The following is a 56,034-nucleotide window of genomic DNA, read 5'->3' as shown; positions in this document are numbered from 1 at the left end:
GATTTCTGCGTTGCGGCCGTCACCAGCGGCTCGTTCCGCTACCGCGCGCAGCAAGGCACGGCAGTGCTCGCGCCAGGCAGCCTCCTGCTTGGCAATTCCGGCACATGCTACGAATGCGGGCACGAGCACGGCAATGGCGACCGTTGCCTCTCCTTCCATTTCGGGTCGGCCTATATGGACCGGATCGTGGCCGACGTGCCGGGCGCCAGGACGCTCAGCTTCGCGGCGCCACGCCTGCCGCCGTTACAGGCCTTGGCGCCGCTGCTGGCCGAGGCGGAAGCCGCGCGCGACATGGCCGACACGGACGCATTCGAGGAACTCGCCCTGCGCGTCGCGGGTGCCGCCGTGGCAACGCTCTCCGGCGACACGCATGCCGGGTGCGATCCAAGCCGCCGCGACCAGAAAAGGGTTGCCGAGGCGGTGCGGCGGATCGAACTGGATGCCGACGGGCCGATCTCGCTTCCGGCGTTGGCGGATGAGACCGCGACCAGTCCCTATCATTTCCTGCGCATCTTCCGGCAGGTCGCCGGCATGACGCCCTATCAGTACCTGCTCAGGACCCGGTTGCATCGCGCGGCGGTGCGATTGCGCACGGCCAACGATGCCATCTCGGCAATTGCTTTCGAGGCCGGCTTCAACGATCTGTCGACGTTCAATCGCCGGTTTCGGCGTGTCATGGGCGAGACGCCGGGCCGCTATCGCGCCAGGCGCGCGGGCCGCGGCTGAAAATCGCGTCACACCCGCGGCATCCGTCCATGATCGGCCAGCATGGCGAGGCCGCCGGCAAACAGTGGCGTGACCGTCGAAGAAAGGTGGCGATTGGCGCCGAACAGGGCAAACGCCACCGAACCGGCGACAAAGGCGAAAAAGCCGAGCTCTGGAGCAAAACCGCCGAGCCTGGCTGTCGCCATCTGTTCGGGAATAGCGATCGCGGCCAGTGTCACGCCCGCGATCAGGTCACCATTGAGATCCCGGGCCTGCCAGCCGCTCAGCGCCCGGAAAGGCGGCCATAGGCTCCAATTCATGGTGATCGCGGCTTTTGCTTGGGGAGTTGGTCCATTGCCGGCTTTTGCCTTGGCGGCGGCGAAAAGCATAATGGCCATATCGTCGCAATTAGCGGTATCCTTTTGAAATCACCACCGAAAATGACACTGGAAAAGTGCCGTGAACGTTGGAGTTTCGGCCGTGCTTCCTATATAAGCGGGCAGTGATTCCTGATTAGATTGTGATACGATTTGACCGACCAAAAGACACCGCGCGGCGCCGACGGCGGGCCTACCGGCATTGAACCCATCTCCATCATCGAGGAGATGCAGAGTTCTTATCTCTCTTACGCCATGAGCGTGATCGTCAGCCGTGCGTTGCCCGATGTGCGCGATGGCCTGAAGCCGGTGCACCGCCGCATTCTCTATGCTGCGCATGAGAGCGGCTACCACTGGAACCGCAAATATGTGAAATCGGCGCGTCCGGTAGCCGACGTGATGGGTAAATACCATCCGCATGGCGATGCCTCGATCTATGACGCCTTGGTGCGCATGGCGCAGGATTGGTCGCTGCGCGTGCCGCTGATCGACGGGCAAGGCAATTTCGGCTCGATCGATGGCGATCCGCCGGCGGCGATGCGCTATACCGAATCGCGCCTGACCAAGGTCGCGCACGAGCTTCTGGAGGATATCGACAAGGACACCGTCGATTTCCAGGACACTTATGATGCTTCGGACACCGAGCCGAAGGTTCTGCCGGCGCGCTTTCCCAATCTGCTGGTCAACGGCTCGGGCGGTATTGCCGTCGGCATGGCCACCAACATCCCACCGCACAATCTCGGTGAAGTCTGCAACGCCGCCATTGCCGTCATCGACAATCCGGCGATCGACCTGCCGGCGCTGATGGAGATCATTCCAGGCCCCGATTTCCCGACCGGCGGCATCGTGCTTGGCCGCTCCGGCATCTATAGCGCCTATTCCACCGGCCGCGGCTCCATCGTCATGCGCGGCAAGGTCAACATCGAACAGCGCGGCAACGACCGCGAATCGATCATCATCACCGAGGTTCCCTACCAGGTGAACAAGGCCTCGATGATCGAGAAGATGGCCGAACTGGTGCGCGACAAGCGCGTCGAGGGCATTTCGGACATCCGCGACGAAAGCGACCGTCAGGGTTATCGCGTCGTTATCGAGCTCAAGCGCGACGCCGTTGCCGACGTTGTCCTCAACCAGCTCTACCGGTTCACGCCGCTGCAGACGTCCTTCGGCGCCAACATGGTGGCGCTAAACGGCGGCAAGCCGGAGCTGCTGAACCTGATCGACATGCTGACGGCCTTCGTCACCTTCCGCGAGGAGGTGATCAGCCGGCGGACAAAGTTCCTGCTCCGCAAGGCGCGCGACCGCGCCCATGTGCTGGTTGGTCTGGCCATCGCCGTTGCCAACATCGATGAGGTGATCAAGCTTATACGTACCGCGCCGGATCCGCAGACGGCGCGCGAGCAGTTGATGGAGCGGCGCTGGCCTTCGGGTGACGTTGAATCGCTGATCCTTCTGATCGACGATCCGCGCCACCGCATCAACGAGGACGGCACCTACAATCTGTCCGAGGAACAGGCGCGCGCCATCCTCGAACTGCGCCTGCAGCGCCTGACCGCGCTCGGCCGCGACGAAATCGCCGATGAGTTGAACACGATCGGCGACGAGATCAAGGACTACCTCGACATCCTGTCGTCTCGCGCGCGTATCCAGCAGATCGTCAAGGACGAACTCGCCGCCGTGCGCGACGAGTTCGGCACGCCACGCCGCACCGAGCTCACTGACGGCGGCGCGGACATGGAAGACGAGGACCTGATCCAGCGCGAGGACATGGTCGTGACGGTGAGCCATTCCGGCTACATCAAGCGCGTGCCGCTTTCGCTGTACCGGGCGCAGCGCCGCGGTGGCAAGGGCCGCTCCGGCATGTCGACCAAGGAAGAGGATTTCGTCACCCGGCTGTTCGTCGCCAACACGCACACGCCGGTGCTGTTCTTCTCCTCGCGCGGCATCGTCTACAAGGAAAAGGTCTGGCGCCTGCCGATCGGCAACCCGCAGTCACGCGGCAAGGCACTGATCAATATGCTGCCGCTGGAGCAGGGCGAGCGCATCACCACGATCATGCCGCTGCCCGAGGACGAGACGAGCTGGGGCGAACTCGACGTGATGTTCGCCACCACGCGCGGCACCGTGCGCCGCAACAAACTGTCCGACTTCGTACAGGTCAACCGCAACGGCAAGATCGCCATGAAGCTGGAGGAGGAGGGCGACGAAATCCTCGGCGTCGAGACCTGCACCGATAATGACGACGTGCTTCTGACGGCGAATTCGGGTCAGTGCATTCGCTTCTCGGTCGGCGACGTGCGCGTCTTCCAGAGCCGGAACTCCGTCGGCGTGCGCGGCATAACCATGGCCGCGACCGACCGCATCATCTCCATGTCGGTGATAGAGCATGTCGATGCTTCACCGGCGGAACGCGCCGCTTACCTCAAGCGGGCGGCGTCGGAGCGGCGGCTTGCCGCCGAGACGGCTGGAGAGGAAGAAGAGATCGCGCTCACCAATGAGGAGATCGGCGAGGAGACCGAGCTTCCAGACGATCGCTACGAATTCCTCAAGGCGCACGAGCAGTACGTGCTGACGGTGACCGAATATGGTTACGGCAAGCGTTCGTCGTCCTACGATTTCCGCCTGACTGGTCGTGGCGGCAAGGGCATCCGCGCCACCGACGTCTCGAAAACAACCGAAATCGGCCAGTTGGTGGCAACCTTCCCGGTCGGCAACGACGATCAGATCATGCTGGTGTCGGACGGCGGCACCGTCATTCGGGTGCCAGTCAACGGCATCCGTTTCGCCAGCCGCGCCACCAAGGGCGTGACCATCTTCAACACGGCTGAAGGTGAAAAGGTGGTTTCGGTCGAGCGGATTTCGGAGCCGCAATCGGACGAGGAAACGGAAGAGGCCGTGGGCGCGGAGTCGGACAGCGGTCCGGATAGCGCCGAATAGTCCCTGGAGCAGGCTTGACATACGCCGGCCGATGGGCGGCGTGGCAGCAAGTCGGGACTGACTTAGTAGTGACGATATGGCTTGCGCAAGCCAAAGCCTTCGAAGCGCTTGGTGGTTGCCTTGACGCGGATGCGCTGTGCCTCCTGGTGCAGCCCGAATACCGTGGCGATCAGCATGGCGACGGTCATCGCGGTGGCGAGCATGTAGATCAGCATGTGCGTGTTCTCCTGCGCCTTACAAACGGATATATGGGACTTTGGTTTCATCTTATTAAGGGTGGAACCTAGTGAACGCTGCGTGAAGGCTGCGTGATCAACGTATTCATCTGTCGTTCATGTGCCGGAAAAGGTTCACGGGCCACCTGCCAATCGGATTTGCCTTTGTGAGAGAGGCTCGCTAGAAGCTCCCGCATGACCGAACGCATCGCCCTTTATGCCGGCTCCTTCGACCCGCTGACCAACGGCCATCTCGATGTGCTGAAAGCGTCGCTGGCGGTTGCCGACATCGTTTATGCCGCGATCGGCATTCATCCGGGCAAGAAGCCGCTGTTTTCCTTCGAAGAGCGGGTGCGGTTGATCGAAGCCGCCACGAAAGCCGAATTCGGCCGCGACGGCGCCCGCATCAAAGTGGTCGCTTTCGATGGGCTGGTGATCGATGCCGCCAGACGAGAAGGCGCCTCGATCATGATCCGCGGTCTGCGCGACGGCACCGATCTCGACTACGAGATGCAGATGGCCGGCATGAACGAAACCATGGCGCCTGAGTTGCAGACGGTTTTCCTGCCCGCCAGCCCATCGGTGCGCACCATTACCGCCACACTTGTGCGCCAGATAGCCTCGATGGGTGGCGACATCCGCCCCTTCGTGCCGGCGGCCGTGGCCGGTGCGCTCACCGCAAAATTCGCGAAATAAGCCCGGAGAAAATCCTCATGCAGCTCAAAAGGCTCGCCTCATTCTTTGTTGTGCTCGCCGGTCTCTTGACCGCGTCCGTTTCCGCCCATGCCGCCGATCCGGAAAACACCATGATCATCACCCTGAAAGATGGCGACGTGACTGTCGCCCTGCGCCCCGACCTGGCGCCCAAGCATGTCGCACAGATCAAGAAGCTGGTGCGCGATCATGCCTATGACAATGTTGCTTTTCATCGTGTCATCGACGGCTTCATGGCGCAGACCGGCGACGTCAAGTTCGGCAACATGAACAAGGGTTTCAATGCCCAGGCCGTCGGCACCGGCGGCTCGGACCTGCCCGACCTGCCGGCCGAATTCTCGCAGACCGAGCATTACAAGCGTGGCGTGGTCGGCATGGCCCGTTCGCAGGATCCGAACTCCGCCAATTCGCAGTTCTTCATCATGTTCGCACCGGCACCGCCGCTCGATGGCCAGTACACAATCATCGGCAATGTCGTCAGCGGCATGGAGCTGGTGGACAAGATCAAAAAGGGCGACGAGGCGGACAATGGCACGGTCACCGATCCCGACCGCATGATCAAAGTGCGCATCGCTGCCGACAAATAATTCAATTTTTCAAAAGGATATCTGACATGGCCGAGATCAAGGACCGCGAGAACGCGCTCATCATGGAAACGACCAAGGGCGAGGTCGTCATCGAACTGTTTCCCGATTTGGCCCCCGGCCATGTCGCCCGCATCAAGGAACTGGCCCGCGAAGGCGCCTATGACGGCGTCGTCTTCCATCGCGTCATCGAAGGCTTCATGGCGCAGACCGGCGACGTCAAGTTCGGCAATTCGAGCAAGCCTTCGTTTGCGCCATCGCGCGCCGGCATGGGCGGCTCTGAAAAGCCTGACCTGAAGGCTGAATTCTCCAACGCGAACCACGGCCGCGGCACCTGCTCGATGGCCCGTTCGCAGAACCCGAACTCGGCCAACTCGCAGTTCTTCATCTGCTTCGACGATGCCGCGTTCCTCAACCGCCAGTACACGGTTTGGGGCCAGGTCATCGAAGGCATGGACAATATCGACAAGATCAAGCGCGGCGAGCCGGTGCAGGATCCCGACAAGATCGTGTCGCTGAAGGTCGCGGCCGACGTCAAGTAAGGCGAAACGACAATGATGGGCGTCGTCTGGTCGCTTCTCGGCATCCTGTCCGGCGCCTTCATTGCCATTCAGGCGCCGATCAATTCGCAGCTTGCGCGCGGCCTGGGTCTCCCGGTCGCGGCCGCCGCGTTTTCGTTCCTGTCGGGTGCGATCGTACTCGGCATCATCTCCGTCACGGTGGTGAAGCTGCAAGAGATTTCGCTCGACTGGAAGGCGCCGGCACCCTGGTTGTTCGTCGCCGGCGGCATGCTCGGCGGCTTCTACGTCACGCTTTCAACTATCCTGACGCCGCGCATTGGTGCGGCCGCCCTGATGGCGTTCCTGGTGGCCGGTCAGTTGATCGCCGGCATGCTCATCGACCGCGTCGGCTTCCTTGGTGTCGCTGTGCGCGAAATCTCGCTCGGCCGGATCGCCGGCGCCGTGCTTCTGCTGGCCGGAGCGCTGCTCGTTCGGCTGTACTGATGCGCGTCGACCTCTTCGATTTCGACCTGCCGGAGGAGCGCATCGCGCTTCGCCCGGCAGAGCCGCGCGACAGCGCCAAAATGCTCGTCATCGAGCCGGGCAAGGGGCTGGAGGACCGCACGGTTGGCGATCTGCCGTCCTTGCTCCGCACCGGCGACGTGCTGGTCTTCAACGACACCAAGGTCATTCCAGCGCAGCTGAAAGGGATCAGGCGGCGCGGCGAGGCGGTGGCGCAGGTCGAGGCCACGCTGCACATGCGCAAGGCTCCAGACCGTTGGCTGGCGTTCATGCGGCCGGGAAAGCGCATCGCCGCCGGCGACCGCATCCATTTCGGCCATGACGGCAATTCCTGTTTCCTCGGCCAGGTCGATGCCACGGTGATCGAGAAGGGCGAGGGCGGCGAAGCGCTGCTCGGCTTTGACCTATCCGGTCCCTTCCTCGACGAGGCGCTGCACGCGGTCGGCCACATTCCGCTGCCGCCCTACATCGCCTCGAAGCGCGATGACGACGAGCGCGACCGTGCCGACTACCAGACCATCTATGCCCGGGAAGAAGGTGCCGTTGCCGCGCCTACCGCTGGCCTGCATTTCACGCCGGAGCTTTTTGCGGCGCTGGACGCCAAGGGGGTCGAGCGCCGCTTCGTCACCTTACATGTGGGCGCCGGTACGTTCCTTCCTGTGAAGGCGGACGACACCGCCGACCACAAAATGCATGCCGAGATCGGCTCGGTCAGCCCGGCGACCGCCGATGCGCTCAACGCCGCGAAGGCAAGGGGCGGGCGCATCATCGCCGTGGGTACGACTTCGCTGCGCCTGCTCGAGAGCGCGGCGCGTGAAGACGGCACGCTGGCGCCATGGTCAGGCCCGACCGACATCTTCATCACGCCCGGCTACCGCTTTCGCACCGCCGACATGCTGATGACCAATTTCCATCTGCCGCGCTCGACGCTGTTCATGCTGGTTTCGGCCTTCAGCGGCCTCGACACGATGCGTGCCGCCTATGCGCATGCCATAACGAACCGCTACAGGTTCTACTCCTATGGCGACGCAAGCCTGCTTTACCGAGCGGAGATGAGCGATGGACGATGATCTGCAAACCCTCGATCGCGAAAGCCTGATCGCGGAAGTGAAAAAGCTGCGCGCCGGCATTCGCGCACACCGCGACACCACAGGGCACGATCTGTGCTGGCATCACCCCGATCTGTGGGACCTGCTGCCTGAGAAGACCACGCCGTCGATCGCTGTGCCCCCCTGGCCCAAATTCATGCGCGGCTGCATCCGATATCGCCAATCGCTCGACAGGCAGGCGCCGGATGCGCCGGTCCACGACAAGGAATTCAATGGCTGAGACGTTCACCTTCAAGGTGCTGGCGACCGATGGCAAGGCGCGGCGCGGCTTGATCGACATGCCGCGCGGCCAAATCCGCACACCGGCCTTCATGCCGGTCGGCACCGGTGGCACGGTCAAGGCCATGTACATGGACCAGGTGCGCGGCGTCGGCGCCGACATCATCCTTGGCAACACCTATCACCTGATGCTGCGGCCCGGGGCCGAGCGCGTGGCGCGGCTCGGCGGTCTGCACGAATTCGCCCGCTGGCCGCACCCGATCCTGACCGACAGCGGCGGATTCCAGGTGATGTCTCTGTCGAAGCTAAGGAAGCTGACCGAGAAAGGCGTCACCTTCCGTTCGCACATCGATGGCGCGGCTTATGAAATGTCACCGGAGCGCTCCATAGAAATTCAAGGGCTGCTCGATTCCGACATCCAGATGCAGCTCGACGAATGCACGGCGCTGCCCGCCGAGATGAAAGAGATCGAGCGCGCCATGGAATTGTCGCTACGCTGGGCGGAGCGCTGCAAGGCGGCGTTCGGCGACCAGCCGGGCAAGGCGATGTTCGGCATCGTGCAGGGTGGTGACAACGCGGCGCTCAGGGTGCGCTCGGCGCAGGCGCTGAGCGCGATGGACCTGAAGGGCTATGCTGTCGGCGGCCTGGCTGTCGGCGAGCCGCAAGCAGTGATGCTCGACATGCTCGACATCACGTGCCCGGAACTGCCCGACAACAAGCCGCGCTATCTCATGGGCGTGGGAACGCCGGACGATATCCTGAAATCGGTGGCGCGCGGCATCGACATGTTCGACTGCGTGATGCCGACGAGGGCCGGCCGGCATGGTCTTGCCTATACCAGGCGCGGCAAGGTCAATCTGCGCAACGCCCGCCACGCCGACGATCCGCGCCCGCTCGACGACGAGAGCGATTGCCCCGCGGCGCGCGACTATTCGCGCGCCTATCTGCACCATCTGGTGCGCTCGCAGGAGGCGCTCGGGGCGATGCTGCTGACCTGGAACAACCTTTCCTATTACCAGAAGCTGATGCAGGACATCCGGGCCGCGATCGAGGCGGGCAGCTTCGAGGCACGCGGCGCCGATATCAGCGAAGGCTGGGCGAGAGGCGACATCCCGGCGTTGTAACGCACCGACGCTGCAGCGCTCAGGTGCTCAGCGAGTTCGAAGCGCGCAGGCTGCAGCCGGTGATCTGGAAGGTGCCGTCGGGCTGTTGCTGCAGCGTGTAGACCGCCTCGTAGTCCTTGCCGTCGGGGCCGACGATCAGCACGTGCTGGACGATCGAACCCGAGCCGGTCTCCTCGAACTTGCCGAAGGAATAGGACTGCGGCTTGCGCACCGGTGGGTAGCCGTTGGTCACCATGTTCATGAAGGCATCGACGGTCGGGAAGACCTGCTTCACGTTCGGGGCGGCGAAGCTATAGGCCTTGGCGCCGTCATTGGCGATGAGGGCCTTCAATTGACCGTCGATGACGGCCTGGCCAGCCTTGATCTCGGCGTCGCCGGCAAACGCTTGGGAAGCCAGCATGAGCGAAACGAACGCGAATGCGAAAAAGCCGCGGCGCATGGCCTGTCTCCACCGTCCATCGAGAAGCCGCCTCCAGCAAAAGCTGTTCCGGGCGGCATCCTAACATACGGGTGGCGGCGCTTCACGGTTTCAGCGGGCGGCAATATTCGTCCCGCCGCGGCGAATTCTTACGCGTAAGCTTCCTTTAGGGCGGGGCTCTCATCGTGGACCCTGAGGGAGAGAGCATGCTGCGCGAGGCCGCGGCCAAGGCAAGCGCCGGCTAAGTGCGCATTCCAACGCTTGAAAGGCCGCCTCCAGTCTGCCAGAAGGGCCGCTGGACCTGGAAGTTAGCGGGACGAAGCCATGAAGGCGTTTTTCGTGCAGATCAAATGCGAGCTGGGCAAATCCTATGAGGTTGCCAGCGCGCTTGCCGATGCCGAGATCGCCTCGGAAATCTACTCCACCGCCGGCAATTACGATCTGCTCGCCAAATTCTATGTCGACGATGAGGAAGACGTCGGCCATTTCGTCAACGAAAAGGTGCAGATTCTTCCCGGTATCAAGGACACGTTCACCGTCGTCACCTTCCGCGCCTTCTAGCCGCGCGGGGCATTTGCCCGGGCATGAGGCAGAGCCTGATCAAGCTCATATTTCAGCTGCCTCAATTTTAGGCAGCCGCAACATACTGATCGTCCGGATCTCCCAAATCACCGATTGCGCTTGATTTTCTCGAACGACGCCAGTGAAATGGCGTCACAGGGGAGTATGCGATTGGCAGCGTTCGATGAAATGCTTCCGGAGGTTTCCGGACTTAGACGACCGTATTCGGCTTACGATCGCTGGCTGAAGGAGCAGGATCCAGCCAGACTTACCGAAAAGATGCAGGACGCCGAACGCGTCTTCCGCAAGACCGGCATCACGTTTGCCGTTTATGGCGAGCAGGAAGCATCCGAGCGGCTGATCCCGTTCGATATCGTTCCCCGCATCATTTCAGGCAATGAGTGGCGTCGCCTGACGCAAGGCATCGAGCAGCGCGTACAGGCGCTGAACGCCTTCCTCGACGACATCTACCATCGCCAGGAAATCCTTCGCGCCGGCCGCGTTCCCAGGGACCTGATCGCCAGGAACGAGGCATTCCTGCCGGAAATGATCGGCGTGCGGCCGCCGGCCGGAGTTTATACCCACATCATCGGCGTCGACATCGTGCGTATCAGCGAGGACGAGTTCTATGTGCTGGAGGACAATGCGCGCACGCCGTCCGGTGTCTCCTACATGCTGGAGAACCGCGAAACGATGATGCAACTGTTCCCCGAGCTGTTCCAGAAGATCAAGGTGCGGCCAGTGGAGAATTATCCGCAGTTGTTGCGCCAGTCGCTGGCGGCGGTGCGGCCGCAGAACACCAAGGATGCGCCGACCATCGCGGTGCTGACGCCCGGCAGTTTCAATTCCGCCTATTTCGAACACGCCTTCCTTGCCGACCAGATGGGTGTGCAGCTGGTGGAGGGGCAGGATCTGCGCGTCGTCGATGGACATGTCGCGATGCGCACGACCGAAGGCTACAAGCAGATCGACGTTCTTTACCGCCGCGTGGATGATTCTTTCCTGGACCCGCTGACCTTCAGGCCGGATTCAGCTCTCGGCATACCCGGCATCATGGATGTATATCGCGCCGGTAACATCACCATCGCCAACGCACCGGGAACCGGCATCGCCGACGACAAGGCGATCTATTCCTATATGCCCGAGATCGTCGAATTCTACACCGGCCGCAAGGCAATCCTCGGCAACATCCCGACCTGGCGCTGTTCGGAGCCGGACAGCCTGAAATATGTGCTCGAGCATATCCACGAGTTGGTGATCAAGGAAGTGCATGGTTCGGGTGGCTACGGCATGCTGGTCGGACCGGCCGCGACCAAGAAGGAATGTCAGGATTTTGCCAAGAAGCTGCAAGCCAAACCGTCTAATTACATCGCCCAGCCGACGCTCGCGCTCTCGACCTGTCCGATCCTGACTGAAAAGGGCCTGGCGCCGCGCCACGTCGATCTCAGGCCCTATGTGCTGGTATCCGATCGCATCCAGATCGTGCCCGGTGGGCTGACGCGCGTTGCGCTGAAGGAAGGCTCGCTGGTGGTGAATTCCTCTCAGGGCGGCGGGACAAAAGACACTTGGGTGCTGGATGACTGAGCTGAGCGGGGGGACGCAGCGATCATGAAACCCATTCTTCCCTACTCCCTACTCCCTATTCGCTATTCGCTCGATATCAAGGCAAGCTGACATGCTTCTCGGCCGTACCGCGAACGGACTTTATTGGATGAACCGCTATATCGAGCGGGCCGAAAACATGGCGCGGCTGGTCGACGCCGGGCTGCGTATGGCGCTCACTCGCACCCAGAGCGCGTCGGAGGAGTGGAATTCGGTGCTGCTCAGCGCCGGCTCCGACGTCGCCTTCAAGCAGAAATATCCGGACTATACGGCGGCCAATGTCTCCGACTTCCTTTTGCGCGACACGTCGAACCCATCGAGCACGATGTCGTCGATCGAGACTGCCCGCAACAATGCGCGCATGGTGCGCACCGCGCTGACGCGCGAGACGTGGGAGAGCATCAACGAAGCCTGGATGGCGCTGAAACGCATGCTGGCGAGGCCGATCGACGAGCGCGACCTGCCCACCGTGCTCGATGCGATCAAGCGCGAGACCGCACTGATCCGCGGCTCGTTCTACGGCACCATGCTGCGCAACGAGATTTTCGACTTTTCGCAGCTCGGCACCTATGTCGAGCGCGCCGACAACACCGCCCGCATCCTTGACGTGAAATACTACGTGCTGCTGCCATCGATCTCCTGGGTCGGCTCGACGCTCGACAACTATCAGTGGGAATCGATCCTGCGCTCGGTGTCGGCGCATCGCTCCTATCGCTGGGTCTATGACGCCGACTACAAGCCGACCAATATCGCGGACTACCTGATCCTCAACGTCCGCATGCCGCGATCGCTGACCTTCTGCTACCGTTTCCTGGCAGAGCATCTGAAATTTCTCTCCGACGACTATGGCGAGCACCATGCGTGTCACGCAACGGCGGAAAAAACGCAGGCGATGCTGAGGGCAGGGTCGATCAAGGATATATTCGACGCCGGCCTGCATGAGTTCCTGGCCGGGTTCATCCGCGACAACACCAGGCTCGGCGACGAGATCGCGCAAGACTACAGGTTTTATTGAAACATGATCCCGAACCGAAGGACCGCGTCAGCGAAAGGTGGGTACCGGCTTTCGCCATGGATCATGCACTCGAACGGAAGATGGCCATGCGGCTGAAAATCACGCACCGGACAGAATACCGCTACGACGCACCGGTGCAGTATTTGCTCCAGAGGCTACGGCTGCTTCCCATGAGCGGGCCGACCCAGACCGTGCTGTCCTGGGCGCTGAAGGTCGAGGGCGCGCGCGAGGAAGTGCGATTTACCGACCATTACGGCAACGATAGCAGGCTGCTGAGCGTCGAGGGTGATCACGACTTCATCACAGTCGAAGCGTTGGGCGAGGTGGTGACGCGCGATACATCAGGTGTCAGCGGGCCGCATCAAGGCTTCGCGCCACTCTGGTTGTTCGCGCAGGAGACCGCTTTGACCACCATAGGCGGCGGCATCCGTGATCTTGCCGAGGCGCTCGGCAAGGGCACCGACCTTGACAGGCTGCACCGGCTGATGGCCGCCATCGGCGAGCGCGTCGCCTACACGCCGGGAACCACCAATGCGACGACTCCGGCCGAAGAGGCCTTGATGCTGAAGACCGGGGTTTGCCAGGATCATAGCCACATCTTTGCCGCCGCCGCACGCGCCATGGGATTTCCGGCCCGCTATGTCAGCGGCTATCTGATGATGGATGCGGCGGTGAAGCAGGCGGCGAGCCACGCCTGGGCCGAAGCCCATGTCGCGGGCCTCGGCTGGGTTGCCTTCGATCCCGCCAATGGTATTTCTCCCGACGAACGCTATGTGAAGGTGGCCACCGGCCGCGACTACCGTGACGCTTCGCCGGTGTCGGGAATTCGACTGGGACAGGCGGAAGAACTGCTTGCGGTCACCGTCACGGTAGAGCAGTAATCCCCCAGGGATTACTGCCTCAAGAGATTCCATGACCTATTGCGTCGGCCTCAAGATCGATCGCGGGCTCGTGTTCATGTCGGACACGCGCACCAATGCCGGGATGGATTCTATCTCGACCTTCAAGAAGATGCACGTCTGGGAGCAGCCGGGCGAGCGCGTCATCGTTTTGATGTCGGCCGGCAATCTGGCGACGACGCAGGCCGTGGTCAGCCTGCTCGACGAACGCACCAAGGCGGTGACCGACCGCCACGAGAAGCTGCTCGAAACGCCATCCATGTACCAGACGGTGCGGCTGGTCGGCGACACGGTCAAGGAAGTGATCGCGCAATCGTCACCAGCGGGCGAGAAAGCCGATTCCTATTTCAATGCCTCCTTCATCCTCGGTGGGCAGATCAAGGGCAGCCCGCCGCGCCTGTTCATGATCTATCCCGAAGGCAATTTCATCGAATCGACTGACGACACGCCGTTCTTTCAGATCGGGGAAACCAAATACGGCAAGCCGATCATCATCCGCGCTTACGAAAAGACGATGAGCCTCGCCGAGACGGTGAAACTGCTGCTGGTGTCGTTCGATTCGACGCTGAAGTCGAACCTGTCGGTCGGCCTGCCGCTCGACCTGCTTTTCCTGGAACAGGGTGCCTTTCAGGTTGGTCTGAAAAAGCGGATCGCCCAGGACGACCAATATTACCGCACGATCTCCGACGGATGGTCGAATGCCCTGAAGACGGCGTTCGCCAGCCTGCCGGATTTTCCTGGCTAGTCCGCATATCTCGCCGTTCGCAAAAGCCGGCGCGTCACCGGCGGCGAAAGATCATGTCGGGAGGACAAGATGAACAATGATGATTTCCGGCAATGGTCGCAACGTGCCGCTGATTGGGGCGCCGACTATCGCAACAATCTGCGGGAGCGGCCGGTGCGGCCGCTGGTCGAGCCGGGCGACATTTTCAGGAGCATCGAGGCGTCGCCGCCCGAAGACGCGGAGCCGATGGACAGGATTTTCGCCGACTTCGAAGAGAAGATCGTGCCGGGGATGACGCATTGGCAGCACCCGCGCTTCTTCGCCTATTTTCCGGCCAACGCGGCGCCCGTCTCGGTGGTGGCTGAATACCTGGTGTCGGCGATGGCCGCGCAATGCATGCTTTGGCAGACGTCGCCGGCGGCGACCGAACTTGAAACCCGGACCGTCGACTGGATGCGCCAGGCGCTCGGCCTGCCGGAGGGTTTCTCCGGCGTCATCCAGGATTCGGCCTCGTCGGCGACACTCAACGCGGTGTTGACCATGCGCGAGCGGGCGCTGGACTGGCAAGGCAACAAAAAAGGATTGGCCGGGCAGGGGCGGTTGCGCATCTATTCCTCCGACCAGGTGCACACTTCGATCGATCGGGCGATCTGGGTGTCAGGGATAGGCGAGGACAATCTCGTGCGCATTCCGGTCGCCGGCCGTTTTCGCGCCATGGAAGCGGCCGCACTCGAAGCGGCAATCGTCGCCGATCGCGAGGCCGGCATGCTGCCCGCCGGCATCATCGCCAGCGTCGGCGGCACCAGCACCGGCGGCACGGACGATATTGCAGCGGTTGCGGAGATTGCCAGGCGGCACGGGCTCTACCTGCATGTCGATGCCGCCTGGGCCGGGTCGGCGATGATCTGCCCGGAATTTCGCCATTTCTGGGCCGGCGCCGAGTTGGCTGATTCCATCGTCTTCAACCCCCACAAATGGCTGGGCGCGCAGTTCGATTGCTCGATGCAGTTCATCCGGCAGCCGGAAGACGTGGTTCGTACGCTGGCCATCAAGCCCGAATTTCTCAAGACACATGGCCGCGACGGCATCATCAACTACTCCGAATGGTCGGTGCCGCTTGGTCGGCGCTTCCGGGCGCTGAAAGTTTGGTTTCTGCTGCGCGCCCATGGACTGGAAAACCTGCGAACCATGATCCGCAACCATGTCGCCTGGAGCGAAGGCCTTACGCTGCGTCTGGCAAGGGAGCCGGATTTCGAAATCGTCAGCGAGCCGATGCTGTCGCTGTTTTCGTTCCGGCACAAGGCTGCAGCGGGCGCCGATGCCGACGAGCACAATCTGCGGCTGGTCAATGCGATCAACGACGATGGCCGCATCTACCTGACGCAAACGAAAGTCGATGGGAGGGTGGCGATCCGCTTCCAGGTCGGTCAGTTCGATGCCACGGCAGAGGACGTCGACGCCGCTTTCACCGTCATCACCGAAATAGCGCGTGCCATGGCCTGAAAAGGCTGGGTCAAGGTCGCGCCGAGGTTCACCCGTACAATCATCGGATTTCGTTAGCCGGCTTGCTCCTTTTCATCGGTTTCGTTTTCGATTATAAGCAAGAAAAACGAAAACGGGAGCTTGCCTGATGTATCTGTCTCCGCGCCATGCCGAGATCATCCAGATGGCCAAGGACAATGGCCGCGTGCTGGTCGATGATCTGGCCACGCATTTCAACGTGACGCCGCAGACCATCCGCAAGGACCTCAACGATTTGTGCGACCAGCGGCTGCTTTCGCGCATCCATGGCGGCGCCTTGTTCCCGTCTGGTATCGAGAACATGGAGTATGAAGCCAGGCGCAAGATCGCGGCCGACGAGAAGGAAGCGATTGGTCGCGCGGCGGCCAGGTTGATCCCCGACAACGCCTCGCTGTTCATCAACATCGGCACCACGACCGAGGCGGTCAGCAAGGCGTTACTCGATCACGACGGCCTGATGGTCATCACCAATAATATCAATGTTGCCAATAGGATGCGCATCTACCCGTCGATCGAGGTGGTGATTGCGGGCGGAGTGGTGCGCGGCTCGGACGGGGGTGTCGTCGGCGAGGCGGCGGTCGATTTCATCAGGCAGTTCAAGGTCGACTATGCTGTCATCGGCGCCTCGGCCATCGATCATGATGGTGCCTTGCTCGATTTCGATTTTCGCGAAGTGAAGGTCGCGCAAGCGATTATCGCCAATGCCAGGCATGTCATCCTTGTATCCGACCAGACCAAATTCGAACGCACGGCACCTGTGCGCATCGGTCACCTGTCGCAGGTCAACACCTTCATCACCGATCGCTGCGATATCGCTTCGGTACGCAAGATCTGCCAGGAGGCCGAGGTTCAGCTGATCGAGACATCGCTTGGCTGAGATGATTCACGGTCTTCTCGCAGGTGTGTGATATTTCGTTTGACATTCGTTATGAGTTCGAAATAATTCCGCAACGGTTTCGCAAAAGACCCAAAATGGTGCAATGCGAAATCGTGGAGGAGCTAAGTGGACACATCTTCAGTCCGGGACATTTTCGTCATAGGCGGCGGCATCAACGGTTGCGGCATCGCCCGTGATGCCGCTGGGCGCGGTTTTTCGGTCTTTCTCGCCGAGATGAACGATCTCGCCAGCGGAACCTCGTCCGGCTCGACCAAGCTGATCCATGGCGGGCTGCGCTATCTCGAATTCTACGAATTCCGCCTAGTGCGCGAGGCGCTCATGGAGCGCGAGGTTCTGTGGAAGAACGCGCCGCACATCATCTGGCCGATGCGCTTCGTGCTGCCCTATGCCAAGGGCCTGCGCCCCGCCTGGTTGATCCGGCTTGGCCTTTTCCTTTACGACCACATTGGCGGGCGCAAATTGCTGCCGGCGACCAGGACGCTCGACATGACGCGCGACCCGGCCGGTAAGCCTTTGAAACCTTTGTTCAAAAGGGCTTTCGAATATTCCGACGGCTGGGTCAACGATGCGCGGCTGGTGGCGCTGAATGCACGTGACGCCGCTGACCGGGGCGCAACGATCCGGACCCGCACGAAAGTGATTGGAGCCCGCCGCGAAGGCGGCATCTGGACGATAAAGATCGAGAACCTGCAGACCGGCGAGACCGAAGAGGTCAAGGCCCGGTTGCTGGTCAATGCGGCGGGTCCTTGGGTCGACCACGTGCTGTCCGGCGTCGTCGGGCAGAATGACGTTCACAATGTTCGCCTCGTGCAGGGCAGCCACATCGTCATCGCCAAGAAGTTCGACGATCCGCGCGCCTATTTCTTCCAGAACAAGGATGGCCGCATCATCTTCGCCATTCCCTACGAGGACGAGTTCACGCTGATCGGCACCACCGATCAGGATTATCCCGGCGATCCACATGATGTGAAGATCAGCGACACAGAGACCGATTATCTCTGTGCCGCGGCCAGCGAGTATTTCGCGGTTCCGGTCAAGCTCTCGGACATCGTCTGGACCTATTCGGCCGTGCGTCCGCTCTATGATGACGGCGCCTCCAAGGCGCAGGAAGCGACACGCGACTATGTGCTGAAGGCCGAAGGCGGCGAGGGCGCCGCGCCGCTGATCAACGCGTTTGGCGGCAAGATCACCACCTATCGCCGGCTGTCGGAATCGATGCTGGAGAAGATCGAAGGGTTTCTCGGCAAGCGCGGCAAGCCGTGGACATCAGATGCGCCGCTGCCAGGTGGCGATTTTCCCGCCACCGGTTTCGATGCGCAGGTGACGAAGCTGAAATCGGCCTATCCGTTCCTCGACGCACGCCTGGCCCGCCGGCTGACCCGGCTTTACGGCACGCGAGCGCAGGTTCTTCTGGGCCTGGCCAAATCGAATGTCGATCTGGGCCGCAATTTCGGTGCCGATCTCTACGAGGCCGAGATACGTTACCTCGTCGAAAACGAATGGGCTATCACAGCTGAAGATGTACTATGGCGCAGGACCAAGCGCGGCCTGCATCTCGGCCGCGAGCAGGTGGCATCGCTCGATGAATTTATGCGCGGCATAAGCCGACGGCATGTCGCGGCTGCTGAATGAAGAAGGTTTTGAGCTGATGCTGAAAGCCTGGGAGGAGGCGTCATGCTGGAACTGAGGAACGTCACCAAGACGGTCGGTGCGGTCGAGCACATCCGCGACGTGTCGCTGACGCTTCAGCACGGCTCGCTTAACGTATTGCTCGGGCCCACGCTTTCCGGCAAGACCAGCCTGATGCGGCTGATGGCCGGCCTCGATGTACCGACATCCGGCTCGGTCTGGTTCGACGGCCAGAATGTCACCGGCACGCCGGTGCAGAAGCGCAAAATCGCCATGGTCTACCAGCAGTTCATCAACTATCCGGCGATGACCGTCTATGACAATATCGCCTCACCGCTCAGGGTGGCCGGCGTCGAGCAGCGCAAGATCGACAGCCAAGTGCGCGAAGCGGCGGCACTCCTCAAACTGACCCCCTATCTCGACCGCACGCCGCTCAGCCTGTCGGGCGGCCAGCAGCAGCGCACAGCGCTGGCGCGTGCCATCGTCAAGAATGCCAGCCTGGTGCTGCTCGACGAACCGCTTGCCAATCTCGACTACAAGCTGCGCGAGGAATTGCGGGCGGAACTGCCAAGGATCTTTGCCGCAGCCGGCACCATCTTCGTTTATGCCACCACCGAGCCGCATGAAGCCCTGCTGCTCGGCGGCAACACGGCAACGCTGTCGGAAGGCCGCATCACCCAGTTCGGGCCGACCATCGACGTATTCCGCAAACCGATCGATCTGGTGACGGCCAGGACCTTTGCCGATCCGCCGCTCAACACCATCGTGCTGGCCAAAAAGGGGGCGGATTTTCTGCTCGAGGGCGGGGTCAAGCTGCCGGTGCCGGCGGAACTCGTCGGCATCGCCGATACGAACTATACGATCGGCTTCCAGCCGCACCATCTTTCGCTCGATCGGCCCAATGTCTCCGCGGTGCCGGTGCGGGCAAAGGTCACCATCACCGAAATCACCGGGTCCGAGAGCTTCATCCATCTCGACTTTGCCGATGCCCGCTGGGTGATGTTGACCCACGGCATCAGGGATTTCGAGACCGACGCGGTGGTCGAGGTGTTCATCGACCCGCGTCACATCATGGTCTTCGACGAACACGGCCATGCCGTGACCGCGCCGAAGCTGGCGGCTTAGGAGGGGCGATATGGCACGCATCGACGTCAACCATGTCAGGCATTCCTATCTGCCGAACCCGCGCACGGATGCCGATTTCGCGTTACGCGAAGTGCACCACATTTTCGAGGATGGCGGTGCCTATGCGCTGCTTGGGCCGTCCGGCTGCGGCAAGACCACGCTGCTCAACATCATATCGGGGCTGCTTCACCCCTCGCACGGCCAGTTGCTGTTCAATGGCAGGGACGTGACCAGGCTGTCGACGCAGGAGCGCAACATCGCGCAGGTGTTCCAGTTCCCGGTCATCTACGACACCATGACCGTCTACGACAACCTGGCCTTCCCGCTGCGCAATCGAGGCGTGCCGGAACCAGATGTCGACCGCAAGGTGCGCGAGACGCTCGACATGATCGACCTGGCCTCGTGGGCGAAAAGGAAGGCAAGGGGCCTGACCGCCGATCAGAAGCAGAAGATCTCGCTCGGCCGTGGGCTGGTGCGCTCGGACGTCAACGCCATCCTGTTCGACGAACCGCTGACCGTCATCGATCCGCACATGAAATGGGTGCTGCGCTCGCAGTTGAAACAGCTCCACCGCCGCTTCGGTTACACGATGGTCTATGTCACGCACGACCAGACCGAGGCGCTGACCTTCGCCGACCAGGTGGTGGTGATGTATGATGGCGGCATCGTGCAGATCGGCACGCCGGCGGAACTGTTCGAGCGGCCGCGTCACACTTTTGTCGGCTATTTCATTGGATCGCCAGGCATGAATGTCGTGCCGGTGGCAATCGAAGGCAGGACTGCGACGCTCGGCTCGCAACGGATCGAATTGCCTGGAGTACCGAAGGCGGGCAGAGGCGCGGTCGAGCTTGGTATCCGCCCGGAATATGTGCGGCTCGGCCGCGATGGAATGGCGGTTTCAATCACCAAGGTCGAGGATGTCGGCCGCCACAAGGTGGTGCGCGCCAAGCTGGAAGGCCGCGACATCGCGGCGGTCATCGGCGAGGACGAAACCGTACCCGCCGAACCAAAGGTGCGGTTCGACCCGGCCGGCATCAACATCTATGCCGATTCCTGGCGCGTCGAGATGGGGGCGTAGATGGAAAAGACCTGGAACAACAAGGCCTGGTTCCTGGTGCTGCCGGTGCTGGTGCTGGTGGCCTTCACCGCGGTCATCCCGCTGATGACGGTCGTCAACTATTCGGTGCAGGACACGTTCGGCAACAATGTCTTCACCTGGGCAGGCACCGAATGGTTCGAAGACCTGCTCTCGTCCAGCCGCTTCTGGGAGGCGATGGTTCGCAACCTGATCTTTTCCTTCATCATCCTGGCCATCGAAGTGCCGCTCGGCATCTTCATCGCGCTCAACATGCCGAAAAAGGGCTGGGGCGTGCCGGTCTGCCTGGTGCTGATGTCGCTGCCGCTGCTGATACCGTGGAACGTGGTCGGCACCATCTGGCAGGTGTTCGGGCGCAGCGATATCGGTCTGATGGGCTACTACCTCAACGCGGTCGGCATCGACTACAACTATGTGCAGGATCCATTCGACGCCTGGGTGACGATCATCATCATGGATGTCTGGCACTGGACCAGCCTTGTCGTGCTGCTCTGCTATGCCGGCCTGGTCTCGATCCCGGATGCATTCTACCAGGCGGCCAAGATCGACGGTGCGTCGCGCTGGGCGGTGTTTCGTTACATTCAGTTGCCGAAGATGCAGCGCGTGCTTCTGATCGCCGTGCTGCTGCGGTTCATGGACAGCTTCATGATCTACACCGAACCCTTCGTCGTCACCGGCGGCGGTCCGGGGAACTCGACGACGTTCCTGTCGATCGACCTCGTCAAGACGGCACTCGGCCAGTTCGACCTTGGTCCGGCGGCGGCAATGTCGCTGGTCTACTTCCTCATCATCCTGTTGTTGTCATGGGTGTTCTACACCGTGATGACCAACTACGACGCGGAGCGCTGATATGGCTGGCGCCAACGAACGCACCGAGCGCAATGCAATGAGCCGGACCGCCCCCGCGGAAGGGGGGCTCGCCAGTTCACTGTCACAGAGCGAACTCGACAGGCGGATGCGCCGGCGCGGCGAGGAATCGCGCTGGTGGTGGATCGTGCCAACGCTCTACATCATCGTTCTGCTGCTGCCGATCTACTGGCTCATCAACATGAGCTTCAAGACCAATGCCGAGATCGTCAACTCGCTGACGCTTTACCCGCACGCACCGACGATCGCCAACTACATCACCATCTTCACGCAGAAGGCCTGGTATTCCGGCTACATCAACTCGATCACCTATGTCGTCATGAACATGGTGATTTCGGTGTCGGTGGCCCTGCCGGCGGCTTACGCTTTCTCGCGCTATCGCTTCCTTGGCGACAAGCATCTGTTCTTCTGGCTGCTGACCAACCGCATGGCGCCGCCGGCCGTGTTCGCGCTGCCGTTCTTCCAGCTCTACTCGGCCTTCGGCCTCATCGACACGCACATAGCGGTGGCGCTGGCGCACTGCCTGTTCAACGTGCCGCTGGCGGTGTGGATCCTGGAAGGTTTCATGTCGGGCGTGCCGAAGGAAATCGACGAGACAGCCTATATCGACGGGTATTCCTTTCCGCGGTTCTTCATCAAGATATTCATGCCGCTGATCGCCAGCGGCATCGGCGTCGCCTGCTTTTTCTGCTTCATGTTTTCGTGGGTCGAACTGCTGATCGCCCGCACGCTGACCACGACCGATGCCAAGCCGATCGCCGCGACCATGACGCGTACGGTGTCGGCCTCGGGCATGGACTGGGGTCTGCTGGCAGCCGCCGGCGTTTTGACACTGATCCCCGGCGCGCTCGTGATCTGGTTCGTGCGAAACTATATTGCCAAGGGCTTTGCCCTGGGGAGGGTCTGACATGAACCTCGACTTTTCCTGGATGGCGTGGACCTGGCCGACGGCCGCGTTCTTCAGCGTCATCGCGCTGCTTTTGCTTGGCATGGGTGTCTGGGAATATGCCTCGCCCGGCGGCAATCCGCGTGTCGGCGTGCTGCGCTTCGAGACGACGCGCGGCGACCGCCTCTTCGTTTCGCTGCTTGGCAGCGCCTTTATCCATCTCGCTTGGCTGGGTCTGGTTGGGTCCAACCTGTGGTGGGCTCTCGCTCTCTCTGTGGTCTACGCAATTGGCGTGTTCCGCTACGTATAGAGGGGGATACTGATGGAGCGGCCCGTAGGTGGTCGCTCCAGTTCGCACTTGAAACCTTTTAAAAGCTCGGAGGAGACACAATGCGACGGCAATTTTTAACATCAACGACAGCCCTTGTCCTTTTGCTCGGCGCGGGCCACGCCTATGCCGGAATGGATGAGGCAAAAGCCTTTCTCGACAAGGAGATAGGACCTCTTTCGACGCTCTCGCGCGCCGATCAGGAAAAGGAAATGCAGTGGTTCATCGATGCGGCCAAACCGTTTGCCGGCATGGACATCAAGGTCGTCTCGGAAACTTTGACCACCCACCAGTATGAATCGCAGGTGCTGGCGCCTGCCTTCACTGCCATCACCGGCATCAAGGTCACGCATGACGTCATCCAGGAAGGCGACGTCGTCGAGAAGATCCAGACCCAGATGCAGACCGGCCAGAACCTTTATGACGGCTGGGTCAACGACAGCGATCTGATCGGCACCCACTGGCGCTACCAGCAGGTGCGCGACCTGACTGATTGGATGGCGGGCGAAGGCAAGGACGTCACCGACCCGATGCTCGACGTCAACGACTTCATCGGCACCAAGTTCACCACGGCGCCGGACAAGAAGCTCTACCAGCTTCCCGACCAGCAGTTCGCGAACCTCTACTGGTTCCGTTACGATTGGTTCAATGACGAAAAGAACAAGGCCGACTTCAAGGCCAAGTACGGCTATGAGCTCGGCGTGCCCGTCAACTGGTCGGCTTACGAGGACATTGCCGAATTCTTCACCGGCCGTGACGTCGGCGGCAAGAAAGTCTATGGCCATATGGACTACGGCAAGAAGGACCCATCGCTCGGCTGGCGTTTCACCGACGCCTGGCTGTCGATGGCCGGCAACGGTGACAAGGGCCTGCCGAACGGCCTGCCGGTCGACGAATGGGGCATCAAGGTCGACGAGAACTCTCGTCCGGTCGGCTCATGCGTGGCGCGCGGCGGCGACACCAACGGCCCGGCGTCGGTCTATGCGATCCAGAAATACCTCGACTGGTTAAAGGCTTATGCGCCGCCGGAGGCGCAAGGCATGACCTTCTCTGAATCGGGTCCGGTTCCGGCGCAGGGCAACGTGGCGCAGCAGATCTTCTGGTACACCGCCTTCACCGCCGACATGGTCAAGCCCGGCCTGCCTGTCATGAACGACGACGGCACGCCGAAATGGCGCATGGCGCCGTCGCCGCACGGTTCCTACTGGAAGGACGGCATGAAGCTCGGCTATCAGGACGTCGGGTCGTGGACGTTGATGAAGTCGACACCAACTGACCGCGCCAAGGCCGCCTGGCTCTACGCGCAGTTCGTGACCTCCAAGACCGTGGATGTGAAGAAGAGCCATGTCGGTCTGACCTTCATCCGCGACTCCACGATCCACGACAAGAGTTTCACCGAACGCGCTCCCAAGCTCGGCGGCCTGATCGAGTTCTACCGTTCGCCGGCGCGCGTACAGTGGACGCCGACCGGCACCAACGTTCCCGATTATCCGAAGCTGGCACAGCTCTGGTGGCAGAACATCGGTGACGCTTCGTCGGGCGCCAAGTCGCCGCAGGAAGCCATGAATGGCCTCTGCGCCGATCAGGAGAAGGTTCTGGAACGAATAGAGAAGTCGGGTGTCCAGGGCGATATCGGTCCGAAAATGGCCGAAGAGCATGACCTTGCTTACTGGAATGCCGACGCGGTCAAGAAGGGCAACCTCGCGCCGCAGCTGAAGCTGGACAACGAGAAGGAAAAGCCGGTCACCATCAATTACGACGAGTTGGTCAAGAGCTGGCAGAAGTAAGACGTCTATGCGGGCGTTCGCGCCCGTGTGAATTGAGGGAGGCGGCGCGTTGCCGTCTCCCTTCTTTGTGTCAAGGCGGAGGATGCGGGAATGAGCGGTTTTGTGCTGGCGATCGACCAGGGGACGACATCGACCCGGGCGATCCTGTTCGACGGCAAGATGAAGGTCGTAGGCAGCGGGCAGAAGGAATTCGTCCAACACTATCCGGCCTCCGGCTGGGTCGAGCACGATCCCGAAGAGATCTGGGCAAGCGTCATGACCACCGTGAAGGCTGCACTGAAGGCCGCCGGCCGTAGCGCCTCGGAGGTGGCCGCCATCGGCATCACCAACCAGCGCGAGACCGTCGTCATCTGGGACAAGGCAACCGGCAAACCGATCCACAACGCCATCGTCTGGCAAGACCGCCGCACGGCACCGCTATGCCAGAAGCTGAAGAAGCAGGGGCTGGAGAAGAAATTTACACGCAAGACAGGGCTTCTGCTCGACCCCTATTTCTCGGGCACCAAGATCGCCTGGATGCTGGACAAGGTGAAGGGCGCGAGGAAACGTGCCGAGAAGGGCGAATTGCTGGCCGGTACCATCGACAGTTTTTTGATCTGGCGGCTGACCGGCGGCAAGGTGCACGCCACCGACGCAACCAACGCCTCACGCACGCTGGTCTACAATATCGAGAAGAATGCCTGGGACGACGAACTGCTTTCCATCCTGCGCATCCCGGCCGCGATGCTGCCGGAGGTCAAGGATTGCGCGGATGATTATGGAATCACAGAGAACAACTTGTTTGGCACCGAGATTAGAATCCTAGGGGTTGCCGGCGACCAGCATGCCGCGACCATCGGCCAGGCCTGTTTCGAACCGGGCATGATGAAGTCCACCTACGGCACCGGCTGTTTTGCGCTGCTCAACACCGGCAGCGATCTGGTGCGCTCCAAGAACCGCCTCTTGACGACCATCGCCTACCGGTTGAACGGCAATACCACTTATGCGCTTGAAGGCTCGATCTTCATTGCGGGTGCCGCGGTGCAATGGCTGCGCGACGGCATCAAAGTCATCGGCAAAGCCGAGCAGAGCGGCAAGCTCGCGGCGGAAGCCGATCCGACGCAGAACGTCTATCTGGTACCGGCCTTTGTCGGGCTCGGCGCGCCGCACTGGGACGCCGGGGCGCGCGGCGCCATCTTCGGGCTAACCCGAAATTCCGGTCCGGCCGAGTTCGCCCGAGCGGCTTTGGAATCAGTCGCTTATCAGACTCGCGACCTACTCGACGCCATGCACAAGGATTGGAAGGGCGCCAAGGCAAAGACGGTGCTCAGGGTCGATGGCGGCATGGTGGCTTCGGACTGGACCATGCAGCGCCTGGCCGACATACTCGACGCAGCGGTTGACCGGCCGACAATCCTGGAGACGACCGCGCTGGGGGCTGCCTGGCTCGCCGGCTCGAAGGCGGGCGTGTGGCCCAAGGTGAGGGAGTTCGCGAAAAGCTGGGCACTTGAGCGACGGTTCGAGCCTGATATGGATAGCTCGATCCGATCCGCCAAGCTGGCAGGCTGGCGCGATGCCGTGCGCAGGACGCTGAGCGCATAAGGAAAGGCCCGCGCCGTTCCGCCGCGGGCCTTCCACTCACACCACGCATCAGTAAGGCGAACGGCATTCCCGACGAGGACCGTTGTTCGGCTGGAAGGTGTTGTCCGAGGCGCGGTAGCTCCGATAATGGTCGTAGCACCACTGCACATGGGCATTGCCTTCATAGACGCGGTTGTTCTCGTTGACGATTGCGCCGGTGATCAAGGCGCCAGTCGCAAAGGCCGCGAGCGGGAACCAGTAGTCGCCATGACGGCGATAGCCGCGGCGATATTCACGATAGCCGCGGTGACCATTCCAATACATGCCACCGTTGCGGCTAAAGCTGCGATTGCGTGAGAAATTGCGGTCGAAGGAGCGGTTTCTCCTCCACTCCCGGTACTGCACTGTCTGCACATCCGGCATTGCCGCCTGGGATAATGGCACGTAGGTCGGCTGGGCGTTGACCGGCACCACCTCCGCCGCGACGAATGTGGCCGAGAGGGTGGCGGCAAGCAGGCCCGTTGTGATTCTATTCATTGGTATTCTCCGCAAAGGTTTGTCGGGCGTCCCATTGGCAAAAAACGATAGCGCGTCGGATTTGTTCCCCATGCTGGCGGCCGCCGGACTGAGATCGACTGCCTGGCTGCTCGCCAGAGCCCGGGGAACAAGCAGGGGCCAGCGATTTAGGGCAAAGCGCCGGTTTGGAACCCATCTTTTCCGGTTGACCGGTCGCGGCACTCTCCCTATGTTCCGCGCAATTTCGAGGGCGGCCTTTTCGAGCCCGCGGGAGCGCGTAGCTCAGCCGGTAGAGCAACTGACTTTTAATCAGTAGGTCATGGGTTCGAATCCCATCGCGCTCACCAAAAACTCAAGAAAACCAGGGGTTTGCGACAGGTGAGGGCGGTTTTCTGTGTCCGCAGAATTTCGTGTCCGCTCTATGTCCGTAAAAAGGCTCACATTGGTCCTTCGTGGACCGATTCTACGATTGACGGGTGATCTTACGTAGCGTTAACTTCTTATTAGCTTTTGCTAACAGAGAGGGCTTCCAATGAAAACCGCTATCGTTTGCGCGGCGATTGTGCTTGCCGTGTCGAGCGCCGCTATGGCGCACGAGAAGAAGAAGCCAACAGTCACTGCCGAAAAGACATGTGCAGGCATGTCGATCAAGGCGGCAGCAGCCGCCAAACTTGACTGCACCGCTACCGGAACCGCCAATTCACCACAGACGGACATGGGCAGTAATTCCAAGCCCCGCCTCGGTTATGAGACGAGCAGTCCCCAGGTGTTCTCTTTCGGGCTCTAGGGGTTGATGGTCGATTTTAGGGAGACGCTCACGCACCGGGCCGGCGAGGCGCTCGCGGAAGTCTCGCCCTTCAGGAACCGCTTCGCTGATTTTCAACCTAAGCCCGCTTGAATGTGTCATTCGGTTGCGCCATTGTGCCAGCCGCCCAAGTGATATGAGCCAACAAATGAAGCATCTAGAGAAGGCACGCCCTTTCGTGCCGACTGAATTTCATGTCTGCACTGTCGCAGATGGGAACGGCGCCCTTGGCCTTCTCTCGATCCATACAACGGAAGGGCTGTTGGATATCGCACTCGACCAACAGGCGGCCGAAGCCATCGTGGGTGCCGTCAATGAAATCCGCTCGAAGCTGCGTTCGAACCGCTAGTCTCATCGGGCCAGATTTGTCTGTCGCCGAGCATTAAGCGGTACCGCATATCCAAGTGGCCGATGAGGGTTCTGGCCTCAACCGCCGAATAGAACATCACTATTTCGCGGCCATCTTCGATGCGCTTAAGGCGGTAGACGTCTCGGTCCATTAGCGACATTTGCTCCCCACAAGGGAACATTAGCCTTCCTTCGTGACGATTTCGTGATGGGTCTTTCAGAACGGCCACGCCAACGCCAGCACGACGGTCGACGGCGGCGCTGGGGTGAGGCTGAGGAAGGGCTGAAATTTTCTTGTTCGCACGTTTCATCCATTAGTGAGGAAGCATATATTATCAGCAGCCGGTGGCCCGTCCCCCCGACTCTCCGCCGGTTAGGCCCGGCACGTTCCTGGTCCCCGCCAAAGATGCCGGGCCGCTTTTCTGCCCAACCGAATGGAATGCGCGCCCTTGGCGCTCCGCTGCGCGTCGAAACCGGGAATATTACCCCGCGCTCACCAATTGAAACGGAAAGGGACAAGCTTGGAACTTTCGCGAATCAAACACCCAAAGCCCGCTGCCCGAAGGAGGGACTGGCAGCGAGCCGTTCTGGAGGGCGCAGCGAAAGCAACGGCTTGGCGAATCAGACGCCTGGTGACAGATGCACCTCCAAGACGGCGGCTTTCTTGGCAATCAGTCCTTCCAGATCCGCGTCGGATCGCTTGGTTCCGGTACGTTCGCGCAGCAACGAGATGACCGCGCTCATCGAAAGCTGGACGGTGCGGTCGCTCAGGATTGCGTCCACCGCGCCGGCGACATCCGGAGTCTCCGTCGGTGCTCGCATGATCGGTTCCTTTCTGTTCAACTCGGCCTCGGCGCCGTTGGCCGGTCCCCGCACGCCCCGGTCGAAGATGACCGCCAGGCCGTTCTTCACGGCGAGGGCGGCGACCATGTCGTCGAGGTTGCGATCGGAAAGCGCTGGCTCCGAAGGATCGGGTTTCAGGGTTCTGCGGATCACTCGGGCGGCCTGGTCCGTCGACACAAAGCCAAAGTGCCGTTTTCTGGCCTCGACATATTGTTCTACGATCATGCTCAGACGCCGGGCTGCGATATCCCTGGGTTCCTGCATCTGGACCTCCTTCGGCTGCCGTAAGCGCAAGGTCGGCATTACCGACAGGAAATAGGGCGGCTGGTCGAGTCAGACAGGGGACGGACCAATCATTCCACGCATCTTCCAAAGAATCAGGAACGATCCCGGCCCTGATGCATTTTGGCTCTATGACCAGCTCATTGAGGGACGCCGGGACATGAAGATTGCGCATGTCGCACCACTTTACGAATCGGTGCCACCAAGGCTCTACGGGGGTACCGAGCGTATCATCTCATACCTTACCGAAGCTCTCGTCGATCTCGGCCACGAGGTGACATTGTTCGCCAGCGGCGACACAAAGACCTCCGCCAAACTGGTGCCATGCCGCGAAAGGGCGCTTCGTCTCGATCCCCGCCCGCTGAAGTCCGAGATCGCCGCGCATCTGTCGATGCTCGACGAGGTGAGGAACCGGGCCGACGAGTTTGACGTCGTTCATTTCCATCTCAGCCATTTCCTGCATTTTCCGTTTTTCCGCGATATGCCGCAACGCACGGTGACGACCCCGCATGGCAGGCTGGATTACGCGGACCTCGCGCAAGCCTATGACCGGTTTCCTCGGTTTCCCATGATTTCCATATCCCGCAGCCAGCGGGCGCGGTTCGCATCCGCGAATTGGCTGGCTACAATCCATCATGGGCTGCCGCTCGAGCTTTACGAGCCCGATTTCGAGGCAGGCTCCGACGGGACCTATCTTGCATTTCTCGGCAGAATGTCGCGCGACAAGCGGCCGGACCGGGCGATCGAGATCGCCCGCCGCACCGGCTTGAAACTGAAGCTCGCCGCCAAGGTAGGCGATGGCGACCGCGCCTATTTCGAGGAAGTCGTGCAGCCGCTGATCGATGGCGATCAGGTCGAATATGTCGGCGAGATCGGCGAGGATCAGAAGAGTAGGTTTCTGGGCAATGCGGCCGCTTTGCTGTTTCCCATCGATTGGCCCGAACCCTTCGGGCTTGCGGTGATCGAGGCCATGGCCTGCGGAACCCCGGTCATGGCCTGGAGTTGCGGGGCCATGCCCGAGATCATCGATCATGGGGTCACCGGCTTTGTCGTCGAAACCATCGAAGATGCCGTCGCCTCAATGCCGGCTCTCCTGCAACTCGACAGGCGACGAATAAGAACGGCCTTCGAAAAGCGGTTCTCCGCCGTCAGAATGGCCAGGGATTATGTCGCGGCCTATTCGCGGCTGAGCGACCGCCACGAGCAGAGCAGAGCCTCGTAAACCTTCACCCGTCCAGAAATCAGCACGGGACAATCTTCTTGACCATTACCCAACTCGACGAGCGCAAGCTCGACCCTGCAATAGCACTGGCTTCCCTGGACGAAACCGCCCCCAGGGAACCGCATCGGCTTTACGCCCTCAAGCATAGCGATTGCTTTGCCGTCGCCGATGCCTATGGCGACATACGCGGCGCTGGCGACGGCTTCTTCCGTGACGACACGCGCATGCTCTCCGAATTTCGCCTGACCGTTGGCGGGCGGTCGCTGTCGTTGCTTGGCGCATCGCTTAGCCAGGACAACGTCCTGTTCACCAGCAACCTGACCAATCTGCCGATCGAGAGCGCCGCGGGCCGTCAGATTCCGCAGGGCGCGATCCATATCGAGCGGGTCAGGCTTCTGTGGGAGGAAAGGCTATATGAACGCATCACGCTCTCCAACTATAGCCGGGAGCATTCGACGGTCCTGGTGTCGCTGCGCTTTGGCGTCGATTTTCGCGACATGTTCGAAGTCCGAGGTTCGACCCGTTCCAAGCGCGGCACCGCGCACACGGCCGAGATCGACCAGAGTTCGGTCGTGCTTCGCTACGAAGGTCTGGACCAAGTGGAGCGGACATCGGCGATCTCGTTTTCACAGCCGCCCGATCAACTGACCTCCGAGCGGGCGGATTTCTTCATTGCCGTCACCAAGCGCAGCCGCCAGACGCTGTACGTGGAGGTGGGGAGCAAGACAGACGCCCGCCCGCAAATTGATCGGTTCCGGGCCGCCGCCGCCCGCGCCCGTTTCGGCATGCGCGCCAAGCGCCGGCATGGGGCGACGCTCCACAGTTCGGGCCGCGTCTTCAATGACTGGATGGAGCGGGCCCGCGCCGATGTGGCGCTGCTCACGACGGAACTGGCGACGGGGCCTTACCCCTATGCCGGCATTCCGTGGTTCTCCACCGCCTTCGGCCGGGACGGCGTGATTTCCGCTCTGCAGATGCTTTGGCTAAATCCCGGCCTCGCCCGTGGCGTTCTTGCGTTTCTCGCCCAGCACCAGGCGACCGAAACCTCACCCTTCAGCGATTCCGAGCCCGGCAAGATCATGCACGAGACCCGCAAGGGCGAGATGGCGGCGCTGAGTGAGTTGCCGTTCGGCCGCTATTATGGCGGCGTCGACACGACGCCGCTCTACATTCATCTCGCCTGCGCCTATGCGGACCGCACGGGAGACACGGAATTCATCGATAGCCTGTGGCCATCGCTGTGCGCCGCCGCCGAGTGGATCGAGACGGCGAGCCGTTCGACCGGGTTCCTTACCTACCAGCGCGCCGCGGAATCCGGTCTTGCCAACCAGGGATGGAAGGACAGTTTTGATTCCGTCTTCCATGCCGATGGCCGCATTCCGAAAGGACCGATCGCGCTGGTCGAGGTCCAGGGTTACGTCTTTGCGGCGTTCCACGGATTGGCAAAGCTTGCACGGCTGCGCGGCGAAGAGGAGCGGTCGGAAAATTGGGAACTGCGCGCCGATGCGATTCGCCAACATGTCGAACGCCATTTCTGGATCGAAGACCTTGGCTACTATGCGCTGGCGATCGATGGCGATGGCCAACCCTGCAAGGTGCGCACGTCCAATGCGGGCCACCTGCTCTATGTCGGCCTTCCCAATCCGGATCGCGCACGCATTGTCGCCGATCAACTGCTATCGGCTTCGTTCCATTCCGGCTGGGGGCTGAGAACGCTGGCGGACGACGCTATCTTCTTCAACCCGATGTCCTATCACAACGGCTCCATCTGGCCGCACGACACCGCGATCTGCGCCGCCGGACTGGCGCGCTACGGCATCCGCGACAACGTGGTGCGGTTGATGAGTGGGACCTTCGAATCCGCGGTTCATTTCAACATGCGGCTGCCCGAACTGTTCTGCGGATTCACGCGCGCGGCCGGCGAAGCGCCGATTGCCTATCCGGTGGCTTGCCTGCCGCAGGCCTGGTCCGCAGGCTCCGCCTTCATGCTCATGCAGGCTTGCCTGGGCCTTCAGATTGACGGTCGGACAAACGAAATTCACGTGACCCAGCCGCGCTTGCCGATCGGTATCGACAACCTCGTCATTCGCCATCTCTCGGTAGGACATGTGGCGGTGGATCTGACGTTCCAGCGCGTGGGAGATCGTGTCGGCGCCTTCCTTGCGGATGCGCACGAGGGACTGGTGCCTCTGGTGGTCAGGAGTTGAAAAAACGGAACCATCATGAGTGCGGAACGTTGGATCACCACGTCATGGATGCCGGAGATCCTGTCGGTGGACTTGCCGCGTCCCATTGAAAGGTAGTCAATTCGAAATGCCCGACAACAGTTGGTATCTGGTCGTCCCTTCGGCCGCAATGTGGCTCTTCATTCTCGCAATTGTCGGTATCGCATGTGTCGCGCTTGCGGTGGTAATGTCGCGGGGACAGGCCAGGAGCGCGAAGCTCGCCAGGTATGAAGCAGAACCCATTCGCGGTCCGTTGCCGGAATTCGAGAAGAACGGGCAATCCACGACCGCCGCGCTCGTCCAATGGTCGCCGGAAACCTTGCGTCACATTTTGGCGAAGGAACTTCCCGATGCGCAGGTGATCGTGGTTTCAAACCGCGAACCCTATATCCACAACCGCAACGGCGACGAAATCCAACTGGTCGTGCCCGCCAGCGGGCTGGTCTCCGCGCTGGAGCCGATTACGCGCGCCTGCGCCGGCACATGGATCGCCTATGGTGGCGGTTCGGCCGATCCGCTTGTCGTCGACGAAAATGACCGCGTCGAGGTGCCGCCTGAAAATCCTTCCTATACGTTGCGCCGCGTCTGGCTGAGCGAGGGAGAACTGCAAGGCTATTACCTGGGCTTTGCCAATGAAGGGCTCTGGCCGCTGTGCCACATAGCCTTCACCCGGCCGATATTCCGCGCCTCCGACTGGGAGGCCTATGAGGCGGTCAACCGTAAATTCGCCGATACCGTCGTCGCGGAGGCACGTAACGAGCGGCCCATCGTGCTGGTCCAGGACTACCATTTCGCGCTGTTGCCGCGGATGATCCGGGAGCGCCTGCCGGAAGCGATCATCATCACCTTCTGGCACATTCCGTGGCCGAATTCAGAGGTGTTCAGCATCTGCCCATGGCGCGAGAAGATTCTCGAAGGATTGCTGGGCAGTTCAATCGTCGGCTTTCACACCCAGTTCCATTGCAACAACTTCATCGATAGCGTCGACCGCTTCCTGGAGAGCAGGATCGAGCGTGAGGATTCCGCCATCTCCTATGGCGGTCAGATCAGCCTGGTTCACGCCTATCCGATTTCAATCGAATGGGAGCCGCCGCGTCTGAGCAAACTGCCTGCCGTTGCAGAATGTCGCCGGCTTATCCGCGATAAATTCGGCTTTGCCGAAAACGTCAGGCTGTGCGTGGGCGTCGAACGCCTCGACTATACCAAGGGCATCCTGGACCGCCTCAACGCGCTCGATGAGTTGCTCACACTGCATCCGGAATGGATCGGCAAGGTGGCGTTCCTGCAGGTCGCCGCGCCAAGCCGCGGCACCTTGCCTGCCTATCAACAATTGTACGAGGAATGTCTGCGCCATGCCGAGGATATCAACCAGCGCCATGGTCGTGAAGGCTATACCCCGGTGGTGCTGGTGACCGAACATCACTCGCAAACACAGGTCTACGAGATTTACCGGGCCGCCGACGTCTGCATGGTCACCAGCCTTCACGACGGCATGAACCTAGTTGCAAAGGAGTTTGTCGCGGCGCGCGAGGATGAACAGGGCGTGCTGCTGCTCAGCATGTTTGCCGGCGCGTCGAAGGAGCTGCTGGAGGCGTTGATCGTCAATCCCTATGACGCGGCGATGATGGGCGACGCCCTGCTGCAAGCCTTGACCATGTCACCGGAAGAGCAAAGTCAGCGCATGCGACGCATGCGCGAGGTCGTACGCGAAAACAATGTCTATCGATGGGCGGGCAGCATGCTGTTCGATGCGGCGCGCCTGCGCAAACGCGATGCGGTCGATCGTGCCGTCAATGGCGCCCCCGGTTCTCCTGGCCCCGGTTCTTCTGGCCCCGGTTCTTCTGGCAATGTGATATCGCTGCTCGACCGCAAGCGCGTGGCAGCGCTGTGATGTCGACATTGTCAAACTTGACCGAACCCAATGTCCCGCAGAATGCGTGGTGTCTTTTCCTCGATATCGATGGCACGCTTCTCGAACATGCCGCGCATCCAGATGCGGTGGTTGTCGGCGATGAATTGCGGACGCTGTTGGCGGGGCTCGAATTGCAATTGGACGGAGCTCTGGCGTTCATCACGGGACGGTCGATCGCCGCGGTCGATCATCTTTTCCAGCCCCTCAGATTGCGCGCCGCCGGGCTTTACGGCCTTGAGCACAGGCTCACGCGTGATGGTCCGGTCGAGGCGGCGGGAGAGCCGGCCGACATTGCGGCGCTTGCCGAGGAAATCGAAGCGGAGCTGGGTAGTGCGGACGTCTATATCGAGCGCAAGGGTCCGATCCTCGCAATCCACACACGCGCGGCACCGCAATTGTTGCAGCGCGCGACGCAACTGGTCGAGCAGGCGCTGGACAGGTTGCCCGCGGGGTATCGGGTGCTGGCTGGCAATGCCGGCGTTGAATTGATGCCGTTGGAGGCGGCGAAGGGAGCGGCAATCAGGCGCTTTTTGGATCTGCCGGCTTTCGAGGGGAGGCGGCCGGTGTTTCTTGGCGACGACACATCCGACGAGAATGGTTTTGAGGCCGTGAATGAGATGGACGGCATCTCGATCCGCATCAAACCGAGCGGACCGACAGCGGCGCGCCACGTGCTTGCCGGGGTTGGCGAGGCCTTGGCTTGGCTGGCTGCGGTGAGCCAGACTCAGTCCGTCACCGCCGGCTCGTTCGGCAAGACGGTTCGGGCAAAGGCCGGGCGGGACTGAAGGAATAATGCTTGTCGAAGAATTCAAGAGTTGATGACAGTCCAGTTCAGCAGAAGCCTTTAAGCATCAATTGCTGTACCACCGGCTGCACATTCTCTCGGTAGGTGATGCATCTATCGTAGAGCTTCCTCGCGACGCGCTCTTTGCCGATCCGCTCCCATTCAGGGGTCCAGGACTTGTTCCAGTCGAAATTCTGCGAGATGAGAAGTTCCCTATCGAAACACTGCGGGTCTCGATCCAAAATTTGTCGAGCCTCATCTGCAAGCGGCGTATAAGCTTTGACCGCTGCTATCTTTCTGGCGCGGGCTGCCGAATCCAGCTGAACTTCCACCTCGACAAGTCCCGGCACGTTGGGAACCGCCGCCGAACAAAGGTGCTTGTGGCCCGGTCTGGCGCCGTGCAGCCTGCCATTAAGAGCATTACCAAACGCGCATGCGAGATCGTGAATAGGATTGTAGCCATCGACCGCATCGGAAACGACTTGAACGTCTTGAAATTCCATCAAATCGAGACGAATTTGCCTCAGCACGTCGGCAAAGAAACCACCGTCCGTGGTCAACAGCGCTTTGTACCAGGCGGAATCCGGAATTTCGCCAAAGATTGCTCCGGCAGTCGCACCGGCGGCGTCCACCGCCTCGCGCGAGAATTTGGTTCGAGCCTGGTTACGTCCGCCCGAGCCATCCGTGAGCAGATACACTCGCGGCCTGCTAAGCTCCAGCCAATGATGGATTCTGAGCTCATGTCCTGGATGTGCGAGGATCAGCACATGTTGCAACTTTTCAGGCATGTGGTCGCTCTCTAGTCATACTCCGGCATTGCCCAGCCGGAGGCCGAAATCAGGTTGCGTCGAAATGCTGTGCAACGGTCCCGCAAGTTTGGACGGCATCTGGAATCCTTGTCTGGTCAATGGCTTCGAACTAAGAAACGCTGCCTAGCACCCATTGTCTTTGTCGCCAATGCGGAACAGGCAAGGAGGCCGCCTTTGCGGATACTGATAACCAACCTGTTTGTGTCGCAAAATAGCGGCTCGGAATCCGTCGTGGAATTGCTTGCCGACGGACTTCGCGGCGCGGGGCATCAAACTATGTTGTTAGCGCCGATGCTTGGCGACATGGCTGACAGGCTCCGCAGCCGCGGGCACCAAGTGGTTGATCGGATCGCGGAGATTATCGAAAGGCCCGATGTGATCCACGGGCAGCATCTGACTCCCTGTCTGACCGCGGTCGCCAGATTTCCTGATGTGCCGGCCGTATTCTCCTGTCATAGCGCCTTCTTCGAGGTCGAGGCCCCGATGCTCCATCCACAGATTCGCCATTGGATCGCGGTGGACGAGGCGTGCAAAGCAAGATGCCTCTCACGGGGTGTGCCGGCAGACAGGTTGGATATTGTTTTCAATGCGGTTGATCTCGAACGTTTCAAGCAGCGACCGCGGCTGCCCTCGAGGCCGCAGAGGGGGCTGCTGCTAACCAAGAATTTCGAGCACCAGCAAGCAGTGCGAGAAGCCTGCCTCAAAAGCGGAATTCACCTCGATGAGCTGGGGTCCGCAACAGGCCGGTACTCATATCAACTCGAAAAAGATCTGCTCGAGTACGACATCGTGTTTGCGACTGCCCGAATGGCTATCGAGGCGGCAGCAGTGGGGTGCTCGGTTGTGGTTTGCGACGGACGTGGCTTCGCCGGCTTGCTGACTGCAGGAAACATGGAAATGTGGCGGCGCATGAACCTCGGCGTCGGACTTCTGACCAGACCGACCACAATCCACGATCTGTTGGAGGCGATCTCGAGGTTTGATGCCGACGATGCCGCCGAGGTGACAGCCTATTTTCGTGGAACGGTAGGTGCAGGCGACTTCATCAAGGAACATCTTCGAATTTATGATCAGGCCATACAGGCCAATTCTGCTACCACGGCAGACGAACGGTCGCTCGCCACCGCTTGCTGGATCGAAGAGATTGGTGTTTCAGCCTCACCTCGCAAATGGCTCCAGATTGCCAAGGAACTGCACGGGTTGGTCGGCCCTGAAACCTCGCTGTTGCAGTTGCTGCAGTCAAACACAGAAACCCTAGAGGGCAGTGCAGTGGCGTTGGCCGACCTTGGTGGACAGGTCAATTCCATCAAGCTCGATACGGCCCAACTTGATTCGCTCTCCCACGCGTCAGCTTCGATCGTTAACGTGACCGAAATCACCCGAGACACATTGTCTCGAATAGATCAGAATCTGGCAGTTCTTTCGGATTTGGCAAGCAAACTCAAACGATTATATAACAGTTCGACCCCTCTATTTTTGCGAAAGATTCTTCTCAGGATGCGAGAGCGAATTTGAAGGTAGCTGACGGAATTCGTGGCTATTCAATTTGTACATCGCCAAGATCTGGCAGCAACTTCCTGTGTCAGCATCTTAGCAGTACCGGCGTGCTCGGACATCCGCTTGAATATTTCAACTGGAGGGGTCGTCGATTTTTTAATGATCCAACCTTCCCTGAATGCATCGTCGGCCAAGTCGAGAAAATTCTCACCATGGGCGCGACGCCCAATCGTATCTACGGCCTGAAAATCTTTGCGCACCAGCATGATTGGATTTCGAGAGAAATCGATTGGATCAATGCGCTTCCAAATCTTCATTTTGTGTATCTTTCCAGGCGAGACCTTCTCGGTCAGGCGGTATCTTGGGCAAGGGCGATCCAAACGGGTCAGTACCGATCGAGCCAGCCCGCAAACCAGCCGGCGGTTTTCGATGCCGAACTGATTCGGAGGCAGCTCGATGTGCTGGTTCGGGAAAGGGCGCGTTGGGAGATGTTCTATGCACGAACGGGGATCGAACCTCTAAGACTCGAATATGAGCTAGTTGTCGCGAACCCACAGGATGCCGTCCGCAAAGTCGCCGATATGATGGGCCTGCAACTGCAGCCCAATCAGGATTTCAGCAAAGTCGTCATCCAGAAACAGCGAGACTCGATCAACCTCGAATGGGCCCATCGTTTCAAGTTAGAGCAGGGCAATCCAAATGTGTTGGATATCGTATGAGGTTGTCACATGCCGTCGCGATGGAATACTGCGGGAATTGCAGGCGGCGCTGTCGTCAGCCTTCCCCGAAAACCAGCGAAACATTGCCACCCGCGTGGCGCTCGAGGCGACTGGCGAGGTCGAGTTCCAGCAGCACCATGAAGACCTGGGCCGGGTGTAGGCCGGTGTGGCGGATGATTTCGTCGACCGGCACCGGTGTCGGCCCCAGCGCCTCGATTACCTTGGCGCGGTCCCTCTCGCCCGGTGGCGGCGTTGCCGAAAAATCGGGCGGGTCTTCAAACGGCAGCACCTCAGGCGCTCGCATGCCGGTCAGTGGAAGGATCGCCCTGGATATGTCCGAAGCTTCGGTGACCAGCGTGGCGCCGTCCTTGAGCAGGCCGTTGGTACCGGCTGCGCGCGGATCGAGTGGGGAGCCGGGGACCGCAAAGACGAGTCGGCCCATCTCGCCGGCAAGCCTGGCGCTGATCAGCGAGCCTGAGCGCTGCGCTGCCTCGACCACCACCAGTCCAAGGGCAGCACCAGCAACAAGACGGTTACGGCGCGGGAAATCCTGGGCACGCGGCTGCCAGCCGAACGGCATTTCCGAGATGATGGCGCCGCGCTCGGCAATATCATCGCACAGGCCGGTATTTTCGGGCGGGTAGGGCAGGTCGAGGCCGCCGGCGAGCACTCCGACCGTACCGGTCAAGAGACTGCCCTGATGCGCCGCTGTGTCGATGCCGCGCGCCAGGCCGGAGATGATGCCGTAGCCCTCTCTTGCGAGATCGGCTGCCAGCATGCGCGCCATCTTGATGCCGGCAAGCGACGCGTTGCGGGCGCCGACAATCGCGACCCCCGGCAGTCGGAACACCGCGGCATTACCCTTGACCGCCAGCAGCGGCGGCGGATTGTCCATGCTGCGCAGCAGCGGCGGATAGTCTGCCTCGCCGATGCCGACAAAGCGTGCACCGATCCGCCTCGCGGCCTCCATCTCGGCCTCGGTTTCGGCAACGGAAGGGATGCGCACGATCCGGTTGGCGCCACCGGAAATCATCAGTTCCGGCAGCATTTCCAACGCGACCTCGGCCGAACCGAAGCGGTTGATCAGGTCGCGAAAAGAGGCCGGGCCGACATTCTGGGTGCGGATCAGCCGCAGCCAGCTTAGCCGCTGGCGATCGGTGAGACGCGGCCCGGCGGCCGGTTCGCTCACCCCTTGGCTCCGATCTTGCCTTCGGTGCCGGCAATCAGCCGCGAAATGTTTTCCCGATGTTTGATGAAGACAATGATGCTCATCACCACGAACAGCACTGCAATCCGCGGTGTGCTCATGAAATACAGGGCGATCGGGACGACGACGGCCGCAGCCAGCGCTGCCAGCGAGGAGAAGCGGAACAGAAAAGCCATCACCAGCCAGACAATGGCGAAGATCAACGCCACCTGCCAGGCAAGGCCGACCAGCACACCGAGATAGGTCGCGACGCCCTTGCCCCCTTTAAACCTCAGCCATGCCGGAAACAGGTGGCCCAGAAAGGCGCCAAAGCCAGCCCAGACCGCCGTCTCAGGCGCGAAATGGCCTGCTATCAGCACGGCGGCCGTGCCTTTCAGCGCATCGAGCAGCAAGGTCGCGGCGGCGAGGCCCTTGTTGCCGGTGCGCAGCACATTGGTGGCGCCGATATTGCCGGAGCCGATCTTGCGTACGTCACCAAGGCCGGCCGCGCGGGTGAGCAGCAGGCCAAACGGAATTGAGCCCAGCAGATAACCGAACACCAACGCCAGGATCAGGCCGTAAGTCATTGTTTCCCCCGCATTGTCCACAACCATGCTCGATGTGGCATGGTTACCGCCGGCTCAGGCAGAAAATACTGTGCGGCCCGCCACCAGCGTTTGCAAGACCTTGCCTTGCAGTCGTGCGCCTTCGAAGCATGTGTTTTTCGAGCGCGAGCGGATGCCGCTTTCACTGACAATCCAGGGTTCATCGAGATCGACGAGGGCGAGATCGGCTACCGCGCCCGGCTTCAGTGTGCCGCCGGGCAATCCAAACAGCCTCGCCGGCGCGGTGGACAAGGTTTCGATCAGCCTGAGCAAAGGCACGTCGCCATTGTGGTAGAGCCGCAAGGCCGCCCCAAGCAGGGTTTCGAGGCCGATGGCGCCAGCAGCGGCGTCAGCGAAGGGCAGCCGCTTGGTGTCGACATCCTGCGGATCATGCGAAGAGACGATGACATCGATCGTTCCGTCCTTCACCGCCTCGATCACAGCCAGCCGGTCTTCCTCGGCGCGCAGCGGCGGCGTCAGGCGGAAGAAGGTGCGGTACTCGCCGACGTCGTTTTCATTGAGCGACAGATTGTGGATCGATACGCCCGATGTCACTGCCGCGCCGTCAGCCTTCGCCCGCGCCATGGCGCTTGCCGCCATTGCCGTCGAGATCTTCGCGGCGTGGTACGAACCGCGCGTCAGCCGCGCCAGCGCGAGGTCCCGCTCGAGCGGGATGGATTCGGCTTCACGCGGAATGCCGGAAAGACCGAGCCAACTGGCATACAGGCCTTCATTCATGACGCCCGAGGACCCAAGGTCGGCATCCTGCGTTTCATGGACGATGGTGGCGCCGAAATCGCGCGCGTAGGTCAGCGCGCGGCGCATCACCAGCGCGCTCGATATCGTATGCCGCCCATCGGTGAAGGCGACCGCACCCGCCTCGCGTAGCAGGCCGAACTCCGTCATTTCGCGCCCGTGGAGGCCCTTGGTGATGGCGGCGGCCGGAAAGATGTTGACGACGGCCGTATCCTTGGCGGTGCGCAGCACGAATTCGACCAGCGCCACATTGTCGATCACCGGGTCGGTATCGGGCATCATGACGATCGACGTCACCCCGCCCGCGGCCGCGGCGACACTCGCCGAAGCGATGGTTTCGCGATGCTCGCCGCCCGGCTCTCCGATGAAGACGCGGCCATCGATCAAACCTGGCATGATCGCCTTGCCGGCGCAGTCGATTGCCGTGGCGCCGTCGGGGACGCCCTGGTTCAGCGTTGCCTTGCCAGCGGCAACGATTTTCTTGCCATCGATCATGACCGAGCCGACTTCGTCGATGCCGCGCGAAGGGTCGAGGATGCGGGCACGTTCAAAGACCGTGATGCTCATGCGGCGCGGCCCCCTTGATTGCGGCCCTCTTGATTACGACGGGGATCGAGCAGCGCTTCCATCACCGCCATGCGCACGGCGACACCCATTTCCACCTGCTCCTGGATGACGCTTTGCGGGCCGTCGGCGATTTCGGAGGCGATCTCGACACCTCGGTTCATCGGGCCGGGATGCATGACCAGCGCGTCGTCCTTGGCCGCCTTCAGCTTCTCGGCATCCAGGCCGAAATAACGGAAATATTCGCGCACCGACGGCACGAAGGCGCCCGCCATGCGCTCGCGCTGCAAGCGCAACATCATCACCACATCCGCGTCCTTGAGGCCTTCCGCCATCGAGCGGCAGATGATGACGCCCATCCTTTCGATGCCCGAGGGCAACAGCGTCGAGGGCGCCACCACGCGGACCTGTGCGCCGAGTGCGTTGAGCAGCATGATGTTGGAGCGCGCCACGCGCGAATGCAGGATGTCGCCGCAGATCGCCACGATCAGCTTCGACAGCGGACCCTTGGCGCGGCGGATGGTGAGCGCGTCGAGCAGCGCCTGTGTCGGGTGTTCATGCGCGCCATCACCGGCATTGACCACCGAGCAGCCGACCTTCTGCGCCAGAAGGGCCGCCGCGCCTGCCGACTGATGGCGGATGATCAATATATCGGGCCGCATGGCGTTCAGTGTCATCGCGGTGTCGATGAGCGTTTCGCCCTTTTTCACGGAAGAGCTCGCCACCGACATGTTCATGACGTCGGCGCCGAGCCGTTTTCCGGCCAGTTCGAAGGACGACTGCGTGCGGGTCGAGGCTTCGTAGAAGAGGTTGATCTGGGTGCGGCCGCGCAGCGTCGAGGTCTTTTTCTCGGACTGCCGCGAGATCGCGACCGCCCGATCCGCCCTGTCGAGCAACAACTCGATGTCGGCGGGCGAAAGATCGCTGATGCCCAGAAGATGGCGGTGAGGATAGAATGGCAGGGACGAAGCGTCGGTCATCTCAAGGGGCTGCTATAGGGTGCGGATTTCGCGCCCGCAAGCACCCGCTTTGGATTGACGCCGTTCTCCCCGGTATTTTCGTCGCGCGCGCGGCAACGCTTGGGCTATATCTAGCCGATGGCCTCGGATTCGAGGCTTTCCGACGATAGGGCCTTTCTAGAAGGATTGGGCGTGACCGACGACGTGACGAACCAGCCGCCGCCGTTGACGGGCGGCAACGCCTGGCGAGGCGATCCGTTGCTGATCCAGCTTGCCGAGCGCTTTTCGGATCCGGTGCGCAAGGATCTCGATGGGCTTGGCCGTTTCGTGCTCACGCAAGAAGCCCAGGAACTGGCGCGCCTCGCCAATGTCGAGACCCCGAAACTCAGGACCCACGATCGCCAGGGACGGCGCATCGACCTGGTCGAATTCCATCCCGCCTACCACGCCTTGATGCGCCGTTCGGTGGCCAACGGCCTGCACTCTTCAGTCTGGGAAAATGGCGACGCCGAGATTGGCCGCCGCCATCAGGTGCGGGCCGCCCGTTTCTACCTGACCGCCGAGCTCGAGACCGGACACCTCTGCCCCATCACCATGACCAGCGCCTCGCTGGCGGCGCTGATGGCCAGTCCAAAACTGTTTCGCGAATGGGCGCCGCGCGTAACGACGCGCAAATATGACCAGAGCCAAAAGCCGCCGGTCGAGAAGACCGGGCTGACGCTCGGCATGGGCATGACCGAGAAACAGGGCGGCACGGATGTGCGGGCCAATGTGACCAGGGCGGAACGCGTCGGAAGTGGGTTCTACCGCCTGACGGGACACAAATGGTTCATGTCGGCGCCGATGTCGGATGCCTTCCTAGTGCTGGCGCAAGCGCCGGAGGGGCTGTCATGCTTCCTGGTGCCGCGCGTGCTCGGCGACGGGTCGGGCAATGGCTTTCGCTTCCAGCGGCTGAAGGACAAGCTCGGCAACCGCTCCAACGCGTCTTCCGAGGTCGAGTTCGTCAACGCCATCGGCGAGATGGTCGGCGAGCCCGGCGCCGGCGTCAAGACGATCATGGACATGGTGACGCTGACCCGGCTCGACTGCGCGGTGGCGTCTTCGGCGATCATGCGAGCGGGGCTGGCCGAAGCGATCCATCATGCTCGTCATCGCCAGGTGTTCGGGACCACCCTGATCGAGCAACCGCTTATGCAGCGGGTGCTGGCCGACATGGCGCTCGATGTCGCCGCGGCGACCGCGCTCTCGTTCCGGCTGGCGCGTTCCTTCGACGAGGCGGCGAGCGATCGCGGCGAGGCGGCGTTCGCCCGCGCCATGACGCCGGTCGTCAAATACTGGGTCTGCAAGATCGCGCCGCCGCTGCTTTATGAGGCGATGGAGTGCCTTGGCGGCAATGGCTATGTCGAGGAAGCTCCGCTCGCGCGCTATTACCGCGAAGCACCTGTCAACGCGATCTGGGAAGGATCGGGCAATGTCATGGCGCTCGATGTGCTGCGCGTGCTTGGCCGCGCCCCGGGCCTTTTCGAAGAGGTGCTGGGCGGCATTGACCGCGACCTGGGTGCCGGCGGACGCGGCACGGTCGGTGTTCTGAAGGCGGCCATGCAGGTCGCTTCGACCGACGAGGGCTCGGCCCGGCTGCTGACGGAACAGCTTGCGCTGTCGGCGGCGGCGGCCGAGTTGCGCCGGCTGGGGGCAGGGCGGATCGCCGACGCTTTCGTCGAGACGCGGCTCGCGGGCCAGTGGCGCAATACCTACGGTATGCTCGATTCTCGTCACGATGCGCGCATGATCATCGATACGCTCTATCCGACGGTGAATTGACAGCGATGCCATTCATCATCCGAGGGCGTTGCCGGAATCTTCACCGGCCCAGCCGCCGTTAACCTTAACAAATGGTTTCCATTGCGGCAGCGCACCGCAAAGCCCACTGTCATTCCTGTCGAAGCAGGAATCACGATGCGACACGTATTGACCTCCTTTCTGTCCGTGCACTGGGCGATCGTTTTCGGCCTGCTCGCGCTGATTTGTATCGATGGAAATCGAGGTGTGGCGGCGGCTCTTGGCGTACTCGGGGTGGCCGTCGAGAGCGCCCGATTGATCAATCTGGAGAATATCGTCGTGGTCGCTCCGCTGGCGACCGCGTTGCTGGTCGTGGCGGTACTGTTCTTCTGGGCCTTTGTCGATACGCTGATCAACGACGCGTCCAGCCCGGGCGCCGACAGCGTCATTCGCATCGCCTTTATTTCAGCTTCCGGCGTGATGTCGATGATTCTGATCGGCGGCGCGGCCCAAGGCATCAACGGTCTGTTCATGGTGGTGGCCGTGCAACTGGCCGCACTTCTGGCTTCCTATGTCGCGATGCTCGCCGAACGGCGTTCCGTAGCTGCGTTGGATGAGGACGAATTCCACGCCACGGCGCACAGCATGGCGAAGGCCGCGGCGCATAATTCGCTGCTCTCCCTGATATCGGGCCGGACCGGCTCGAACGGCAAGGGAGGTCGCTGATGCGCTACATCTTCGCGTTGTGGGCGGGCCCGATGGCGCTGTTCTGGGGCTGGTTCTATCTGTCGGCCAACGACATGAATTTCGGCTACGTCATGCTCAGCCGGCAGATGCACGACTTCTTCTTCCAACTCTACGGTCAGATACTCGGTATCGATCCAGCCATCATCCCCGGTATGGTGGCCAAGACCTGCATCTTCGACGGTTTTCTGCTTATGGCGCTGTGGGCGTTTCGCCGCCGCAGTGAGATCACCGGCTGGATCAGGCAGAGGTCGGTGGTTCAGGTTCCCTTCGATCGGCAGCATCGAGCGACTGAAGCCGGTCCAAAACTCCCTGCAGAATAAAGGCAGCTGCCGCCGAATCGATCTTGCCGGCACGTTTGGCGCGCGAGAAGTCCATTTCGATCAGCGTCCGTTCGGCCGCGACCGTCGATAGCCGCTCATCCCAGAACACGAAGGGCAGGTCACTCAGCTGCGCCATGTTGCGCACGAAGGCGCGCGATTTCTGTGCGCGTGGGCCTTCCGACCCGTCCATGTTGATCGGCAGTCCGATCGCCACCGCACCGACATTCTCCTTCTCCAGCAATGCCAAAAGGACGGCGGCATCGAGTGAGAATTTCTTTCTGAGGATGACCGGGCGGGGATGAGCGAAGGAGAAACCCCGGTCGGAAACAGCGACGCCGATCGTCTTGTCGCCGAGATCGAGCCCCGCCAGGGTCTTGCCATGGGCGAGCCGTGCCGGCAATTGCTCAATCGTGATGACAGCCAACGGTTTTCCTCGTCTTTTCGGCGCCACGCGTCTTTTCGGATGCGCGGCGGACACTATACCCTTTGATATCTGGGCTATCGGCGTTCTATCGTCTGGCTCGGCAAAAATCGAGGAAATGCATTCATGAAACTGACCTGGTACGGCCACTCGGCCTTCCGCATCGAAACGGGTGCCGCGAAAATCCTGATCGACCCTTATCTGATCGGCAACCCGTCCTGGACGGGCGATTGGGAAGGGCCGGCCGAAGGGATCACGCATGTTCTTTTGACACACGGGCATAGCGACCACATCAGCGGCGCGCTGGAAGTGCTCGGCAAGAGCGGCGCGCAACTGGTCGCCAATTTCGAGATCTGCATGTACCTGGTCGGCAAGGGCGTCAGCGACAAGGGGATCAATCCCGGCAATATCGGCGGCACGGTCGATTGCGGCGGCTTCACCACCACCTTCGTCCAGGCGCTGCACTCTTCCTCGTTTGGCGAAGAGGGCGGCAAGAACGTCTATCTCGGCAATCCGGGCGGGCTGGTTCTGCATTTCCCGGAAGACAAGACGCTCTACCACATGGGCGATACCGACATCTTTTCCGACATGGCGCTGATCAACGAATTGCACGAGCCGAAGATCGGTATTGTTCCGATCGGCGACCGCTTCACCATGGGCGGCGCGGTGGCAGCCCTTGCCTGCCGCCGCTTCTTCAAGTTCGACACGGTTATCCCTTGCCATTTCGGCACGTTTCCGATGATCGATCCGACGCCTGAGAAGTTCGAAGCCGGCATGGAAGGTTCCGGCGTCAAGGTCGCATTGCCGAACATCGGGGAAACGATTACCATCTAGAAACAACCAAAGCGGAACAAATCCATGGCGTTGGGGCGATCTCTTTGGATGTCGATGTTTGTCGCGGCGTCGCCCGCGCTCGCCGCGGATGATTTCATCGAAGGCGTCTATCTCCAGTCCGAGGAACTTTGCGTACAGGCTAAAAAGGACACGCTGCAGACGCTTGTCGATGCCGGCAACACCGTGCTTTCGAAGAATGGCCTGCAAGGCGTGGAATACAATTGCGAGTTCGTGCAGGTCAGCAAGGCGACGCGCTCGCCGAGCTGGGCGGTGACGGCCATCTGCCAGGAACCGGGCTATGTCTTTCCCGATGTCCTGTCGGTGACGCGGATCAGCCCGACGCAGCTCGATCTCGTCTCGGTCCGGCCCATCGACGATGAGAGCGAGGCGAGCGGTAACAGCGGCAGCTATTATCTATGCGAAGGCGTTGAGCTGCCATGAAGCTCTTTGCCCGATTGTCGGCCGGCGCATGTTGCGCGCCGCGCGCCGCGCCGCTATAGCGCGGACTGGTTTTTCCCGAGGCGAATACATGTCCGTTGATGTCAAGACAGTGAAGCGCGTTGCGCATCTCGCCCGCATCGCAGTGAGCGAGGAAGATGCCGAGCGCATGACCGGCGAGTTGAACGCCATACTGGGCTTCGTCGAACAACTGAACGAGGTCGATGTTTCCGGCGTCGAACCAATGACCTCGGTGACCCCGATGGAGATGAAGAAGCGCGGGGATGTCGTCACCGACGGCAACAACGCGGCCGACATTGTCGCCAATGCACCGGCGACCGACGAGAATTTCTTCCTCGTGCCGAAGGTCGTGGAGTAAGGCGTCGATGGCAATCGAGATCGCCATCGAGACGCCGCTGCAGAATGACGTGCGCGACCTGGTCAGGCAACTCAACGAAACCTTGCTCGAATTGACGCCGCCGGAGCATTGCTACCATCTGACGGTCGAGCAGATGGCGGGCCATGACACGACCGTGTTCATCGCCCGCGACAACGGCACCGCCATTGGTTGTGGAGCGCTGAAGCGCCATGGCGGCGCCATTGGCGAGGTCAAACGCATGTATATCAGGCCGTCGCATCGCGGTCGGCGGATCGGTGCCAGGATTGTGGAACGCGTTGAAGCCTTGGCGCGCGATGAAGGGCTTAAGCGGCTGGTGCTGGAGACCGGCGATCGCCATCCCGCCGCCTGGACCGTCTATGAACGTGCCGGTTTCTCGCGTTGCGGCCCGGTGCTGGATTATCCCGATTCCGAGTGGTCGGTATTTTACGAAAAGAGCCTTTGATGAGCGACCTGACCCATCTGACGATTTCACAGGCCCGCGCCAAGCTGCGCGCCAAGGAGATCACCGCGACCGAGATCACCGAGGCCTATCTCTTGGCGATCGATCGCGCCAATCCGACGCTCAATGCCTATGTCGCGGTGACCGGCGACAAGGCGCGCGACATGGCCAAGACGTCGGACGCCAGGCTACTCAAGGGCGAGGGCGGTGCGCTGGAGGGCATTCCGCTCGGGATCAAGGACCTGTTCGGCACCGAAGGCGTCCATACCCAGGCTTGCAGCCACGTGCTCGACGGCTTCAAGCCGCGCTATGAATCGACTGTCACATCCAATCTGTGGGCCGACGGCGCGGTCATGCTTGGCAAGCTCAACATGGACGAATTCGCCATGGGCTCGTCCAACGAGACCTCCTACTATGGCCCGGTCATCAACCCGTGGCGGCGTTCGCGCCTCGATACGGTGGTGATGCCGACGACACATCAGGGTGACGGCGGCTTCGTTTCGGCCGGTGGCACGAAAACCCAGCGCAGCCTCGACAATGCACAGCTGGTGCCGGGCGGCTCTTCCGGCGGCTCGGCGACCGCTGTGTCAGCCTTCCTGTGTGCCGGTGCGACGGCGACCGACACTGGCGGTTCGATACGCCAGCCGGCCGCCTTCACCGGCACGGTCGGCATCAAGCCGACCTATGGCCGCTGCTCGCGCTGGGGCATCGTCGCCTTTGCCTCGTCGCTCGACCAGGCCGGGCCGATCGCTCGCGACGTGCGCGATGCCGCGATCCTGCTCAAGTCGATGGCCTCGGCCGATCCGAAGGACACCACGTCCGTCGACCGGCCGGTGCCGGACTATGAGGCTGCGATCGGCAAGCCGATCAAGGGCATGAAGGTCGGCATTCCCAAGGAATACCGCGTCGACGGCATGCCGGAGGAGATCGAGGCGCTGTGGCAGAAGGGTATTGCCTGGCTCAGGGATGCCGGTGCCGAGATCGTCGACATCTCCCTGCCGCACACCAAGTATGCGCTGCCTGCCTATTACATCGTCGCGCCGGCCGAGGCTTCTTCCAACCTCGCCCGCTATGACGGCGTCCGCTACGGCTTGCGCGTGCCGGGCAAGGACATCGTCGAGATGTACGAGAAGACCCGCGCCGCCGGCTTCGGCCGCGAGGTCAAGCGCCGCATCATGATCGGTACCTATGTGCTGTCGGCCGGCTACTACGACGCCTACTATCTGCAGGCTCAGAAGGTGCGCAATCTGATCAAGCGCGACTTCGAAAACGTCTTCGCCGCCGGCGTCGATGTCATCCTGACGCCGGCTACACCGTCCGCCGCCTTTGGCATAGCCGACGAGGACATGGCCGCCGATCCGGTCAAGATGTATCTCAACGACATTTTCACGGTCACCGTGAACATGGCCGGTCTGCCGGGCATTGCCGTGCCTGCCGGCCTGGATCCCAAGGGATTGCCGCTCGGCCTGCAACTGATCGGCAGGCCGTTCGAGGAAGAGACATTGTTCCAGACCGCCGCCGTCATCGAGCAGGCGGCCGGCTCATTCCAGCCGGAGAAGTGGTGGTAAGGGTACCGCTCGCCTGGCGCATGATCCCGAAAATCGCGATCGATTTTCGGAGAGAATCATGCGCAAAACCAAAGCATTACAGAGCCCTTGATGCCGTAAGGGTTGAGCGATGTTCTACTATCTTTCCAAGATCTTCTGGTTCTTCATCCAGCCGCTCAACCTGACGATCTTCCTGCTTTTGGCGGGGCTGATCGCCGGGATGATCGGCCGGCGGCGACTTGCCGTCACCGGCAGCGTGCTGGCGTTCCTGATCCTTGCGCTGTCGGCCTGGACATCATTTGGCGCCATGATGCTCAATCCGTTGGAGGAACGCTTTCCCAAGCCGCCTTTGCCGGCGAAGGTAGACGGCATCGTCGTGCTCGGCGGCGGCTTCGAGGGCGCCATCAACCTCGCGCGTGGCGGCTATGAATTGAACAGCAGCGGCGATCGCATGGTCGAGACCGCAATCCTCGCCCGGCGTTTCCCGCAGGCAAAGGTGGTCGTCTCCGGTGGAAACGGCTCACTGTTCTTCGACGGCGAAGGTGATGCCGACACCGCTCCGCGCCTGCTCGAGGCGCTGGGTGTCCCGGCCGATCGGCTGATCCTCGAAGACAAATCCCGCAACACCTACGAGAATGCGGTCTTCAGCCACGAACTGGTCAAACCCAAACCGGGCGAGACATGGCTACTGGTGACATCAGCCTTTCACATGCCACGCGCCAAGGCGCTGTTCGACAAGGCCGGTTTTTCAACCGTTCCCTGGCCGGTCGACTATCGCACCTCCGGTCGGGAAGGCATCGGGCTGTTTCGCGACAATGCGGCCGATTCAGTGCAGAACACGACCATGGCCGTCCGCGAGTGGATCGGACTTTTCGCCTATTGGCTTTCCGGGCGTATCGATCAGCCGTTTCCGGCGCCGGGCGGCTGACCGATCACGGCGCGCCGCGCCGCCGAGAAGAACTGGCGCCGTATCAGGACGGCCAGCAGCAGAAGCGTCGACAGCACGAACACCACCGGATCCACGAACCAGCCGAGATAGCCGATCGAGAAGAACACGCCGCGCAAGCCCGAATTGAAATGCTTGCCGGCCAGCACATTCATTTGCGTCGCGCGCCACACAGCCGTTTGCGTGACGTGATTGCGCGAGGCTTCGCCATGTGGGATCGGCACGGCGCCAATCAGGATCGAGCAGTAATTGAACAGCCTGTAGGCCCAGCCGAATTTGAAGAAGGCAAAGGCCAGGATCAGCACCAGTCCCAGCACCTTGATCTGAAAGGCCGAGCGCGACGGCGCGCCGCCCAAGGGCAGAGTGCTCAGCACCTCAAGCACCCGGTCGGACGCGCCAAGCAGGGCGAAACAGCCGCCGAGCGCGATCAGTGAACTGGAGGCGAAGAAGGCGGTTCCCTGCTGCAGGCCGCTCATGATGGCGGTGTCGACGATGCGGATCTCACGCTCGGCCATGGTGCGCATCCAGGCCTCGCGTTGGGCATTCATTGCAGTCGTCAGCGAGATGCGGCTAACCAGCTTGCCATCGGACGCAAGCGTGTGCAGCACCCATGCGAGGAGGAAAAAGCCCAGCGCCGCGAGATCGGCCGTCGAAAGATAGGAGGAATCGCCCATAGGGGGAATTTATCACATCTTGATCGCTTTGATCGCCGCATGCAGCGTCGGGCAATCAATGTCGCTGCCGGAGCAAACAAGGTCGGCAGGTGCTGCGCCGCGATTGTCAAAAGAGCGGAAACATCTCGGGAATTCCTATATGTAGTCCTCGACATGATCCAGGAGACAGCGTGTTCCTTTCGGTTTTCGACCTGTTCAAGATCGGCATCGGCCCCTCGAGCTCGCACACCATGGGGCCTATGACGGCTGCGCGCCGGTTTCTCGACGAGGTCGCGGGCGACGACTGGCCGCGCCCCGCCGGCGCCAAGGTCGACCGCATCGGCGCCAGCCTGCATGGCTCGCTCGCCTATACCGGCATCGGCCATGGCAGCGACCGTGCCGTCATTCTCGGCCTTGCCGGCCAGACGCCGCAAACGGTCGACCCCGACCAGGCTGACGGCATCATCAGCCGCATCACCGCCGACAAGCTGATTTCACCGCCCGGCCACCCATCCTACCATTTCGACCCGACCACCGATCTGGTGCTCGACCGCAAGACACCGCTCACCGGTCATGCCAACGGCATGGCGTTCTACGCCTACGACGCCGGCGGCCGGGTGCTGCTCAAGCGCATCTACTATTCGATCGGCGGTGGCTTCGTGGTTTCGGAAGAAGAGCTGCAGCGGATGAAGGCAAAAGGCTCGGTCACGACCGAGGGCAAGAAGGTGCCGTATCCCTTCAAGAACGCGGTCGAGATGCTGAAGATGGCGGCCAAGAGCGGCCTTTCCATTGCCGACATGAAGCGCACCAACGAGGAAACGCAGATGTCGCGCGAGGCGCTCGACACCGGTCTCGACGCTATCTGGGATGCGATGAAGGGCTGCATCGACCGCGGCCTGTCGCAGGACGGCATCATGCCGGGTGGGCTGAAGGTGCGGCGGCGCGCCAGACAGCTGCATGACAAGCTGCAGGAGCAGTGGCAGCAGAACCGGCCGAACCCGCTGCTCGCCAATGACTGGCTTTCGATCTATGCGATGGCCGTCAACGAGGAGAATGCCGCCGGCGGGCGTGTCGTCACCGCGCCGACCAACGGCGCGGCCGGCACGCTGCCGGCGGTGCTGCGCTACTGGCTGCATTTCCATCCCGAGGCCGACCAGCCGAGCATCCGCGACTTCCTGCTGACGGCAGCGGCTGTCGGCGGCATCATCAAGTCCAATGCGTCGATCTCCGGCGCCGAAGTCGGCTGCCAGGGCGAGGTGGGCTCAGCCTCGGCGATGGCGGCCGCCGGGCTGTGCGCCGTCATGGGCGGCACGCCCGAACAGGTCGAGAATGCCGCCGAGATCGCGCTCGAACATCATCTCGGCATGACCTGCGACCCGGTCGGCGGGCTGGTCCAGGTGCCATGTATAGAGCGCAACGCTCTGGGTGCCGTCAAGGCGGTGACGGCCGCGTCACTGGCCATCAAAGGCGACGGCGTGCATTTCGTGCCGCTCGATGCCGCGATCGAGACCATGCGCCAGACCGGCCTCGATATGAACGAAAAGTACAAGGAAACCAGCCTTGGCGGGCTTGCGGTCAACGTCGTGGAGTGTTGAGGGCTGGCCCAAACCGGCACTGTGGAGAAGTCCGTCAGGCCGTTGACGTCTCGGCGCCCCGAATTAACCTTAGCGAATGGCTCTCAATCTCCTAAAGCTTTGCGTCGGCTGCGACAGTGTCGAGGATCTCGAAGAGTGGATCGCCTTCCGTCTTGACGAGCGCCGCCGTGCCGGTGAACCAGCCGAACACTGGCACACCACCCGCATGATGCCGACACGTGGCGCCGAGGTCACCGATGGCGGCTCGCTCTACTGGGTGATCAAGGGCAGCGTGCAATGCCGCCAATTGATCACGGAGATACGGCCGTTCATCGATGACGACGGCATCGGCCGCTGCCATTTGATGCTCGATCCCGAGGTGGTGCGTACCGACTGGCAGCCGCGCCGCGCCTTCCAGGGCTGGCGTTACCTGAAGCCAGCGGACGCTCCGGCCGATCTCGGCAAGGGCAAGGCGGGATTGGTCGAGATGCCGCCGAAACTCAGGCGCGAGCTGGCCGAACTCGGCTTGCTCTAACGCATGTCGCCCAAAAGTGACCTCGGTTTTGGGAGAACGACATGCATAAAGACAAAGCCTCTGAAGCGCGTCGCATAGGTCCGTTTCGACGCGACGTGCTTTAGACTTTTTCTGGCCCTCAATCTTGCCTCGTGCTGGACTTGCAAGCGACGGGACAACGCCACATCTTCAAATCCATGCGCGATGAAGAACCGTCGAAGTCGACACAGGCCGCGGCGTTGCGGAACCAGTTCGCACGATGGTCCTCTTCCAGCCCGGGTAAAGGCCATGATTCTGGCGCAGAAAAAGTGTTGAAGGACATCACGCGGCTGTCCAGGCGGACAGGATACCTGCGGGGCGATGGGAAATGTTAGGCGCAATTATCGTTGTGGTCGCGTTGTTGCTGGTGCTCCTGGGGGTAGCCACGGCCTTTCTCCGCGCGGATCCGGCGCAACTCGCAAACGGGATGAGAACCTTGGGGCCGATCCTGCTGGCGCTGGTCGGCGGCGCCGTGCTCCTGGTAGGGCATCAAGCCATCGGCGGCATCATCCTGTTCGTGGCAATCGCCTGGTACGGCGCCACGCGTACAGGCCGGCCAAATGCCAGGCCGGTTGCTGGAAAACGCTCAACCGTGCGGACAGCGGCACTCGAGATGGAACTCGATCACAACACGGGCGGCCTTGAAGGGCTGGTTCTGGCCGGCCGCCACGATGGCAAGATGCTCGGCTCGATGACCCTTGCGGAATTGCAGCATCTCTACCGCGAGCTCTCCGGCGATCCGGAGAGCCGGCAGTTGCTAGAGACGTATCTTGACGGCAGATTTCCCATCTGGCGCAAACACGCTGAGACGAACGGTGGCGAAGGGCTGGGTGTTGCGCCAAGTCCGGGCGCCATGACTAAGGAGGAGGCCTACAAGGTCCTTGGTCTTGAAGCGGGGGCCGCCGCGGCGGATGTCCGCAAGGCGCACCGCCGCCTGATGCAGCGCCTGCACCCCGATATCGGCGGCACGTCTTTCCTGGCGGCGCGGATTAACGAAGCCAAGGACGTCTTGCTCTCCAATCACAACTAGTCTCCTTCGACGCAAAATTTTCCGGGAGATACCTTCCACGCGGTCCTATTGCTGGACGGCGTAGCACTCGATTTTCTTCTTCTTCAAAGCGGTGCAAGCCTTCCACGCGGCATCCTTCGACCCAAAGCCGCCGAAACGCGCGCGGTAGTAGGTGACGCCGTCCTTGTCGAAAGCGACGGTGAAGCCGGAAGCGTCGGCCAGCACCTTGGGAGCCTGCTTGGTTGTGTTGTCGAGGAAAGCCTGGGCTTCGGACTGCTTCGGCGAGGAAGCGACCTGGATGGCCCAGCCTGACGGGACCGACGCGGTGTTGACCGGATCAACGGCCGGGGCGGGCTCTGCATAGGCAGCCACGACCTGTGCGGTGGCGATCTTGGGAGCGGAGACGATGACCGTCTTCACCTTCTTTGCCGGGACAACCAGCTTGGGTGTCTCTGCCTCGGCTGTATCCTCGTCCTCGCTGTCGCCCTGGGCAACGGTCGCGTCGTTCGCGACGGCCGTATCGGCTTCCGCCACGGCCACCGGCTTTTCGTCCGGAGTCGGCGCGTCATGCTTGGGCAGGAGAACCTTCGCAAGTGCGCTGATGGGATTGCTGTCCGCCTTGGCGACCAGATCGCCGCCACCGCGGGTCGATGCCCTCGGCAAATAGGCGTTAATCAGACCAGCCATCTGGTTGTCGCGGCTGCCGCCCGAGGTGCCGCCCATGACGACGGCGACAAGGCGGCGGTTGCCATCAGATACTGATGAGACGAGATTGAAGCCGGAGGCGCGGGTGTAGCCGGTCTTGATGCCGTCGACGCCCTTGATGCGTCCGAGCAGGCGGTTGTGCCCGTTGATGCGCTGGCGACCGTAGAGAAAGGAGCGCTGCGCGAAATAGCCATAGTACTGGGGAAAATGTTCCCTGAGTGCGATGCCGAGCGTGGCCATGTCGCGCGCGGTGGTGAACTGCCCCGGGTCGGGCAGGCCGTTGGCGTTGCGGAAGACGGTGCCGTTCATGCCGAGCTGCCGCGCCTTGGCCGTCATCATGCGGGCGAAATTGGTTTCATTGCCGCCGAGCATCTCGCCGAGCGCGGTCGCCGAGTCGTTGGCCGACTTCGTGACTATCGACAGGATCGCGGTCTCGACCGCGACCGATCCGCCCGGCTTCACGCCGAGTTTGGTCGGCGCCTCGGCGGATGCATGGGCTGAAAACACGACTGGCGTGTCTCTGCTGATCTTGCCCTTCGCCATCGCTTCGAAGGTCAGATAGAGCGTCATCATCTTGGTCAGCGAGGCAGGATAGCGCCGGCCATCGGCATTGGCCGAGTAGAGCACTTTGCCGGTCTTGGCGTCGACGACGATGGCTGCCGATTTTGCCGCGAACGACGAGGCGGCACCCGCGACGACGAATGTCATCGCCATGGCGAGGATCATGATCGTTTTGAGAGGGGACGCGGATTTGGAAACGATGCCCGACAACGCCTGACGCACTGGTAGTTCCTTTGAATTTCTCGTTGCGTTGGAGGCGGCAAAGGGATCCTGCCTCACTTCCAGCCAAGCTAGCGGGGCAGCGTTACCAATCCGTTTATGGTAACCGCCGCGTTCACCATTTTCTGGCGGTTTGAGCCTTCCTTTATTTGAATTTTAGCCATTGCCGCCGCCAGCGCGGCCGCGAGCCTCCGAATTCTTGACTTTTGTGCGCCGCACAATATATATATGCATTGCACAACGGCGCTCGGGGCAGGGCGCGTCAACCGTCCAGGGAGAGTACGAAAATGACCCAGACCTATGAGGACTTCAGCAAATACGGCAAGGAGTTCACTGACACCGGATTGAAGAGCTTCGCCTCTTTGTCCAAGGGCGCGCAGGCGATCGCCACCGAGGCCGGCGAATACACCAAGAAGAGCCTCGAAGCCGGCAGCGCCGCGGTCGAGAAGTTGTTCTCGGCCAAGTCGCTGGACAAGGCGATCGAGATTCAATCCGACTATGCCAAGCAGTCCTACGAGGCGTTCGTTGCCGAGGCCACCAAGATTGGCGACCTCTATGCCGAACTCGCCAAGGAAGCCTACAAGCCTTTCGAATCGATCGTTGCCAAGGCGAAATAATTTTCGCCCGAGAATTCCAGATCCGGCCCTTTGGGCGCGGGACAAAACCCGGTCGTGGAAACGCGGCCGGGTTTTTTCATGTCAACGCTTCACGATCGCGAAATTCCGCCAAGTTGGTCACCTAGCCATATTGTCAGCTAACCAGAAGGGCTTAAAATCGTCCATCGAACACCTACATGTGAAACTCGCATGAGGATTCGAAGAGGCAGGAATACGTGACGATCGGTTTGACTGCCACGAGACGAGTGGCGCGGATGCAAAACGGCGGCGGCGACGGCAATGAGGCCGGCCGCGGGACGGCCGTCATCACGCGCACCA

Annotated in this window: 58 protein-coding genes, 1 tRNA gene and 1 pseudogene (2 of these 60 only partly in view); 47 read left to right on the top strand and 13 right to left on the bottom strand. The window is 61.4% G+C overall.

Features of this window, described 5'->3' with window-relative positions; translation table 11 throughout:
- Positions 1-726: the 3' portion of an AraC family transcriptional regulator gene (locus tag FJ434_RS01175; RefSeq protein ID WP_140750207.1), read on the top strand. 105 nt of this gene lie to the left of the window's left edge; 726 of the gene's 831 nt are visible here — the last part of the coding sequence; the start codon falls outside the window, past its left edge; its stop codon occupies positions 724-726.
- Positions 727-761: 35 nt separating this feature from the next.
- Here the strand turns inward: FJ434_RS01175 and FJ434_RS01170 are convergent.
- Positions 762-1,025, bottom strand: a pseudogene (locus FJ434_RS01170) (SulP family inorganic anion transporter); the annotation flags it as partial.
- Positions 1,026-1,235: 210 nt separating this feature from the next.
- Between FJ434_RS01170 and gyrA the strand changes: the two are divergent.
- Positions 1,236-4,019 (top strand): DNA gyrase subunit A, encoded by a 2,784-nt coding sequence (gyrA, locus tag FJ434_RS01165; RefSeq protein WP_140750208.1) that lies wholly within the window; start codon positions 1,236-1,238, stop codon positions 4,017-4,019.
- Between the two features lie 62 nt (positions 4,020-4,081).
- On the opposite strand, the gene FJ434_RS01160 is transcribed toward gyrA, so the two are convergent.
- Positions 4,082-4,234 carry a hypothetical protein gene (locus FJ434_RS01160; protein WP_015317717.1) on the bottom strand — a complete coding sequence of 51 codons (153 nt, stop codon included), beginning with the start codon at positions 4,232-4,234 and terminating at the stop codon, positions 4,082-4,084.
- A 195-nt stretch (positions 4,235-4,429) separates the two neighbouring features.
- Between FJ434_RS01160 and coaD the strand changes: the two genes are divergently transcribed.
- The 7 genes from coaD to tgt are packed head-to-tail and all read left to right on the top strand — an operon-like array spanning position 4,430 to position 9,006.
- A complete protein-coding gene (coaD, locus tag FJ434_RS01155; RefSeq protein WP_027144953.1) occupies positions 4,430-4,930 on the top strand; it encodes a pantetheine-phosphate adenylyltransferase in 501 nt (166 codons plus the stop codon).
- Between the two features lie 17 nt (positions 4,931-4,947).
- Positions 4,948-5,535, top strand: coding sequence for a peptidylprolyl isomerase (locus tag FJ434_RS01150; protein ID WP_140503741.1), 588 nt, complete (start codon positions 4,948-4,950; stop codon positions 5,533-5,535).
- A gap of 26 nt (positions 5,536-5,561) precedes the next feature.
- Positions 5,562-6,074: a peptidylprolyl isomerase gene (locus tag FJ434_RS01145; protein ID WP_140711728.1), complete on the top strand. Its 513-nt coding sequence runs from the start codon at positions 5,562-5,564 to the stop codon at positions 6,072-6,074.
- Positions 6,075-6,086: 12 nt separating this feature from the next.
- Positions 6,087-6,536, top strand: coding sequence for a DMT family transporter (locus FJ434_RS01140; protein ID WP_140503745.1), 450 nt, complete (start codon positions 6,087-6,089; stop codon positions 6,534-6,536).
- Positions 6,536-7,624 carry a tRNA preQ1(34) S-adenosylmethionine ribosyltransferase-isomerase QueA gene (queA, locus tag FJ434_RS01135; protein ID WP_140750209.1) on the top strand — a complete coding sequence of 363 codons (1,089 nt, stop codon included), beginning with the start codon at positions 6,536-6,538 and terminating at the stop codon, positions 7,622-7,624. Before FJ434_RS01140 ends, queA begins: the two co-directional genes overlap by 1 nt.
- On the top strand, positions 7,614-7,883 hold the full coding sequence (locus FJ434_RS01130) for a hypothetical protein (protein ID WP_140750210.1): 270 nt from the start codon (positions 7,614-7,616) through the stop codon (positions 7,881-7,883). The genes queA and FJ434_RS01130 overlap by 11 nt, the downstream gene beginning before the upstream one ends.
- Positions 7,876-9,006: a tRNA guanosine(34) transglycosylase Tgt gene (tgt, locus tag FJ434_RS01125; protein WP_140750211.1), complete on the top strand. Its 1,131-nt coding sequence runs from the start codon at positions 7,876-7,878 to the stop codon at positions 9,004-9,006. The genes FJ434_RS01130 and tgt overlap by 8 nt, the downstream gene beginning before the upstream one ends.
- Positions 9,007-9,025: 19 nt before the next feature.
- Here tgt and FJ434_RS01120 read toward each other — a convergent pair whose 3' ends face one another.
- Positions 9,026-9,445: a DUF4864 domain-containing protein gene (locus FJ434_RS01120; RefSeq protein WP_140503751.1), complete on the bottom strand. Its 420-nt coding sequence runs from the start codon at positions 9,443-9,445 to the stop codon at positions 9,026-9,028.
- Positions 9,446-9,748: 303 nt separating this feature from the next.
- On the opposite strand from FJ434_RS01120, the gene FJ434_RS01115 reads away from it, so the two are divergent.
- The 15 genes from FJ434_RS01115 (at position 9,749) to glpK (ending at position 25,943) form a co-directional block, all read left to right on the top strand.
- Positions 9,749-9,985 (top strand): Lrp/AsnC family transcriptional regulator, encoded by a 237-nt coding sequence (locus tag FJ434_RS01115; protein ID WP_010909609.1) that lies wholly within the window; start codon positions 9,749-9,751, stop codon positions 9,983-9,985.
- 171 nt (positions 9,986-10,156) lie between these two features.
- Positions 10,157-11,569 (top strand): circularly permuted type 2 ATP-grasp protein, encoded by a 1,413-nt coding sequence (locus tag FJ434_RS01110; RefSeq protein WP_181166003.1) that lies wholly within the window; start codon positions 10,157-10,159, stop codon positions 11,567-11,569.
- Positions 11,570-11,660: 91 nt separating this feature from the next.
- Positions 11,661-12,602 (top strand): alpha-E domain-containing protein, encoded by a 942-nt coding sequence (locus FJ434_RS01105; protein ID WP_140750213.1) that lies wholly within the window; start codon positions 11,661-11,663, stop codon positions 12,600-12,602.
- Between the two features lie 86 nt (positions 12,603-12,688).
- Positions 12,689-13,483 (top strand): transglutaminase family protein, encoded by a 795-nt coding sequence (locus FJ434_RS01100; protein WP_140503759.1) that lies wholly within the window; start codon positions 12,689-12,691, stop codon positions 13,481-13,483.
- A gap of 31 nt (positions 13,484-13,514) precedes the next feature.
- Positions 13,515-14,246, top strand: coding sequence for a peptidase (locus FJ434_RS01095; RefSeq protein ID WP_027144963.1), 732 nt, complete (start codon positions 13,515-13,517; stop codon positions 14,244-14,246).
- 69 nt (positions 14,247-14,315) lie between these two features.
- A complete protein-coding gene (locus FJ434_RS01090) occupies positions 14,316-15,728 on the top strand; it encodes an aspartate aminotransferase family protein (RefSeq protein WP_140750214.1) in 1,413 nt (470 codons plus the stop codon).
- Between the two features lie 127 nt (positions 15,729-15,855).
- Positions 15,856-16,623, top strand: coding sequence for a DeoR/GlpR family DNA-binding transcription regulator (locus FJ434_RS01085; protein WP_140503763.1), 768 nt, complete (start codon positions 15,856-15,858; stop codon positions 16,621-16,623).
- Positions 16,624-16,749: 126 nt separating this feature from the next.
- The gene (gene glpD, locus FJ434_RS01080) at positions 16,750-18,276 is read left to right on the top strand and encodes a glycerol-3-phosphate dehydrogenase (RefSeq protein ID WP_140750215.1); all 1,527 of its coding nucleotides are present in this window, start codon (positions 16,750-16,752) and stop codon (positions 18,274-18,276) included.
- Positions 18,277-18,318: 42 nt separating this feature from the next.
- Entirely contained in the window at positions 18,319-19,398 is a 1,080-nt protein-coding gene (locus FJ434_RS01075; protein WP_140503767.1) for an ABC transporter ATP-binding protein, read from the top strand.
- Between the two features lie 10 nt (positions 19,399-19,408).
- On the top strand, positions 19,409-20,476 hold the full coding sequence (locus FJ434_RS01070; RefSeq protein WP_140711716.1) for an ABC transporter ATP-binding protein: 1,068 nt from the start codon (positions 19,409-19,411) through the stop codon (positions 20,474-20,476).
- Positions 20,477-21,343, top strand: a complete 867-nt coding sequence (locus FJ434_RS01065; RefSeq protein WP_140503770.1) for a sugar ABC transporter permease — start codon at positions 20,477-20,479, stop codon at positions 21,341-21,343.
- 106 nt (positions 21,344-21,449) lie between these two features.
- The gene (locus FJ434_RS01060; RefSeq protein WP_246676040.1) at positions 21,450-22,268 is read left to right on the top strand and encodes a carbohydrate ABC transporter permease; all 819 of its coding nucleotides are present in this window, start codon (positions 21,450-21,452) and stop codon (positions 22,266-22,268) included.
- Position 22,269: 1 nt separating this feature from the next.
- Positions 22,270-22,557: a DUF2160 domain-containing protein gene (locus FJ434_RS01055; protein WP_140711710.1), complete on the top strand. Its 288-nt coding sequence runs from the start codon at positions 22,270-22,272 to the stop codon at positions 22,555-22,557.
- Between the two features lie 80 nt (positions 22,558-22,637).
- A complete protein-coding gene (locus FJ434_RS01050; protein ID WP_140750219.1) occupies positions 22,638-24,362 on the top strand; it encodes an ABC transporter substrate-binding protein in 1,725 nt (574 codons plus the stop codon).
- Between the two features lie 90 nt (positions 24,363-24,452).
- The gene (gene glpK / locus FJ434_RS01045) at positions 24,453-25,943 is read left to right on the top strand and encodes a glycerol kinase GlpK (RefSeq protein ID WP_140750221.1); all 1,491 of its coding nucleotides are present in this window, start codon (positions 24,453-24,455) and stop codon (positions 25,941-25,943) included.
- Between the two features lie 48 nt (positions 25,944-25,991).
- Here the strand turns inward: glpK and FJ434_RS01040 are convergent, their stop codons facing one another.
- Complete coding sequence (locus tag FJ434_RS01040; RefSeq protein ID WP_140750223.1) at positions 25,992-26,459, bottom strand: BA14K family protein; 468 nt, start codon at positions 26,457-26,459, stop codon at positions 25,992-25,994.
- Positions 26,460-26,709: 250 nt separating this feature from the next.
- Between FJ434_RS01040 and FJ434_RS01035 the strand changes: the two genes are divergently transcribed.
- The 3 genes from FJ434_RS01035 (at position 26,710) to FJ434_RS01025 (ending at position 27,592) form a co-directional block, all read left to right on the top strand.
- Positions 26,710-26,785, top strand: a tRNA-Lys gene (locus tag FJ434_RS01035).
- A 185-nt stretch (positions 26,786-26,970) separates the two neighbouring features.
- Complete coding sequence (locus FJ434_RS01030) at positions 26,971-27,225, top strand: hypothetical protein (protein WP_140510922.1); 255 nt, start codon at positions 26,971-26,973, stop codon at positions 27,223-27,225.
- 154 nt (positions 27,226-27,379) lie between these two features.
- The gene (locus FJ434_RS01025; protein WP_246678321.1) at positions 27,380-27,592 is read left to right on the top strand and encodes a hypothetical protein; all 213 of its coding nucleotides are present in this window, start codon (positions 27,380-27,382) and stop codon (positions 27,590-27,592) included.
- A gap of 620 nt (positions 27,593-28,212) precedes the next feature.
- Here FJ434_RS01025 and FJ434_RS29645 read toward each other — a convergent pair.
- Complete coding sequence (locus FJ434_RS29645) at positions 28,213-28,698, bottom strand: hypothetical protein (RefSeq protein ID WP_181166004.1); 486 nt, start codon at positions 28,696-28,698, stop codon at positions 28,213-28,215.
- Positions 28,699-28,876: 178 nt separating this feature from the next.
- On the opposite strand from FJ434_RS29645, the gene FJ434_RS01010 reads away from it, so the two are divergent.
- The 4 genes from FJ434_RS01010 (at position 28,877) to otsB (ending at position 34,860) form a co-directional block, all read left to right on the top strand.
- Positions 28,877-29,938 (top strand): glycosyltransferase family 4 protein, encoded by a 1,062-nt coding sequence (locus tag FJ434_RS01010; RefSeq protein ID WP_140510926.1) that lies wholly within the window; start codon positions 28,877-28,879, stop codon positions 29,936-29,938.
- A gap of 44 nt (positions 29,939-29,982) precedes the next feature.
- Entirely contained in the window at positions 29,983-32,145 is a 2,163-nt protein-coding gene (locus tag FJ434_RS01005; RefSeq protein ID WP_140510941.1) for an amylo-alpha-1,6-glucosidase, read from the top strand.
- Between the two features lie 106 nt (positions 32,146-32,251).
- Positions 32,252-34,054: a trehalose-6-phosphate synthase gene (locus FJ434_RS01000; RefSeq protein ID WP_181166005.1), complete on the top strand. Its 1,803-nt coding sequence runs from the start codon at positions 32,252-32,254 to the stop codon at positions 34,052-34,054.
- Positions 34,054-34,860 (top strand): trehalose-phosphatase, encoded by an 807-nt coding sequence (otsB, locus tag FJ434_RS00995; RefSeq protein WP_140510928.1) that lies wholly within the window; start codon positions 34,054-34,056, stop codon positions 34,858-34,860. The genes FJ434_RS01000 and otsB overlap by 1 nt, the downstream gene beginning before the upstream one ends.
- Positions 34,861-34,906: 46 nt before the next feature.
- Here otsB and FJ434_RS00990 read toward each other — a convergent pair whose 3' ends face one another.
- On the bottom strand, positions 34,907-35,647 hold the full coding sequence (locus FJ434_RS00990) for a hypothetical protein (protein ID WP_140510930.1): 741 nt from the start codon (positions 35,645-35,647) through the stop codon (positions 34,907-34,909).
- Between the two features lie 195 nt (positions 35,648-35,842).
- On the opposite strand from FJ434_RS00990, the gene FJ434_RS00985 reads away from it, so the two are divergent.
- Both FJ434_RS00985 and FJ434_RS00980 read left to right on the top strand, forming a co-directional pair.
- Positions 35,843-37,183, top strand: a complete 1,341-nt coding sequence (locus tag FJ434_RS00985) for a glycosyltransferase family 4 protein (protein WP_140750225.1) — start codon at positions 35,843-35,845, stop codon at positions 37,181-37,183.
- Positions 37,180-37,884 carry a Stf0 family sulfotransferase gene (locus FJ434_RS00980; protein ID WP_181166006.1) on the top strand — a complete coding sequence of 235 codons (705 nt, stop codon included), beginning with the start codon at positions 37,180-37,182 and terminating at the stop codon, positions 37,882-37,884. The genes FJ434_RS00985 and FJ434_RS00980 overlap by 4 nt, the downstream gene beginning before the upstream one ends.
- 55 nt (positions 37,885-37,939) lie before the next feature.
- On the opposite strand, the gene dprA is transcribed toward FJ434_RS00980, so the two are convergent.
- The 4 genes from dprA to FJ434_RS00960 are packed head-to-tail and all read right to left on the bottom strand — an operon-like array spanning position 37,940 to position 41,975.
- Entirely contained in the window at positions 37,940-39,073 is a 1,134-nt protein-coding gene (gene dprA, locus FJ434_RS00975; RefSeq protein ID WP_140750229.1) for a DNA-processing protein DprA, read from the bottom strand.
- Positions 39,070-39,657: a glycerol-3-phosphate 1-O-acyltransferase PlsY gene (gene plsY / locus FJ434_RS00970; protein ID WP_140510936.1), complete on the bottom strand. Its 588-nt coding sequence runs from the start codon at positions 39,655-39,657 to the stop codon at positions 39,070-39,072. Before plsY ends, dprA begins: the two co-directional genes overlap by 4 nt.
- 54 nt (positions 39,658-39,711) lie before the next feature.
- The gene (locus FJ434_RS00965) at positions 39,712-40,998 is read right to left on the bottom strand and encodes a dihydroorotase (protein ID WP_140796804.1); all 1,287 of its coding nucleotides are present in this window, start codon (positions 40,996-40,998) and stop codon (positions 39,712-39,714) included.
- A complete protein-coding gene (locus FJ434_RS00960; protein WP_140750237.1) occupies positions 40,995-41,975 on the bottom strand; it encodes an aspartate carbamoyltransferase catalytic subunit in 981 nt (326 codons plus the stop codon). The genes FJ434_RS00965 and FJ434_RS00960 overlap by 4 nt, the downstream gene beginning before the upstream one ends.
- A gap of 171 nt (positions 41,976-42,146) precedes the next feature.
- On the opposite strand from FJ434_RS00960, the gene FJ434_RS00955 reads away from it, so the two are divergent.
- From FJ434_RS00955 to FJ434_RS00945, 3 genes are all read left to right on the top strand, one after another.
- A complete protein-coding gene (locus FJ434_RS00955; RefSeq protein WP_140750239.1) occupies positions 42,147-43,775 on the top strand; it encodes a DNA alkylation response protein in 1,629 nt (542 codons plus the stop codon).
- Positions 43,776-43,910: 135 nt separating this feature from the next.
- Positions 43,911-44,459 (top strand): hypothetical protein, encoded by a 549-nt coding sequence (locus FJ434_RS00950; protein WP_140711883.1) that lies wholly within the window; start codon positions 43,911-43,913, stop codon positions 44,457-44,459.
- Positions 44,459-44,800, top strand: a complete 342-nt coding sequence (locus FJ434_RS00945) for a DUF6105 family protein (RefSeq protein ID WP_140750241.1) — start codon at positions 44,459-44,461, stop codon at positions 44,798-44,800. The genes FJ434_RS00950 and FJ434_RS00945 overlap by 1 nt, the downstream gene beginning before the upstream one ends.
- Here the strand turns inward: FJ434_RS00945 and ruvX are convergent.
- Positions 44,718-45,224, bottom strand: a complete 507-nt coding sequence (gene ruvX, locus FJ434_RS00940; RefSeq protein ID WP_140505515.1) for a Holliday junction resolvase RuvX — start codon at positions 45,222-45,224, stop codon at positions 44,718-44,720. The genes FJ434_RS00945 and ruvX overlap by 83 nt on opposite strands.
- 123 nt (positions 45,225-45,347) lie before the next feature.
- Between ruvX and FJ434_RS00935 the strand changes: the two genes are divergently transcribed.
- The 6 genes from FJ434_RS00935 (at position 45,348) to FJ434_RS00910 (ending at position 49,807) form a co-directional block, all read left to right on the top strand.
- Complete coding sequence (locus FJ434_RS00935) at positions 45,348-46,055, top strand: metal-dependent hydrolase (protein ID WP_140505513.1); 708 nt, start codon at positions 45,348-45,350, stop codon at positions 46,053-46,055.
- A 48-nt stretch (positions 46,056-46,103) separates the two neighbouring features.
- Positions 46,104-46,496, top strand: a complete 393-nt coding sequence (locus FJ434_RS00930; RefSeq protein ID WP_246673770.1) for a hypothetical protein — start codon at positions 46,104-46,106, stop codon at positions 46,494-46,496.
- An 88-nt stretch (positions 46,497-46,584) separates the two neighbouring features.
- The gene (gene gatC / locus FJ434_RS00925; protein ID WP_140505509.1) at positions 46,585-46,872 is read left to right on the top strand and encodes an Asp-tRNA(Asn)/Glu-tRNA(Gln) amidotransferase subunit GatC; all 288 of its coding nucleotides are present in this window, start codon (positions 46,585-46,587) and stop codon (positions 46,870-46,872) included.
- Between the two features lie 7 nt (positions 46,873-46,879).
- Positions 46,880-47,335, top strand: coding sequence for a GNAT family N-acetyltransferase (locus FJ434_RS00920; RefSeq protein ID WP_140505507.1), 456 nt, complete (start codon positions 46,880-46,882; stop codon positions 47,333-47,335).
- Positions 47,335-48,900 (top strand): amidase family protein, encoded by a 1,566-nt coding sequence (locus tag FJ434_RS00915; RefSeq protein ID WP_140505505.1) that lies wholly within the window; start codon positions 47,335-47,337, stop codon positions 48,898-48,900. Before FJ434_RS00920 ends, FJ434_RS00915 begins: the two co-directional genes overlap by 1 nt.
- 109 nt (positions 48,901-49,009) lie before the next feature.
- Positions 49,010-49,807: a YdcF family protein gene (locus FJ434_RS00910; RefSeq protein ID WP_140711690.1), complete on the top strand. Its 798-nt coding sequence runs from the start codon at positions 49,010-49,012 to the stop codon at positions 49,805-49,807.
- Here the strand turns inward: FJ434_RS00910 and FJ434_RS00905 are convergent.
- On the bottom strand, positions 49,780-50,499 hold the full coding sequence (locus FJ434_RS00905) for a DUF599 domain-containing protein (protein WP_140711688.1): 720 nt from the start codon (positions 50,497-50,499) through the stop codon (positions 49,780-49,782). The two genes, FJ434_RS00910 and FJ434_RS00905, sit on opposite strands and share 28 nt — an antisense overlap.
- A 170-nt stretch (positions 50,500-50,669) precedes the next feature.
- Here FJ434_RS00905 and FJ434_RS00900 point away from each other — a divergent pair, with 170 nt between their 5' ends.
- The 3 genes from FJ434_RS00900 (at position 50,670) to FJ434_RS00890 (ending at position 53,635) form a co-directional block, all read left to right on the top strand.
- Positions 50,670-52,073: an L-serine ammonia-lyase gene (locus tag FJ434_RS00900; protein ID WP_140750245.1), complete on the top strand. Its 1,404-nt coding sequence runs from the start codon at positions 50,670-50,672 to the stop codon at positions 52,071-52,073.
- 76 nt (positions 52,074-52,149) lie between these two features.
- Positions 52,150-52,587, top strand: a complete 438-nt coding sequence (locus FJ434_RS00895; protein WP_140505498.1) for a DUF1489 family protein — start codon at positions 52,150-52,152, stop codon at positions 52,585-52,587.
- A 346-nt stretch (positions 52,588-52,933) separates the two neighbouring features.
- Positions 52,934-53,635 carry a DnaJ domain-containing protein gene (locus FJ434_RS00890; protein WP_140750247.1) on the top strand — a complete coding sequence of 234 codons (702 nt, stop codon included), beginning with the start codon at positions 52,934-52,936 and terminating at the stop codon, positions 53,633-53,635.
- 45 nt (positions 53,636-53,680) lie between these two features.
- On the opposite strand, the gene FJ434_RS00885 is transcribed toward FJ434_RS00890, so the two are convergent.
- On the bottom strand, positions 53,681-55,102 hold the full coding sequence (locus tag FJ434_RS00885; protein WP_140750249.1) for a D-alanyl-D-alanine carboxypeptidase family protein: 1,422 nt from the start codon (positions 55,100-55,102) through the stop codon (positions 53,681-53,683).
- 284 nt (positions 55,103-55,386) lie between these two features.
- On the opposite strand from FJ434_RS00885, the gene FJ434_RS00880 reads away from it, so the two are divergent.
- Positions 55,387-55,716, top strand: a complete 330-nt coding sequence (locus FJ434_RS00880; protein ID WP_027142601.1) for a phasin family protein — start codon at positions 55,387-55,389, stop codon at positions 55,714-55,716.
- Between the two features lie 254 nt (positions 55,717-55,970).
- Positions 55,971-56,034, top strand: the 5' end (the start) of a protein-coding gene (gene clpS / locus FJ434_RS00875; protein ID WP_010909565.1) for an ATP-dependent Clp protease adapter ClpS. It continues 266 nt past the right edge of the window; only the first 64 of its 330 coding nucleotides appear in the window; it begins with the start codon at positions 55,971-55,973; the stop codon falls past the right edge of the window.

The sequence above is a fragment of the Mesorhizobium sp. B2-5-13 genome (assembly GCF_006440535.1).
GTDB classification, from domain to species: Bacteria; Pseudomonadota; Alphaproteobacteria; order Rhizobiales; family Rhizobiaceae; genus Mesorhizobium; species Mesorhizobium salmacidum.
The sequence above is the reverse complement of the archived record's forward strand: the minus strand, read 5'-3'. Positions and strand labels throughout refer to the sequence as shown.

Bases quoted from the DNA above. Each gene is read 5' to 3' on its own strand.
- FJ434_RS01120 (WP_140503751.1), bottom strand. From the start codon at position 9,445: ATGCGCCGCGGCTTTTTCGCATTCGCGTTCGTTTCGCTCATGCTGGCT.
- FJ434_RS01160 (WP_015317717.1), bottom strand. From the start codon at position 4,234: ATGCTGATCTACATGCTCGCCACCGCGATGACCGTCGCCATGCTGATC.
- FJ434_RS00945 (WP_140750241.1), top strand. From the start codon at position 44,459: ATGCGCTACATCTTCGCGTTGTGGGCGGGCCCGATGGCGCTGTTCTGG.
- tgt (WP_140750211.1), top strand. From the start codon at position 7,876: ATGGCTGAGACGTTCACCTTCAAGGTGCTGGCGACCGATGGCAAGGCG.
- queA (WP_140750209.1), top strand. From the start codon at position 6,536: ATGCGCGTCGACCTCTTCGATTTCGACCTGCCGGAGGAGCGCATCGCG.
- FJ434_RS01025 (WP_246678321.1), top strand. From the start codon at position 27,380: ATGAGCCAACAAATGAAGCATCTAGAGAAGGCACGCCCTTTCGTGCCG.
- FJ434_RS01130 (WP_140750210.1), top strand. From the start codon at position 7,614: ATGGACGATGATCTGCAAACCCTCGATCGCGAAAGCCTGATCGCGGAA.
- FJ434_RS01070 (WP_140711716.1), top strand. From the start codon at position 19,409: ATGGCACGCATCGACGTCAACCATGTCAGGCATTCCTATCTGCCGAAC.
- FJ434_RS01065 (WP_140503770.1), top strand. From the start codon at position 20,477: ATGGAAAAGACCTGGAACAACAAGGCCTGGTTCCTGGTGCTGCCGGTG.
- FJ434_RS29645 (WP_181166004.1), bottom strand. From the start codon at position 28,698: ATGCAGGAACCCAGGGATATCGCAGCCCGGCGTCTGAGCATGATCGTA.
- FJ434_RS01145 (WP_140711728.1), top strand. From the start codon at position 5,562: ATGGCCGAGATCAAGGACCGCGAGAACGCGCTCATCATGGAAACGACC.
- gatC (WP_140505509.1), top strand. From the start codon at position 46,585: ATGTCCGTTGATGTCAAGACAGTGAAGCGCGTTGCGCATCTCGCCCGC.
- FJ434_RS00890 (WP_140750247.1), top strand. From the start codon at position 52,934: ATGTTAGGCGCAATTATCGTTGTGGTCGCGTTGTTGCTGGTGCTCCTG.
- glpK (WP_140750221.1), top strand. From the start codon at position 24,453: ATGAGCGGTTTTGTGCTGGCGATCGACCAGGGGACGACATCGACCCGG.
- otsB (WP_140510928.1), top strand. From the start codon at position 34,054: ATGTCGACATTGTCAAACTTGACCGAACCCAATGTCCCGCAGAATGCG.
- FJ434_RS00880 (WP_027142601.1), top strand. From the start codon at position 55,387: ATGACCCAGACCTATGAGGACTTCAGCAAATACGGCAAGGAGTTCACT.
- FJ434_RS01100 (WP_140503759.1), top strand. From the start codon at position 12,689: ATGCGGCTGAAAATCACGCACCGGACAGAATACCGCTACGACGCACCG.
- FJ434_RS01095 (WP_027144963.1), top strand. From the start codon at position 13,515: ATGACCTATTGCGTCGGCCTCAAGATCGATCGCGGGCTCGTGTTCATG.
- FJ434_RS00930 (WP_246673770.1), top strand. From the start codon at position 46,104: ATGTCGATGTTTGTCGCGGCGTCGCCCGCGCTCGCCGCGGATGATTTC.
- FJ434_RS01075 (WP_140503767.1), top strand. From the start codon at position 18,319: ATGCTGGAACTGAGGAACGTCACCAAGACGGTCGGTGCGGTCGAGCAC.
- coaD (WP_027144953.1), top strand. From the start codon at position 4,430: ATGACCGAACGCATCGCCCTTTATGCCGGCTCCTTCGACCCGCTGACC.
- FJ434_RS01010 (WP_140510926.1), top strand. From the start codon at position 28,877: ATGAAGATTGCGCATGTCGCACCACTTTACGAATCGGTGCCACCAAGG.
- FJ434_RS01105 (WP_140750213.1), top strand. From the start codon at position 11,661: ATGCTTCTCGGCCGTACCGCGAACGGACTTTATTGGATGAACCGCTAT.
- FJ434_RS01140 (WP_140503745.1), top strand. From the start codon at position 6,087: ATGATGGGCGTCGTCTGGTCGCTTCTCGGCATCCTGTCCGGCGCCTTC.
- FJ434_RS00990 (WP_140510930.1), bottom strand. From the start codon at position 35,647: ATGCCTGAAAAGTTGCAACATGTGCTGATCCTCGCACATCCAGGACAT.
- FJ434_RS01115 (WP_010909609.1), top strand. From the start codon at position 9,749: ATGAAGGCGTTTTTCGTGCAGATCAAATGCGAGCTGGGCAAATCCTAT.
- FJ434_RS00960 (WP_140750237.1), bottom strand. From the start codon at position 41,975: ATGACCGACGCTTCGTCCCTGCCATTCTATCCTCACCGCCATCTTCTG.
- FJ434_RS01085 (WP_140503763.1), top strand. From the start codon at position 15,856: ATGTATCTGTCTCCGCGCCATGCCGAGATCATCCAGATGGCCAAGGAC.
- FJ434_RS01090 (WP_140750214.1), top strand. From the start codon at position 14,316: ATGAACAATGATGATTTCCGGCAATGGTCGCAACGTGCCGCTGATTGG.
- FJ434_RS00935 (WP_140505513.1), top strand. From the start codon at position 45,348: ATGAAACTGACCTGGTACGGCCACTCGGCCTTCCGCATCGAAACGGGT.
- FJ434_RS01040 (WP_140750223.1), bottom strand. From the start codon at position 26,459: ATGAATAGAATCACAACGGGCCTGCTTGCCGCCACCCTCTCGGCCACA.
- FJ434_RS01050 (WP_140750219.1), top strand. From the start codon at position 22,638: ATGCGACGGCAATTTTTAACATCAACGACAGCCCTTGTCCTTTTGCTC.
- FJ434_RS01060 (WP_246676040.1), top strand. From the start codon at position 21,450: ATGCGCCGGCGCGGCGAGGAATCGCGCTGGTGGTGGATCGTGCCAACG.
- FJ434_RS00965 (WP_140796804.1), bottom strand. From the start codon at position 40,998: ATGAGCATCACGGTCTTTGAACGTGCCCGCATCCTCGACCCTTCGCGC.
- FJ434_RS00920 (WP_140505507.1), top strand. From the start codon at position 46,880: ATGGCAATCGAGATCGCCATCGAGACGCCGCTGCAGAATGACGTGCGC.
- FJ434_RS01150 (WP_140503741.1), top strand. From the start codon at position 4,948: ATGCAGCTCAAAAGGCTCGCCTCATTCTTTGTTGTGCTCGCCGGTCTC.
- FJ434_RS01000 (WP_181166005.1), top strand. From the start codon at position 32,252: ATGCCCGACAACAGTTGGTATCTGGTCGTCCCTTCGGCCGCAATGTGG.
- FJ434_RS00905 (WP_140711688.1), bottom strand. From the start codon at position 50,499: ATGGGCGATTCCTCCTATCTTTCGACGGCCGATCTCGCGGCGCTGGGC.
- FJ434_RS00950 (WP_140711883.1), top strand. From the start codon at position 43,911: ATGCGACACGTATTGACCTCCTTTCTGTCCGTGCACTGGGCGATCGTT.
- FJ434_RS00910 (WP_140711690.1), top strand. From the start codon at position 49,010: ATGTTCTACTATCTTTCCAAGATCTTCTGGTTCTTCATCCAGCCGCTC.
- FJ434_RS00895 (WP_140505498.1), top strand. From the start codon at position 52,150: ATGGCTCTCAATCTCCTAAAGCTTTGCGTCGGCTGCGACAGTGTCGAG.
- plsY (WP_140510936.1), bottom strand. From the start codon at position 39,657: ATGACTTACGGCCTGATCCTGGCGTTGGTGTTCGGTTATCTGCTGGGC.
- FJ434_RS00915 (WP_140505505.1), top strand. From the start codon at position 47,335: ATGAGCGACCTGACCCATCTGACGATTTCACAGGCCCGCGCCAAGCTG.
- FJ434_RS01055 (WP_140711710.1), top strand. From the start codon at position 22,270: ATGAACCTCGACTTTTCCTGGATGGCGTGGACCTGGCCGACGGCCGCG.
- FJ434_RS01030 (WP_140510922.1), top strand. From the start codon at position 26,971: ATGAAAACCGCTATCGTTTGCGCGGCGATTGTGCTTGCCGTGTCGAGC.